Origin of the sequence: Streptomyces sp. NPDC059861, assembly GCF_042731435.1 — a bacterium.
Taxonomy (GTDB): domain Bacteria; phylum Actinomycetota; class Actinomycetes; order Streptomycetales; family Streptomycetaceae; genus Streptomyces.
Window position 1 is genome coordinate 36,669 of sequence record NZ_JBHWJQ010000041.1, and the last position, 42,362, is coordinate 79,030.

Here is a 42,362-nt window from a genome sequence, read left to right on the forward strand (position 1 = left end):
TTACTGCTACATCTATATTCTTGCGCGCCTCCTCAGTAATATGCGCCCGTGCGCGCGGGGGCGGCCGGGCCCCCCCCCCCCCCCCCCCGCTCCAAGAACCTCCCGCACGGTCCGCTCGTACCGCCCGCAGCCACGAACGAACTGGAGACATCCCCACCATGACAGTGCCTCACCCCCGCTACCGCCGTGCCCTGGTGATCCCGGTCGGAATGGCCATGGCGACCTCTCTGGCCTTCCTGCCGGGCGCCACCGCGTCCGCGGCGCCGGCCCCCGCGCCGGTCACCGCCGACGCCACCTCGCTCAGCTACGTCGTCAACGTCCGCCCCGGGAGCGACTCGGGGCAGGTGAAGAAGGCGATCGCCGAGGCCGGCGGCACGATCGTCATGTCGTACCAGCAGATCGGCGTGATCGTGGTGCACTCGGCGAACGCCGACTTCGCCCGGACGATCAGGAAGGCGCGGGGCGTGCAGTCGGCCGGCTCCACACGGACGGCGCCGCTGCCCGCGCAGTCGACCACCGACGTCGGCACGCCGAAGGTGCTCACGGCCGACGACCTGGCGGACGTGGACGCCGTCGAGGGCCAGGACCCGCTCCAGCCGCTGCAGTGGGACCTGCCTGCGATCAAGGCGGACAAGGCGCACGAGAAGTCACTCGGAAGCGACCGGGTGACCGTCGCCGTGATCGACACCGGTGTGGACGACACCCATCCGGACATCGCGCCGAACTTCGATCGCAAGGCGTCCGTCAACTGCGTCACCGGCAAACCGGACACCACCGACGGCGCCTGGCGGCCCAGCGCGGCGGAGAGCCCGCACGGCACGCACGTGGCCGGCGAGATCGCGGCCGCCAAGAACGGCGTCGGCATGACGGGCGTGGCGCCGGGCGTGAAGGTGTCCGGCATCAAGGTGTCCACCACCGCCGGGTACTTCTACACCGAGGCCGTCGTCTGCGGCTTCGTCTGGGCCGCCGAGCACGGCGTGGACGTGACGAACAACAGCTATTACACCGACCCGTGGTACTTCAACTGCAAGAACGACCCGGACCAGAAGGCGCTCGTGGAGGCCATCACCCGGGCGTCGAAGTACGCGGAGAAGAAGGGCGCCGTCAACGTCGCCGCGGCCGGCAACGAGAACTACGACCTCGCGGCCGACGAGATCACCGACCCGGTCTCCCCCAACGACTCCACGCCCACCGAGCGGGTGATCGACCCGTCGGAGTGCTACGACATACCGACCCAGCTGCCGGGCATCGTGACCGTCGCGTCGACCGGCGCGAAGGGCCTGAAGTCGTCGTTCTCCAACCACGGTCTGGGCGTCATCGACATCGCCGCGCCCGGCGGCGACTCGACCGCCTACCAGACGCCGGCCCCGCCCGCGACCAGCGGCCTGATCCTGGGCACGCTGCCCGGCGGCAGGTGGGGCTACATGGCCGGTACGTCGATGGCCTCGCCGCACGTCGCGGGCGTCGCCGCCCTGATCAAGTCGACGCACCCGTACGCCCCGCCGGCGCTGGTGAAGGCGCTGCTGTACGCCGAGGCGGACGGCACGGCGTGCACGGACCCGTACGACATCGACGGCGACGGCAAGGTCGACGCGGTGTGCGAGGGGCCGAAGAACTACAACGGCTTCTACGGCTGGGGCACCGCGGACGCGCTGGACGCGGTGAGCAAGTAGGGCTCGAGCCGCGGGCGTCCGCACGGCGCCCGCGACAGCCGGCCGGGCGCCGGACGGGTCACCCCTCCGGCCCGGCCGCCGTTCGTTGCAGGTCCGCGGTGTGCGTCGCCGCCGTCGGCGGCCGCCCTCCGCCGAGCGTGCCCCAGGTCAGCAGGAACTGCGCGGCGAGGTACGTGAGCATGATCCAGAAGTCCGGCCCGGGCAGCTGCGGCCACTTCGCGATGCCGGTGGCGATGAGCGTGTCGGAGAGCATGAACAGCGCGCCGCCGAGCCCGGCGACGAGACCCAGCCGGGTGAGGGCGCCGTAGGCCATGGCGGTGAGCAGCGCGCTGTAGGCGGCCACGGGCACGCGCAGGTCGGCCGGCAGGCCGGGCCGGAGCAGGGCGACGGTGCCGGTGAGGACGACGGCGTAGCCGAGGGCGACAAGGCCCGCCCGCGCGCGTGGGGCGGTGTCCGGCCGGCCGTGCGCCCTGAAGAGGGCGAGATAGCACACGTGTCCCAGGGCGAAAAGGCCCATGCCTGCCAGGAAGGCGGGCTCGGCGTCCGACAGGAGCAGCACGTCCCCGCCCCAGCCGCACAGCAGGGCGGCGACGAGCAGCCGGGGCGCGCCGCTCAGGTGGGCCCAGAGGGCGAGCAGGGGCATCAGAAGCGGCTTGGCGACGGTGTGCCCGGGCTCGAAGCCGACGGCGAGCGAGACGAGGTCGACGGCGGCGGCGACGCCGAAGGCGGCGAGCAGGGCGGTGGCCGGGACGGGGACGGCGCGACGGAGGGTGGAAACGCTCACGCGGCCGCGCCCTCCCCGGCCGGGTCCGCTGCCGGGGAGGGCGCCGTGGGTGCCGGAGCCGGCTGCCAGCCCGGGCCGCGGAACAGCCGTCCGGCGCGCTCGCCCCAACTGCGTGCCGCCCTCAGGTCCCTGGCGATGGCGGCGTACTCGTGGGTGGCGACCTTCAGCGGGTTGTACGTGCCGATGTTCTTGGTCAGCCCGTACACCGGTCGTTCGGTCTCGGCGGCGAAGGAGCCGAAGAGACGGTCCCAGACGATGAGGATCCCGCCGAAGTTGCGGTCGAGGTAGCCGCCCTGGGAGGCGTGGTGCACCCGGTGGTGGGACGGCGTGTTGAGCGCGAACTCGAACCAGCGGGGCATTCTGTCGATCCGCTCGGTGTGGATCCAGAACTGGTAGACGAGGTTCGCGGACGAGCAGAAGGCCAGTGCGGCCGGATGCACACCAAGAAGGATCAAGGGGACGTAGAACGGCCATCCGGTCAAAGACGTCCACGGCTGGCGCAGCGCGGTCGTCAGGTTGAACTTCTCGCTCGAGTGGTGCACCACGTGACAGGCCCACAGGATGCGGATGACGTGGTGGCCGCGGTGCGACCAGTAGTAGAAGAAGTCCTGCGCGAACAGCATCAGCACGACGGTCCACCACAGCACGGGCACCCGAAGCGGCGTCAGCTCGTAGAGGGCCGTGTAGATGGCGACGACCGGAATCTTCCAGAGCAGATCGAAGAAGAGACTGCCGAGTCCCATGGTGACGCTCGTGGCCGCGTCCTTGGTCTCGTAGCCGGCCGCGTCCTCGTCGGGATGGAGGCGGACGCTGATCATCTCGATGACGGCGAGCAGCACGAAGGCCGGTATCGACCAGATCACGACATCGGGGAGGTTCGGCATGGGTGCACCGTAGGACCCCTGGTCGGCCACGGCTAGGGGTTGTTACCGACAAGTATTACCAGCGGTACGCGCTTCTCTGCCGGCGATTCCCGCCCACGGCGTGCGCCTGACCGGCCGTCACACCCGCGCACGTACGCCTCTCGAACAGGCGGCTGGACCAGGGGACCTGACGGACAGCGATGTCAGTCGGGGCCCGTATCCTCAGTGACCATGCTCGAAGACCGTGCGACCGCAGCGTCCTCCCCGACAGTCTGGCCGACCGCGTATCCCCAGGGGTACGCGGTCGTTGACGTGGAGACCACCGGCCTGGCCCGGGACGACCGGATAATCTCCGCGGCCGTCTACCGGCTGGACGGGCGCGGCGAGGTCGAGGACCACTGGTACACGACGGTCAACCCGGAGCGGGACCCGGGCCCCGTGTGGATCCACGGCCTGACGAGCGAGGCGCTCGAAGGGGCGCCGCTCTTCGGGGACGTCGCCGAGGAGTTCGCGACCCGGCTGGAGGGCCGGGTGCTCGTCGCGCACAACGCCGTGTTCGACTGGCAGATGATCGCCCGCGAGTACGCGCGCGTGCGGCGCGAGGCTCCGGTGCGTCAGCGGCTGTGCACCATCGCCCTGTCCAAGGCGCTGGAGCTTCCGCTGCCCAACCACAAGCTGGCGTCGCTGGCCGCGCACTTCGGCATCGTGCAGCAGCGGGCGCACCACGCGCTGGACGACGCGCGCGTGCTGGCGGAGGCGTTCCGGCCGAGCCTGCGGGCCGCGGCGGAGGGCGGCGTACGGCTGCCGCTGCACGAGTGCCGGCCGCTGACGGAGTGGGCCGAGCAGCCCACGGCGCGCATCGGGCAGCAGGCGGGCGGGCACGGCGGATACCGGCCCGGCGGTTGGCGCCCGTCCCGCAGGCGGCCCGCCTGCCCGTACCCCAACCCGGGGCGGTACGAGGAGGGCAAGCGCCTCAAGCAGGGCATGCGGATCGCCTTCTCCGGGGACACCTCGATCGATCGCGAGCTGCTGGAGGACCGCGCCGTCGAGGCCGGGCTGCATGTCGCCACGAGCCTGTCCCGGCTGACCAGCCTGCTCGTCACCAACGACCCGGACTCGGGCACGTCGAAGGTCGTCAAGGCCCTGCAGTACGGCACGCCGGTGGTCGACGAGGCGGCATTCGGTCAGCTCCTCGGGGACGTGGAAGCAGCGTCCGAGGGGTGACCGTACGGACGGGTGATTGGTGCGCGACTCGCCCGGCGCCCGCTCGCCCGCGCCCCGGGGACGGCTCACCCTGTGGCGCATGGCGAATTGCGAAGTTTGCGGCAACAGCTACGGAATGACCTTCGAGGTCCACGCGCAGGGCGCGGTGCACGTCTTCGACTGCTTCGCCTGCGCGATCCACCGCATGGCGCCCATCTGCGAGCACTGCCGGGTCCAGATCATCGGCCAGGGCGTCGAGGTCGAGGGCCACTGGTACTGCGGTGCCCACTGCGCCCGCGCGGAGGGGAGGGTGGGCATCGTCGACCGCGTCTGAGCCCCGGGGAGTCCTCCCCCACCCCCACGCACCGCACCCCACGGCCCGAGATGTACGGTCGTGGGGTGTACCGCTTCCTGTTGTCCCGGCAGTGGGTGATCCTCACCCTTGTCGCCCTCGCTCTCATCCCGACGATGATCGAGCTGGGCTTCTGGCAGCTGCACCGGCACGAGCGCAGGGTCGCGCTGAACGCCGTGATCGCCGATTCGCTGGCCGCCGCACCGGTCCCCGTCGAGTCGCTGACCGCGCCCGGAGCCGAGATCAGGGACGCCGACCTCTACCGGCGCGTGACCGCGCAGGGGCATTTCGACACCGCGCACGAGGTCGTCGTACGCCGCCGCACGAACGCGGACGACGAGGTCGGCTATCACGTGCTCACCCCCTTCGTCCTCGACGACGGCAAGGTGCTGCTCGTCAACCGCGGCTGGGTGCCCTCGGGCGGGCTGAGCCAGACCGCGTTCCCGAAGCTCCCCGCGCCCCCGCAGGGTGAGACCACGGTCACCGGGCGGCTGATGCCCGACCAGACCACCGCCGAGAGCGGCATCAAGAACGTCCAGGGCCTGCCCGACCGCCAGATCATGCTGATCGACAGCGCGCAGGAGGCCGAGCGCCTCGGCAAGCAGGTCCTCGGCGGTTACGTCGAACTGACCGCGCCCGAGCCGAAGGGCGACACACCCGAGCTGATCCCCGCCCCGGACCACGACAGCATCGGCAACCACATGGCGTACGCCATCCAGTGGTGGCTGTTCTCGGCGGGCGTCCCCGTCGGCTGGGTGATCCTGGCCCGCCGCGAGGCCCGGGACCGCGCGCAGGAGGCGGCGAAGGAGCAGCAGGAGGAGACCGCGCCCGCGCCGGTGTAGCCCCCGTCCGCGCGGCCCTCGCCCACCGGACCGGATTGCTCCGCCGGTCCCCCGGGAACCCGCACTCCGTGCACCCGCTCACCAGGAACTCCGCCGAGGACCACGCCGGCAGCCGCATCGAGGACTACGCCCTGATCGGCGACGAGCAGACCGCCGCGCTCATCGGCAGGGACGGCTCCGTCGACTGGCTGTGCCTGCCCCGCTTCGACTCCGCCGCCTGCTTCGCCAGGCTGCTCGGCGACGAGGACAACGGCCACTGGCGAATCGCCCCCAAGGCCGGCGACGACGCCGACGGCGGCGACGCCACCCCGCCCACCTGCACGCGCCGCGCGTACCGCCCCGGCACCCTGGTCCTGGACACCGAGTGGGACACCCCGGAGGGCTCGATCCGCGTCACCGACCTGATGCCGCAGCGCGACCGCGCACCCGACGTCGTCCGGATCGTGGAGGGGCTCAGCGGTCGCGTGACCGTCCGCAGCACGCTCCGGCTGCGCTTCGACTACGGCTCCATCGTGCCGTGGATGCGCCGTTCCGACGGACACCGGGTGGCCGTCGCGGGCCCGGACTCGGCCTGGCTGCGCAGCGAGCCGCCGGTGCCGACCTGGGGCGAGGACTTCGGCACGCACTCGGAGTTCACCATCGGCGAGGGCGAGAAGGTCGCGTTCGTGCTCACCTGGCACCCCTCCCACGAGCCGCGCCCGCCCCTCGTCGACCCGTACGAGTCGCTGCGCCACAGCGTCGCGGACTGGCAGGCCTGGTCGGCCCGCTGCCGCTACCGGGGCCCGCACCGGGACACCGTGCTCCGCTCGCTGATCACCCTGAAGGCCCTCACCTACGCCCCGACCGGCGGCGTCGTCGCCGCCCCCACCACCTCCCTTCCGGAGGAACTCGGCGGCGTGCGCAACTGGGACTACCGCTACTGCTGGCTGCGCGACGCCACCCTCACCCTGGGCGCGCTGCTGGCGGCCGGCTACCACGAGGAGGCGGAGGCCTGGCGCGACTGGCTGGTGCGCGCGGTCGCGGGCGCCCCGGCGGACATGCAGATCATGTACGGGCTGGCCGGCGAGCGGCGGCTGCCCGAGGCCGAGCTGCCGTGGCTGGCCGGGTTCGCCGGTTCCGCTCCGGTCCGGATCGGCAACGACGCCGTACTGCAGTTGCAGCTGGACGTGTACGGGCAGGTGATGGACTCGCTGTCGCTGGCGCGGATCTCGGGGATGGCCGTAAGGCCGCACATGTGGCAACTGGAGTGCGCCCTGATGGAGTTCCTGCGGACCGCGTGGCGGCAGCCGGACGAGGGACTGTGGGAGGTGCGCGGCGGCCGCCGGCATTTCGTGCACTCCAAGGTGATGGTGTGGGTGGCCGCCGACCGCGCGGTGCGCACCATGGAGCGCGATCCGGAGCTGAAGGGCGATCTGGAGGGCTGGCGGGAGTTCCGCGAGGAGGTGCACCGGGAGGTGTGCGAGCGGGGCTACGACCCGGAACGCAACACCTTCACGCAGTACTACGGCTCCCGCGAACTGGACGCCGCCACGCTGCTCATCCCGCGGGTGGGCTTCCTGCCGGCTGACGACCCGCGGGTGAGGGGCACCATCGAGGCGGTCCGCGCCGAGCTCTGCCAGGGCGGCTTCCTGCACCGCTACAGCGCCGAACGTACCGCCGTCGACGGGCTGCCCGGTGGTGAGGGCACCTTCCTGGTGTGCTCGTTCTGGCTCGCGGACGCGCTGCACATGACGGGACGCACGCAGGAGGCCCGCGAGTTGTTCGAGCAGCTCGTGGGGCTGACGAACGACGTGGGGCTGCTGGCCGAGGAGTACGACCCCGTGGCCGGCCGCCAGCTCGGCAACTTCCCGCAGGCGTTCAGCCACATCGGTCTGGTGAACACGGCCCTCGCCCTGTTCGGGGACGAGGAGGCAGGATAGGTCGCATGGATCTTGGACTGAAGGACCGGGTGTACGTCGTCACCGGGGCCACCCGCGGGCTGGGCAACGCCTCCGCACGCGAGCTGGTGGCCGAGGGTGCGAAAGTCGTCGTCACGGGACGGGACGGGAAGCGTGTCGCCGACGCGGCGGCCGAGCTCGGACCGAACGCGCACGGCGTGGCCGTGGACAACGCCGATCCGGAGGCGGCGGCCCGGCTGATCGCCGCGGCGCGGGAGCGGTTCGGCCGGTTCGACGGGGTTCTCGTCAGCGTGGGCGGTCCGCCCGCGGGGTTCGTCGCCGACGTCACCGACGAGCAGTGGCAGGCCGCTTTCGAGTCGGTGTTCCTGGGGGCGGTGCGGCTGGCCCGTGCGGCGGCCGCGGAACTGGAGGCCGGCGGTGTCATCGGGTTCGTGCTGTCGGGGTCGGTGTACGAGCCGATCCCGGCGCTGACGATCTCGAACGGTCTGCGGCCGGGGCTGGCCGGGTTCGCCAAGTCGCTGGCGGAGGAGCTGGGTCCGCGGGGCGTGCGGGTGGTGGGCGTGCTGCCGGGGCGGATCGACACGGACCGGGTGCGGGAGCTGGATTCCCTGTCGGCGGATCCGGAGGCCACCCGGGCGGCCACGGAATCGCGGATTCCGCTGCGGCGGTACGGGACGCCGCAGGAGTTCGGGCGGACGGCGGCCTTCCTGCTGTCGCCGGCCGCGTCCTACGTGACCGGGGTCATGGTGCCCGTGGACGGCGGGGCCAGGCACGGCTTCTGAGGCCGTCAACTCACCCTTTCCGCACGGTGCCTGACGCCCCTCAGCCGTACCTTCGCCGGCAGCGACGCCAGTCCCGCCGAGTTGCGGGCGTGGCTGAGCGCACGGGTCGTCAGGTGGTTCAGCGCCTCCCCCGGGTCCACGTCGGGTTCCAGCAGGAGCCTGGCGCGGGCCTCGGGGGCGGTGCGACGGCCCCTGAGGCGGACCTGGGCGCGGGCCACGCCGTCCATGGCGCTCGCCTCGGCGGCGAGTACGTCCTCCAGGGCCCGGCCCCGCAGCAGCGCGCCCTCCCCGTCGCCGGTGTCGACCAGCACCTCGGCGAGCCGGCGCCGGCGCACCACCGCGACCAGCCACCACAGGGCGAGCAGGAACAGCGCCGCGAGCGCCGCGACGACGGCCGGCCACCACCAGCCCGCGTCCCGCCACCGGGTCCGCTCGGCGTCGGCCAGCAGTACGTCGTCGCGTCCGGCGTGGATCCACCAGGACGGCGCCTCCACCCCGAGCCCGACGGCCAGCACCGCCCCGCCCAGCGCGAGCAGCACGAGCCCCGCGACGCCGAGCAGTACCCGGTTGACGGTCCTGAGCACCGCGCTCACCCCTTCCGGCCGGGTCGGCGGACGTGCACCGACAGCGCGGGGCTGCGGGACAGGCCCAGCGCCCGGATCGCGTCGGCGAGCACGTCGTCCAGGTCGGCGCGTACGTCGTCGAGTTCACGGAAGTGCGACACCGCGCGGACGTCGGCTCGCCTGCGCCCCATCCGCACCCGCGCCGACTGCACCCCGGACACCTCCATGGCCCGGTCGCGCAGCACGGTCGCGGCGGCGCTCCGGTCCAGTCCGGCACGGACGTCGGGGTGCGTGCGCCGCATGGGCAGCACGGCACGCAGGCCGGGCGTCGCGGCGAGCACGATCAGCCAGAGGCCGAGGGCGGCGGCGACGCCCGCGCCGACCAGGACCCAGACGTCGTCGAGGGGGCGTGCGGCGAGTTGCCGGGCCAGTTCGCGGCGCCAGAACATGGCCTGCCGGCCTGCGCGAACGGCGGCGATGTCGTAGAGGAAGAGGCCCGAAAGGACCAGGAGCAGGGTGGCGGCGACGGCCGCGGGGACGCGGCGGGCCGACCAGAAGCGGTGCGTCCTGCCGTCCTCGCCGTCGGCGCCGGGCCGGGGTTCGTAGGCGGCGGCCGACGCGGACTGGCCCAGCGCCGGTTCGGCCTTCTCGATCACCGGCAGTCTCTGTGTGGTGCCCTCGGAGCCCTGGGGCTCGCTCATCGGGTCCTCCCCTGCGCCGCCGTCGCCGCCAGATGCAGCCGCTCCACCTGGACCGCGACCTCCGGAACCGCCATTCCCACCAACGCGCCTACCCGCTCGACCACATGACAACGCACCTGAGCACAGCGGGAACCGATGTCGGTGGGGTAGTCCAGTTCGAGATGGATGCGGACCCGGGCGGTGTCGACGGGCGTTCCCGCTGGTCCGGCGGGGTGGGGAGCCTGAGGGCGGACCACGACCGTCGCCTGTGGACGGGCCGCCGACCGCGGCAGCGGTCCGAGCGCCTCGCGGGCGGCCTGGGCGGCGATCCCAGCGACCACCCGGTCGGCGATCGTGGTCCGGCCGCGCTCGCCCGCCGGGATGACGGCACCCGTCCCGCGGGGTTCGTCCGGCTCGCCGCTCACGGGTGTCACCGCCGCCGGTCGCGGGCGCGGAAGAAGTCGCCGACTTCCAGATCCCCTTCCAGGAACCGGCCGACGACGAACCCGACGGCGCCGAGCGCCGCCACCAGTACGAACGCGCCGAACCCACCGAAGTATCCGGCGAAGCCCAGCGCCATTCCGGCGATCATGCCGACCACGGCCCTGCTCATCGTTCGCTCCTCAGCTCGTAGCCGTGCGGGTCGTTCGGTCCCGTAGAGATGCATCCCATGCCATTGTGGTGCATTACGGACTTCGGATGACGATACGTCACTGGATCCGGGGCTCCGGCTCCTCTTCCTCCTCGTCCGGCAGCTTGACGTCGCTCACCGCGATGTTGACCTCGACGACCTCCAGGCCCGTCATCCGCTCCACGGCCGCGACCACGTTCTCCCGGACGGACCGCGCGACGTCCGCGATGGACACCCCGTAGTCGACGACGATCTCCAGGTCGAGCGCGGTCTGCACCTCGCCGACCTCGGCCTTCACGCCGCGCGTCACGGACTTCGACCCGCCGGGCACCCGGTCCCGCACGGCCCCGAAGGTGCGGCTCAGCCCACTGCCCATGGCGTGGACGCCCACGACGTCCCGGGCGGCCAGCCCGGCGATCTTCTCCACGACACCGTCGGCGATGGTGGTCCTGCCGCGGGTCCCGGGATCCCCGCCGCCCCGCCTGGCGGGCTGGCGGGTCTGCACCGTCGACTCGATCTCGCCCTCGGAGGTCTGCGTTCGGTCCCGGTCCATGTCGGTCATCGCCGTGCGTCCTTCCGTAGTCCTGCGACCACCGTAAGTGAGGCTGCGCGGTCCCGCGCCGGGAATGCGGCAGGCTGGAGCAATGACGGCGGACCGATGGACGCAGGCAGTACGACAGCAGCTGAACCTCGGCAGACTGCTCCCGCTGGGCGGTCCGCGCGACGGTGCGTGGATCACGGAGGACGCGGCCGGGACGGTGCTGCGGCACGCGGCGGGCGCGGTGCCGGGCGTGCGGCTGGGAACGCTGCGGCTCACGCATGCCGACCCCGACGCCCCGCACGCGGCCGCCGTGCCCCCGCCGCCGAGCGCCCTGCCACCCGGTCCGCTCCGGGTGACGGCCGACTTCGCGGCCACGGCCGCCGAGCCGCTGCCGACGACGGCCGTCCGGTTGCGCACGGCGCTGTCGGCCGCGGCGGCGGAGCGGCTCGGACTGACGGTGGCGGAGGTCGACCTGCGGGTGACGGCCCTGCTGGACGAGGAGAGCGAACCCGACGCCGTCCCACCGCCGGAGCCGCCTCCGGCGCGGCAGCCCGCGGACGGCGAGGCCGCCGCCGTGGCCGCCGCGGCTCTGGCGGTGCCGGGCGTGTCCCACCTGACCGGCGTGCTGGGCGGGTCGGGCCGGGCGGTGCACATCGGCTCGGACCCGGTCGAGGCCGCGCTGCCGCGCCGGCACGTCCGGGTGGAACTGGCCGTCGACGCGGATCACCGGGCCGTGGAGGTGGCCCGGAAGGTCCGCACGAGGGTGGGTATCGCGCTACAGGATCACCCGACGGTGGCCGTGCTGATCACGGCGGTCGCGCTCGGCTGAGGGCGTCACTCGCCGAGGCCCGCGAGGTCGCGCAACCTCCGCGCCTGCGCCGCGCGTTCGGCGACGCGCTGCTCCTCGTAGCTCCGCTCGCCCGCGCCCCGCAGCAGCGCCTTGGTCTCGATCACGGCGTCGCGCGGCGCGGCGAGGAGCGCCGCCGCCAGGTCGCGGACGGCGCCGTCGAGCTCCGCGGAGGGCACGGCGACGTTCGCCAGGCCGCTCTGCACGGCCTCGTCCGCCTGCACGGAGCGCCCCGTGACGCAGATTTCGAGCGCGCGGGCCTGGCCGACGAGCCCGACCAGCGGATGCGTGCCGGTCAGGTCCGGGACCAGGCCCAGGCTGGTCTCGCGCATCGCGAACTGCACGTCGTCGGCGACGACGCGCAGGTCACAGGCGAGGGCGAGCTGGAATCCCGCGCCGATGGCATGCCCCTGCACCGCGGCGACGGAGACGATGTCGCTGCGCCGCCACCAGGTGAACGCCTCTTGGTACTCGGCGATGGTCGCGTCCAACTCCGCGTCGTCGCCGCGCGCGAGGTCGATGAAGGACGGCTCGCCGTCGAAGCCCTCGGGAGTGAAGGCCTGCCGGTCGAGGCCCGCCGAGAAGGACTTGCCCTCGGCGCGCAGCACGACCACGCGGACGGTGCCCGGCAGCAGCCGACCGGCCTCGGCCAACGCCCGCCACAGAGCGGGGCTCTGCGCGTTGCGCTTGGCCGGGTTGGTCAACGTCACCGTGGCGATCGCGTCGTCGACGGTGAGCCGTACGCCGTCCTTGTCGAGTACCGGGTCGAACGAAGCCATGGGGCGCCTCCGATGGGTGCGGTCATCGTGAGTGCCGTACCGAGGCACTCGTAAGTGACTGCACAGTAACCACCCGGCCGATCAGCGGACCGACCGGGTGGCCACCATCGAAGTCGAGGGGAACGCCCGGGCGTCAGGCCGAAGCGGCCTTCTTACCCCGCGTCGCCCCGCCACGCCCACGGAGCGTGACGCCCGACTCGCTGAGCATGCGGTGCACAAAGCCATACGAGCGGCCGGTCTCCTCGGCCAATGCCCGGATGCTCGCACCGGCGTCGTACTTCTTCTTCAGGTCTGCCGCGAGCTTGTCGCGCGCGGCGCCGGTCACCCGGCTGCCCTTCTTCAGAGTCTCGGCCACCCGTGCCTCCTCATGGGAAGTGCGCTCTGGTCCCCTCATGATCACCCCTCCGGGCCTTCATGGCCACCCATTCGGCAAGGTCCGTGGGTGAGGGTTGTGACGACAGGAGCACATCCCCACAAGAGGAATCTCTGGTTCCGCCGCGTGGCACGCATACGGCCGAACGGGTTGTTCCATGAAGTGCCAGGTCAGGCCATGGCGCCACCGAGGCCTTGTCGACAAAGGGATGTGGCGGGAAATGGGTGTAGGACACACCGGGGTACGAGGAGATCTCACACAGATGATGGATCACGGCTAGGCCGAATGATCCATAGGCAGTGGATCAACCATTCGATCAAGCGGAACTGACCGATCGGTCGAGCGACCGATCGGCAGTCGAGCGGGCGAACGATCGCGCCGCGGGCGATCAGGCGAGGGCGACCAGGTCTGCGTAGTCCGAGCCCCACAGGTCCTCGACGCCGTCCGGCAGCAGGATGATCCGCTCCGGCTGGAGCGCCTCGACGGCGCCCTCGTCGTGGGTGACCAGGACGACCGCGCCCTTGTAGGTGCGCAGCGCGCCGAGGATCTCCTCGCGGCTGGCCGGGTCGAGGTTGTTCGTGGGCTCGTCGAGGAGCAGCACGTTCGCCGACGACACCACGAGGGTCGCGAGGGCGAGCCGGGTCTTCTCGCCGCCGGACAGGACACCGGCCGGCTTGTCGACGTCGTCGCCGGAGAACAGGAAGGAACCCAGCGTCTTGCGGACCTCGACGAGGTCGAGGTCGGGGTTGGCGGAGCGCATGTTCTCCAGGACCGTGCGCTCGGGGTCGAGGGTCTCGTGCTCCTGCGCGTAGTAGCCGAGCTTGAGGCCGTGGCCCTCGATGACCTGGCCGGTGTCGGGCTTCTCGACACCGCCGAGGAGCCGCAGCAGGGTGGTCTTGCCCGCGCCGTTGAGGCCGAGGATGACGACCCGGGAACCCTTGTCGATGGCCAGGTCGACGTCGGTGAAGATCTCCAGCGAGCCGTACGACTTGGACAGTCCCTCGGCGGTGAGCGGCGTCTTGCCGCAGGGCGAGGGCTCGGGGAAGCGGAGCTTGGCGACCTTGTCGGACTGCCGGACGGCCTCCAGGCCGCTGAGCAGCTTGTCCGCGCGGCGCGCCATGTTCTGCGCGGCGACCGTCTTGGTGGCCTTGGCGCGCATCTTGTCGGCCTGCGAGTGCAGCGCGGCGGCCTTCTTCTCGGCGTTCTGCCGCTCGCGCTTGCGGCGCTTCTCGTCGGCCTCGCGCTGCTGCTGGTAGAGCTTCCAGCCCATGTTGTAGACATCGATCTGGGAGCGGTTGGCGTCCAGGTAGAACACCTTGTTGACGACCGTCTCGACCAGGTCGACGTCGTGGGAGATGACGATGAAGCCGCCGCGGTAGGTCTTGAGATAGTCGCGCAGCCAGATGATCGAGTCCGCGTCCAGGTGGTTCGTGGGCTCGTCGAGCAGCAGGGTGTCGGCGTCCGAGAACAGGATCCGGGCCAGCTCGATCCGGCGGCGCTGACCGCCGGAGAGCGTGTGCAGCGGCTGCCCGAGCACCCGGTCGGGCAGGTTCAGCGCGGCGGCGATGGTGGCGGCCTCGGCCTCCGCGGCGTACCCGCCCTTGGTCAGGAACTCCGTCTCCTGACGCTCGTACTGCTTCATCGCCTTGTCGCGGGTGGCGCCCTTGCCGTTGGCGATGCGCTGCTCGTTGTCGCGCATCTTGCGGATCAGTACGTCCAGGCCGCGCGCGGACAGGATGCGGTCGCGGGCGAGCACGTCGAGGTCGCCGGTGCGCGGGTCCTGCGGGAGGTAGCCCACCTCGCCGGAGCGGGTGACGGTGCCGCCGGCAGGCTGGCCCTCACCGGCGAGGACCTTGGTGAGGGTGGTCTTGCCGGCGCCGTTGCGGCCGACCAGGCCGATGCGGTCGCCCTTGGCGACACGGAAGGTGGCGGACTCGATGAGGACGCGGGCACCGGCGCGCAGCTCGATGCCGGAGGCGGAGATCACGGACAGACTCCTGGGCGGGTGGTTGGCGGGACGGGCGGCTGAGGACGTTTCCCGCCGTCTAATGCGCGAGGAGAATGGCCATGGGGCCAGTCTAACGGGGCCGTGCAAGCAATTTTGGCGGGTGCGTCCGTTCCGGCGGCGCAGGCGGGCGGGCGGAGCGCGGCTGCGGGCCCTCGAACCGGTCAGGTTCGTGGAAGTGGTCAAGGTGGCCGGGTCGCCGGCCCGAGGCGTCGTTGGCGAGCGGTGTGCGGTGCGGGGCGATCCGGCCGAGGTCGTCGACGGCGACGAGCTGGGTGGTCCAGGCGGCGCGCGTGCAGGGCTGGGCGACGAGCAGGGCGCCGCCTCGGCGCAGCGCGCGTTCCGGCCGGAAGGCGCAGCCCCTGCGGGCCGGCAGTACCCAGCGCAGGTCGCCGTCGGCGGTGCGGTACGCCGCGATGCGGCCCGGGGTGACGACGGCGAGGATGCCGCGGCCCAGCGGGCGCAGGACGCCCGTTCCGCCGTGTGCCGCGAGCCAGCCGGCGGCGGCCGGGAGCGCGCGGTGCCAGTGGACGGTGGTGCCGTCGGTGTCGGTGACGAGTCCGTCGTCCCAGAGCGTGATCGCCTCCCCGCGCGCGGGGAGCACGGTCAAGGGGCGGGCCCCTTCGCGGGTGTAGCGCCAGCGGACTCCTCCCGTGGCCCGTTCGTACGCCTCGACGGCTCCCCTGCGGATCCGCAGTTCCGCAGGCGGGTGCTGCACGCGCGCGTGCACGGTGAGGCGGTCTCCGTAGGGGGCCGGCCGGGCCTGGTGGGCGACGGCCAGGAGCGGGGCCGTGAGCAGGAGGGCGGCGACGGCTGCCGGGAGGCGGCGGGGCGCGCGCGGCGAGGGCGGGGGTGCGGCGGGTTTCGTGTCCGGGGCGAGGGGATCGGGCGGAGGGAGGCGATCGGTCGGCTTCGCCTCGGCCGGCAGGACGACCACCGGGCTCCCTTCGACAGCCGTGCTCGCGGACAGGCGCAGAGCGTAACGAGGGGTGCCGGGTGCCGCCGGGAGGTGGCGGGGCCGCGGTGGGCACGTCGCCCGTTCGGACGCCCGCCCGGCGCCGGGAGGCCTCAGGCCCGTGAGGATGGCGCGAGGGGGACTGTGCGGCAGAGGGTGGTGCGTTCATGCAGTTCGACGACGACGCCAGGCTGGACACGTCCGAGGTGCAGGACGTCCGCGGCAGCCGGATCCCCGGTGGCAGGGCGACCGTCGGTGGTGGCCTCGCCGGTCTGCTGGCGCTGCTCCTCGGCCTCTTCCTCGGTGTCGGGCCGGACCAGCTGGGCCTGACCGACGGAAGCGCGGAGCCGGTGCCGACCTCGTCCTCGCTCGCGCAGGTGCAGCAGAACTGCCGTACCGGGCAGGACGCGAACACCAAGGACGACTGCCGGACGGTGGCGGTGGTCAACAGCGTGCAGGACTTCTGGGACGAGGAGTTCCAGCGGCGCAGAGGCACCTACTCGCGCTCCCCCACCGTCTTCTTCAGCCAGCGGGTCGGCACCGCGTGCGGCGCCGCGACCTCGGCGGTCGGGCCGTTCTACTGCCCAGGTGACCGGAAGGTCTATCTGGACCTGGGGTTCTTCGACGAGCTGCGGACGAAGTTCGGCTCCAGCGGCGGGCCGTTCGCGCAGGCGTACGTGGTGGCCCACGAGTACGGGCATCACGTGCAGGACCTGATGGGCGCCCTCGGCCGGGCGCAGGACGGCGGGACGGGCGCGAACAGCAACGCGGTGAAGGTGGAGCTGCAGGCGGACTGCTACGCCGGGGTGTGGGCGCACCACGCCACGACGACCCCGGACGAGTCGACCGGGCGGCCGCTGATCACCAGCCTCACCGACTCCGACATCCGTGACGGCCTGGACGCGGCGGCGGCCGTGGGCGACGACCGGATCCAGGAGCGGTTCCAGGGGCGGGTGACGCCGGAGACGTGGACGCACGGGTCGGCGGAGCAGCGCCAGGCGTGGTTCCAGCAGGGGTACAGGACCGGGGACATGGCCCGGTGCAACACCTTCGGCTGAGGCTCGCAGCCGCCGGGGACGCCTCGGTACGGCCCGGCACCGGCCGGCTTCGGTGCGGCCCGCGTCCGGCCGGGGCTTTTGTGCTTTTCGGGCGGCGTTGTCGGTGGCGGATGCCACGATGAACGCACCGGGCGGGTCCTCGTACGGCGACCCCGGCCCCGACGCACAGCCCCGACGCACGAAGGAGTGATCGGCATGGCAGGTACGAGCGGTGGCGGTCCGAGCATCTACCCGACGTTGCTGTACGCGGACGCGAAAGCGGCGATCAAGCAGCTCACGGAGGCCCTCGGCTTCACGGAACTGGCCGTCTACGAGGGCGAGGACGGCACGGTGACGCACGCCGAGCTGGTGCAGGGCAACGGCGGGGTGATGATCGGCTCGAAGGGCCGCGGCGGGCTCTTCGACACGGTGATGAAGGACGCGGGACCGGTCGGGGTGTACGTCGTCGTGGACGACGTCGACGCACACCACCAGCAGGCCGTGGACCACAACGTGGAGATCCTGATGCCCCCGACGGACCAGGACTACGGCTCACGGGACTACATGGCCCGGGACGCCGAGGGCAACGTCTGGAGCTTCGGCACCTACGCGCCCCGCACGGCCGACTGACCGCGCGCGGCCTCAGTTGCCCCCGGTGTGCACCTGGAAGGCCGCGCGGCGCACGGCCTTGGCAAGGGCGGGGTCGGGGTGCGCGGCGGCCAGCGCGACCAGGACCTGCACGGTGCGCGGATGGCCCACGGCACGCACCTCGTCGAGCAGGGCGGGCACGGTCGGCTGCACGGCGGACTCCAGATGCCGCACCAGGAGCGGGGCCTCGCCGTGGTCGGCGACGGCCGCGGCCGTGTCGACCCACAGCCAGGTGGCCTCCTCCCGGGTGAGCACCTCATGGGCGTCCTCGGCATCGGCGCCGTCGTGCTCGGCGAGCCACAACAGGGCGTACGGCCGCAGCGTCGGCTCGTCGAGCACGCCGCGGACGTCGGGCTCGGCGGGTGCGCCGACAACCCGCAGCGCCTCGAAGGCCAGGCCGCGCAGCAGGGCGTCCTCGCCGCGGGCGGCGTCGAGGAGTTCGGTGACGGCGCTGCCGACCGGCCGGGCCGCGAGCCAGGCGCGGTACTCGGCGCGGGCGGCGTTGGGCCGCAGCTGGGCGCAGCCGCGCAGCATGTCCTCGGCGACGGCCTCGATGTTGCCGGCGGGGCTCTGCGCGGCGACGCAGATCTGCTCCAGCTTGACCCAGACCGCCCAGCTGCCCAGGGGGGTGAGAGTGGCCTGCCCGGCGCCGTAGGTGAGGGCGCCGACGGAGGCGAGGGCGTGCAGGGCCCAGTCGAGGAGGGGTGCGAGCTCGGTGTCCTCGGGCCCGGCGTCGACGGTGGCCGCGGTGCCGGGGACCGGGGGGCTCGCGGGTTCGCGCTGGGGGCCGTAGGGGACCTCGCAGCGTTCGGTGCGCAGTTCCGTGACCCGCTGCTGGAGGAGATCGAGGAGCTGTTCGACGGGGACCGGGCCGGCCGAGAGCTGGAGGAAGGAGAGCACCTGCGGCATCGCCGAGACGACCTCGGCGACCGAGGCGGGCTCGTGGTCGGCGGGTTCCGGATGGGCGAGCGACCAGGCGTCGAAGAAGGCGACCCAGCCGCGCAGGACGGCGGTGTCGTCGCGGTCCCAGGCGCGCAGCCGCCAGCCGGGGCGGGCGATGTCACCGTGCACCTCGACGAGCCCGGCGAGGCGGGCGGTGTCCCACTCGGCGCGGATCTGGGCCGCCGTCAGCCCCAGTTCACCGGCCGCCCGTTCGGCGGTCGCGTCGGCGAGTGTGGCCTTGCCGCCGGAGGTCGCGTTGCCTTTGCCCGGGCGCAGGGCGGCGTCGGCCCAGCGGGCGACGCGGGCCGCGCCCGCCAGCCTGGAGCGCGCCATTTTGGCCAGCTCCGCGGGGGCCGGTGTGCCCTCCGGCGGGCGGGGGGCGGGGCGGCGTGAGCGCTGCTGGTTCATCGCTCGGGGGGCGGCGGCCAGGGGTCGCGGGCGGACGAGTCGGAGCCTGGAGTCGCGCGGGATACGGGACGTCACGGGTGCAGTCTTCCGGTTGACGGTCCGAAAACCCAAACGGAATGTCACGTGGGGCGACGGGAGTGGCCAAGGGACGGCCCCGGGGAGGGGGTGCCGGCCGAAATCCGGACAGTGGTACGGCGTTAAACGGAACCGTGGTCCGGGGCTGACGGAGCGGCCGGGCCAGGAGGGGGCGGCGGCGTCACATCATCGGTGTCAGGAAGCGGCGCAGCGCTTCCTCGCAGCCGCTCGGGTCGACGTTCCACATGGCGTTGTGCGGAGCCTGCGGGACGGTGTGGAGGGTGACCAGGTCGGGACGGCGGTCGGCCAGGCGGCGGGAGAAGGCCCAGGGGGCCACCAGGTCGTCCGGGCCGTGGAGGATCAGGGCCGGGACCGTCAGCCGCTCGGGATGGGCGGCCTCGTCGATGCGGTCACCGTACAGACCGGTGCGGCCCTGGGCGGCGCGGACGGCCAGCGGCAGCAGCGGGCTGGGCGTGCGCCGGGCGGCGGCGAGGGCGCGCAGGGTCGCCTCCCAGTTGAGCACCGGGGAGTCCAGGACGAGCCCGCCGACACGGTCCCGGAGCGAGGAGTGCGCGACGGTGCGCAGGGCCATGGTGGCGCCGGTGGACCAGCCGTACAGGACGACGCGTGCGGCGCCGTGGGCCGTGGCGTGGCGGACCGCGGCGTCCAGGTCGCGCCACTCGGTCTCGCCGAGGTGGTTCAGTCCGTCCGGGGAGCGGGGGGCGCCGGGGTCTCCGCGGTAGGCGAGGTCGAGCACCGGGAAGCGCAGGCCGTGCAGGAACGCCATGACATTCATGGGGAGTTCCCGGCCGGCGCCCAGGCCGTGCACCGTGATGATCCAGGTGTCCCGGGCGCCGGGCACGAACCAGGCGGGCAGCGGCCCGAGTTCGCCCGGGATCTCGACGTCGGTGTGGTCCAGGCCGAGGGCGGTGCCGGGGTCGCCGATGTACAGGCTCGGGGTGAGCCGGACCTTGTCGCCGGGCTCCAGGCTGCCGTGCGCGACGCGTTCCAGGCGGCGTACGACGGAGTCGGGCGGGTGCGGGGCGGAGTCCAGGACGGGGCCGACCACCGCGTGGCAGCCGTCGCCCGCCAGACCGTAGCTGCCGGGGCGCAGGGAGGCGAGGGTGCGGGTGAGGGTGACGCGGCCCGCGGCCGTGCCGTGCACGGTGAGCCGGGGTTCGGTGGGCAGGGGCCGGCCGGGCGGCGCCTTCAGCGCGGCGTCACTGGCGAACCGGCCGGCGGCCACGGCTGCGGCCCCGGCCACCGTGATGGCGGTGACGGCAGCGGCCGTCGCTTTGGCAGTGCGCACCCGTCCAGTGTCCTGTCCCGCCCGTCCGGCGGCCAGCGGAACGACGGGACGGGGTGATGCGACGTGGCGCACGGAAAGGGGGCGCTCCGGGTGGTACGGGGCGACCGCCCGTATTCAGGTCAGCCGCGCTGACCGTATCCCCGGAGCCGCTCCCCCGCCTCCTTCAGCTGCTCCCGCGACAGCAGGGACGGCGTCATGCCCGGCACGGCGGACGCCGTCAGCCACAGGCGGCACATCCACTCCAGCTGGGCCGTGCGGTCGTAGGCCTGGGCGAGAGTCGTGCCGTGGGTGACGGTGCCGTGGTTCTGGAGGAGACAGCCGGAGCGGCCGGCCAGCGCGCGGAGCATGTTCTCGGCCAACTCGTCGGTGCCGTACGTCGCGTAGGGGGCGACCCGGACGGGGCCGCCGAGCGCACCGGCCATGTAGTGGATCACCGGGAGTTCGGGGACGAGCGTGGAGACGGCGGTGGCGTGCACGGCGTGGGTGTGGACGACGGCGTGGGCGTCGGTGGTGCGGTAAACGGCGAGGTGCATGGGCAGTTCGCTGGTCGGCACGAGCGTGCCGCGCACCTGGCGCCCGTCGAGGTCGACGGCGGTGACGTCGTCCGGGGTGAGCCGGTCGTAGGGGACGCCCGAAGGGGTGACCAGGACCGTGTCCCCCACACGTACCGAGACGTTGCCGGACGTGCCGACGACCAGACCCTCGGACACGGTCCGGCGCGCCGTGGCCACGAGTTCCTCCCAGGCCCGGGCCTCCTCGTCCGGCACAGCGCCTCCCCGCGTCCCGGCCGCGTCGCGCGCGTCACCGGGGGCGCCCCGCGCATCCCGCTGTTCCCACCGTTGTTCAGCCATGCCGCGATCCTGCCAGGCGGGCCGCCGGCATGTCCCCACCCGCCGTGCGCGGGCGCACTGTAGGGGGGAACCGGCGGATCCGGCAGGGCGCGTAGCACCCTTCGGCCCGTTCTGCTCCCGGTTGGCCGGAGAGCGATCAGCGGTCGGCGACCTTCCCCTACGCTTCCGGGGGATTTGTCACGCACGTCGCGATTTCTCGCACGTCGCCGTTCCGTGGGGAAACATGGCCCGTGACCGCACACCGTCACGCCGCCGCACACCGTCACGCCGCCGCGGACGCGTTCTCGCGGCCACGGCGGTGGCGCTCGCGATCGGGGGGACCGCGCTGGCCGAGGTCCCGGCCGGCGCGGCGGGCAGCCCGAAGGGGCACGACGTCTCGTCGCACCAGCGGGACGTCGACTGGCCGCGCGCCCGGTCGAAGGGAGCGCGGTTCGTCTACGTCAAGGCGACCGAGTCCACCACCTACCGCAATCCGTACTTCGGCCCGCAGTACGACGGCGCCCGCGACGCGGGCCTGGTCCGCGGGGCGTACCACTTCGCCCTGCCGGACCGGTCGGCGGGCAAGGCCCAGGCAGCCCACTTCGTCCGCAACGGCGGCGGCTGGCGGGCGGACGGCTGGACGCTGCCGCCCGCGCTCGACATCGAGTACAACCCGTACGACAAGGGGAAGAGGTGCTACGGCCTGAGCAGGGCGGCGATGGTCGCCTGGGTCCGGGCCTTCAGCGACGAGGTGCGGCGGCTCACCGGCCGGCGTCGGTGATCTACACCACGACGCACTGGTGGAATCTGTGCACGGGCGGCAGCCGCGCCTTCGGCGGCGACCACGCCCTGTGGATCGCACGTCATGACGCGGCGAGCGCGGGCACACTGCCTGCCGGGTGGTCGCTGTGGACCTTCTGGCAGTACGACAACGGCGGCGGACTGCCGGGTGACCAAAATCTCTTCAACGGGTCCATGGCCCAGCTGAGGCGGTTCGCGAAGGGCCTGTAGCCATACGGGGCCCCGGGCCGGCGGCACGGCGTGCGGGCCGACGGCTCCCGGGGTACAACCACCCCCTTCCACGGACACCCGCAAGCCCCTCTCAGTTCACCTTTCGTTCACTTGGGTTACCTACGTTCGTCCAGCCAATGACCTCGAACGATTGCCTGGGTAAATGGAAGGCATCTCGCTGATCCTCGCGATTGTGGTGGTAACCGCTCTCGCGTTCGATTTCACGAACGGTTTCCACGACACCGCGAACGCGATGGCCACCACCATCTCGACAGGTGCCCTCAGACCCAAGATCGCGGTGGCCATGTCCGCCGTCCTCAATCTGGTCGGCGCCTTCCTCTCCGTCGAGGTCGCCAACACGATCTCCAAGGGCCTGGTCGACGAGAGCGGCATCCGTCCCGAGGTCATCTTCGCCGCACTGGTCGGCGCGATCCTGTGGAACCTGCTGACCTGGCTGGTCGGCCTGCCGTCCTCCTCCTCGCACGCCCTGATGGGCGGGCTGATCGGCGCCACCGTCGCCTCGGCCGGTGTGGGTGCCGTCCACGGGGACGTGCTGGTCACCAAGGTGCTGATCCCGGCGATCGCCGCCCCGCTGGTCGCGGGCGTCGCGGCGATGCTCGCGACCCGGCTGACGTACCGCCTCGGCCGGAAGGCCGACGGCAAGGCCTCCGCGAAGGGCTACCGCGCCGGCCAGATCGCCTCCGCGGGCCTGGTCTCGCTGGCGCACGGCACCAACGACGCGCAGAAAACGATGGGCATCATCACCCTCGCCCTGGTCGCGGGCGGCACCCTCGCCCCCGACTCCGACCCGCCCGTGTGGGTCGTCCTCTCCGCGGGCGTCGCCATCGCGCTCGGCACCTACCTCGGCGGCTGGCGCATCATCCGCACCATGGGCAAGGGCCTGACCGACCTTCAGCCGCAGCAGGGCTTCGCCGCGCAGACCAGCGCCGCGACCGTCATCCTCGCCTCCTCCCACCTCGGCTTCTCCCTCTCCACCACGCACTCGGTCTCCGGTGCGGTGATGGGCGCGGGGCTGGGCCGCAAGGGCGGAGTGGTCCGCTGGTCCACCGCCACCCGGATGTTCGTCGCCTGGGGTCTGACCCTGCCGGCCGCCGCGCTGGTCGGCGCGATCGCCGAGTGGGTGACGGGCTTCGGCCCCTGGGGCACCGCCCTGGTCGCCGTCTTCCTGATCGGCTCGAGCGCCGCGATCTGGAAGATCTCCCGCCGGGAGGTCGTGGACCACACGAACGTCAACGACGCGGCCGGGGAACCGGCCGGTGTGGTGACGACGGCGATGGCCGCGGTGACGCCGCCGCCGGCCGGCACTCCCGCGGACGACCTCACCGCCACGTTCCCCAGGCAGTCGTCGGCCTCGGAGCCGACCCCCTCGCAAGCCGGCGTCTGAGCACCCTTTTACCGAAGGAAGCAGCACAAGCATGAAGATCGACTGGGCGGCCTTGGGCTCCGTCTTCGGCGTCAGCCTCGTGGTCACGGTGGCTCTGGTGGGCCTGTTCACCCTCGGTGTCACCGGGCTGTCGCGGCGCGAACGGGCGGTGGCGCAGGGGGAGTCGGCGACGCTGGCGGTGACCGGCGCGTATGCCGCGTTCGCGGCGTGCGCGGCGGCCGTGGGATACGGGATCTATCTGATCGTGGCCTGACGGCACTCGCCCGATCGCCGGACGACGGTGTCCAACCGGCCGCGGCCTGACGGCCGTCGGTGATTTCTCGCGCCCTGCGCGGTGCCCTCGACGGGGGCCCGGGCAGGGCGCTTCGTCGTATGCCGGCGAGGGCGGGCGCGGCGGGCGGGAGACCGGTGCCGCCCGTGCCGTGTGGGCCTCAGCACAATTGCCCCGTCGCAGGTCAACGGCCAGTTGACGGCCGTTCCGGCCCCGTGGTGGACTTCCGGGGCCATGTACGGCGGCAGGAGAGGAAGCCCGGTGCGAATCCGGCGCGGTCCCGCCACTGTGACCGGGGAGGAAACTCCCCGGGAGCCAGGAACTCTCACCGCCGGTCTCGTCGAACCAGGGCGTGGACACCCTGAGTGAGGACATATCGCGATGCCCGGCCGCTCATCGAGGTCCCGTACCAGGTCTCTGCCCGCCCGCACGGCCGGCTGAGCCGGTGCGTGCCGATCGCGTCTTCGCGTACGGCGCCGCCGCCGGCCTCCTCGGCGACCTCCTCCTCGGCGATCCCCGCCGCGGGCATCCGGTCGCCGCGTTCGGGCGGGCCGCCGGTGCCGTGGAACGGGTGCTGTGGCGGGACCACCGCGGGTGGGGCGCGCTGCACGCCGCCGTGTGCGCCGGTGGCGCCGTCGCGCTGGGCGCCGCGGCCCACCGGGTCGTACGGTCCTCCCCCACCGCCTCCGTCGCGCTGACCGGCGTCGCCACCTGGGCCGTTGTCGGCGGGACCTCGCTCGGGCGGGAGGCCCGGGCCGTCGGGAGCGCCCTGGAGGCGGGGGACGTCGAGGCGGCGCGGGCGCGGCTGCCGCATCTGTGCGGCCGGGACCCGCAGACGCTGGACGCGCCGGGGATCGCGCGGGCGGTGGTGGAGTCCGTCGCGGAGAACACGTCCGACGCGGTGGTGGGTGCGCTGGTGTGGGGGGCCGTGGGCGGGGTCCCGGGGCTGCTCGGGTTCCGCGCCGTGAACACGCTGGACGCGATGGTGGGGCACAAGTCGCCGCGCCACCGCCGCTACGGGTGGGCCTCCGCACGGCTGGACGATCTCGCCGGATGGCCGGGCGCCCGGCTGACCGCCTCGCTCGCCGTGCTGGCGGGCGGTGACCCGCGAGGTGCCGTACGGGCCTGGCGGCGTGACGCGGCGAAGCATCCGAGTCCCAACGCCGGGCCCGTGGAGGCGTCGTTCGCCGGGGCGTTGGGAGTGCGGCTCGGGGGGACGTTGTCGTATGCGGGCCGGGTCGAGCACCGGCCCGTGCTGAACGGTGGGGGGCGTGCGGTGGAAGTCGGCGACATCGAGCGGGCCGTCCGGTTGTCCCGGCGGGTGGGCTGGCTGGCCCTGGGGGCCGGTGCGGCGGGGGCGTGGCTGCGGGGACGGCTGTCGAGGAGGTGCGCATGACCGGTCGTGGGCTGCTGGTCGCCGGTACCACCTCCGACGCCGGCAAGAGCGTCGTCACCGCCGGGATCTGCCGGTGGCTCGTGCGTCAGGGCGTCAAGGTGGCGCCCTTCAAGGCGCAGAACATGTCGCTCAATTCGTTCGTCACCCGCGAGGGCGCCGAGATCGGGCGGGCGCAGGCCATGCAGGCGCAGGCGTGCCGGGTGGAGCCGACCGCGCTGATGAATCCCGTGCTGCTCAAGCCGGGCGGGGAGAGCAGCAGCCAGGTCGTGCTGCTCGGCAGGCCCATCGGGGAGATGAGCGCGCGGGGCTACCACGGCGGGCGGCAGCAGGCGTTGCTGGGGACCGTGCTCGACTGTCTCGCCGAGTTGCGGGGCACGTATGACGCGGTGATCTGCGAGGGGGCCGGCAGCCCGGCCGAGATCAATCTGCGGCGGACCGACATCGTGAACATGGGGATCGCCCGGAACGCCCGGCTCCCCGTGCTCGTCGTCGGCGACATCGACCGCGGCGGTGTCTTCGCCTCGTTCTTCGGGACCGTGGCCCTGCTGTCGCCGCAGGACCAGGAGTGCGTCGCCGGGTTCCTCGTCAACAAGTTCCGCGGGGACGTCTCCCTGCTGGAGCCGGGCCTGGACATGCTCCACTCGCTCACCGGGCGGCGCACCTACGGCGTGCTGCCGTTCCGGCACGGGCTCGGCATCGACGAGGAGGACGGGCTGCGTGTGTCGCTGCGCGGGTCCGTGCGGGAGTCCGTCGTCGCCCCGCCCGTCGGTGAGGACGTGCTGCGCGTCGCCGTGTGTGCCGTACCGCTGATGTCCAACTTCACGGACGTGGACGCCCTCGCCGCCGAACCCGGCGTCGTGGTGCGGTTCGTGGACCGGCCGGAGGAACTGGCGGACGCGGACCTCGTGGTGGTACCGGGGACGCGCGGGACCGTACGGGCGCTGGAGTGGCTGCGCGAGCGGGGGCTCGCGGCGGCCCTCGCCCGCCGGGCCGCCGAGCACCGGCCCGTGCTCGGGATCTGCGGCGGCTTCCAGATCCTCGGCGAGCACATCGAGGACGACGTCGAGAGCCGGCGCGGCCGCGTCGACGGGCTGGGGATCCTGCCCGTACGGGTGCGGTTCGCCCGGGAGAAGACCCTCGCCCGGCCGGTCGGCGAGGCCCTTCGAGAGCATGTCGAGGGCTACGAGATCCATCACGGCGTCGCCGACGTCACGGGCGGCGAGCCCTTCCTGGACGGCTGCCGGGTCGGCCAGACCTGGGGCACGCACTGGCACGGCTCGCTGGAGTCGGACGGATTCCGGCGGGCCTTCCTGCGCGAGGTGGCCGCCGCCGCGGGCCGCCGCTTCGTGCCGGCGCCCGGCACCTCCTTCGCCGCGCTGCGCGAGGAACAGCTCGACCGGCTCGGCGACCTGATCGAACAGCACGCGGACACGGACGCGCTGTGGCGGCTCATCGAGTCCGGCGCGCCGCAAGGACTGCCTTTCATTCCACCGGGAGCGCCCGCATGAGCACTGTGTTGTTGTTGTCGACCGCCGACACCGATCTGCTGGCGGCCCGTGCCTCCGGCGCCTCCTACCGGATCGGCAACCCGACCCGCGTCGACGCCGACAGCGAGCTGCCCGCGCTGATCGAGGGCGCGGACATCGCCGTCGTACGGCTGCTGGGCGGCAAGCGGGCCTGGGAGGACGGGCTGGCCGTCCTGCGGACGTCGGGGATTCCCACCGTGCTGCTCGGCGGCGAGACCGTGCCGGACGCCGAGCTGATGGCCGAGTCGTCCGTGCCCGCCGGTGTCGTGGCGGAGGCGCTGCGCTATCTCGTCGAGGGCGGGCCCGAGAACCTCACCGAGCTGGCGCGGTTCCTGTCGGACACCGTGCTGCTGACGGGCGAGGGGTTCGTCGAGCCGCGGAAGATGCCGGAGTACGGCGTCCGTGGCTCCCGTGCCCTCGACGAGGGCCGCCCGACCATCGGGGTGCTCTTCTACCGGGCCCACGAGCTCAGCGGCAACACCGCCTTCGTGGACACCCTGTGCGACGCGATCGAGGCGCGCGGCGCCAACGCCCTCCCCGTGTACTGTGGTTCGCTGCGCGGCGCCGACGCCGGGCTGTACGAGATCCTCGCGAAGGCCGACGCGCTCGTCGCCACCGTCCTGGCCGCCGGCGGCACCCACGCCTCGCAGGCCTCGGCGGGCGGCGACGAGGAGTCCTGGGACGTCGGGGCGCTCGCCGACCTCGACGTCCCCGTGCTGCAAGGGCTGTGCCTGACCTCGTCGCGGAGCGCCTGGGACGAGTCGGACGCCGCCCTGTCCCCCATGGACGCGGCGATGCAGGTCGCCATCCCGGAGTTCGACGGGCGCCTGATCACCGTGCCGTTCTCCTTCAAGGAGCAGGGCCCCGACGACGTCCCGGTGTACGTCGCCGACCCCGAGCGGGCGGCGCGGGTGGCCGGGATCGCCGTACGGCACGCGCGGTTGCGGCACAAGCCGGACCAGGACAAGAGGATCGCGCTGGTCTTCACCGCGTACCCGACCAAGCACTCGCGCGTCGGCAACGCGGTCGGCCTGGACACGCCCGCCTCGGCGGTACGTGTGCTGGACGCGCTCCGCGACGCGGGATACGCGCTCACCGAGTACCCGGCGGGCGGCGACGAGCTGATCCACCGGCTGATCGAGGCCGGTGGGCACGACGTGGAGTGGCTCACCGAGGAGCAGCTGGCCGCCGCCCCGGCGCGGGTGCCGCTCGCGGACTACCGGGAGTGGTTCGGCACACTCGACCCTCAGCTCAGGGACGCGATGCTCAAGGCGTGGGGCGAGCCGCCGGGCTCGCTGTACGTCGACGGCGACGAGATCGTGCTCGCCTCCCTGCAGTTCGGGAACGTCGTCGTGATGATCCAGCCGCCGCGCGGCTTCGGCGAGAACCCGATCGCGATCTACCACGACCCGGACATGCCGCCGTCCCACCACTACATGGCGGCCTACCGCTGGCTGGACAACTCCTTCGGCGCCGACGCGATCGTCCACATGGGCAAGCACGGCACCATGGAGTGGCTGCCGGGCAAGGGACTCGGGCTGAGCGGCGGGTGCGCCCCGGACGCGGTCCTCGGCGAGCTGCCCCTGGTCTACCCCTTCATCGTCAACGACCCCGGCGAGGGCACCCAGGCCAAGCGGCGCGGACACGCCACCGTCGTCGACCACCTCGTACCGCCGATGGCGCGTGCGGACACGTACGGCGACCTGGCCAAGCTGGAGCAGCTGCTGGACGAGTACGCGCTGGTCTCCGACCTGGACCCGGCGAAGGCGCCCGCGGTGCGCGCGCAGATCTGGACCTTGGTGAAGGCCGCCGAGCTCCATCACGACCTGCATGTCGACGAGCAGCCGGACGACGACACGTTCGACGAGTTCGTGATGCACATCGACGGCTATCTGTGCGAGATCAAGGACGTGCAGATCCGGGACGGTCTGCACATCCTCGGCGGCGGGCCCGAGGGCGAGCCGCGCGTCAACCTGGTCCTCGCCGTCCTGCGGGCCTCGCAGGTGTGGGGCGGGCAGGCGAACGCGCTGCCGGGGCTGCGGGCCACGCTGGCCGCGCACTTCGGGCTCGCCGAGAAGGAGTTGCTCGCCGAGCCGGGCGCGCCGGTGAAGGTGCCGGTCGAGCTGACGGACCTGGTCGAGGGGCCCTCCCGCACGGCCGCGGACGCGATCGACCTGCTGGAGCAGCTGTGCCGGCGGATCGCGGAGGGCATGGAGGCCCGGGGGTGGGCGGCGTCCGAGAGCGCCGCCCACGTGCGGGAGGTGGTCGGCACCGACCTCCCGGACGCCGAGGCCGTGCTCGCCTTCGCCTGCACCGAGGTCGTGCCGCGCCTCGCCCGCACCACCGACGAGATCGGCCACATCCTCAAGGCCCTGAACGGCGGTTACGTGCCGGCCGGCCCGTCGGGTTCGCCGACCCGCGGCCTGGTCAACGTGCTGCCGACCGGGCGCAACTTCTACTCCGTCGACCCCAAGGCCATTCCCTCGCGGCTCAGTTGGGAGGTCGGCCAGTCACTGGCGGACTCACTGGTGCAGCGCTACCTCGCCGACAACGGGGAGTACCCGCAGTCCGTGGGCCTCACCGTGTGGGGCACCTCGGCCATGCGCACCCAGGGCGACGACATCGCCGAGATCCTCGCGCTGCTGGGCTGCCGTCCGGTGTGGGACGACGCCTCGCGCCGGGTGAACGGCTTCGAGGTGGTCCCCCTGGCCGAACTGGGCCGGCCGCGCGTCGACGTCACGGTGCGCATCTCGGGCTTCTTCCGGGACGCGTTCCCGCACGTCGTCGGGCTGATCGACGACGCGGTGCGGGCGGTGGCCGAGCTGGACGAGCCCGCCGACTCCAACTACGTACGGGCCCACGCCGACGAGGACACCGCCGGGCACGGCGACCGGCGGCGCGCCACGGCCCGCGTCTTCGGCTCCAAGCCGGGCGCCTACGGCGCCGGGCTGCTGCCGCTGATCGACGCCCGGAACTGGCGCTCCGACGCCGACCTCGCCGAGGTGTACGCCGTCTGGGGCGGTTACGCCTACGGGCGCGGGCTCGACGGGCGCGCGGCGCGCGGGGACATGGAGACGGCGTTCCGGCGGATCGCGGTCGCCGCGAAGAACGTCGACACCCGCGAGCACGACCTCGTCGACGCCGACGACTACTTCCAGTACCACGGCGGCATGGTCGCCATGGTCCGCCACCTCACGGGCGCCTCCCCCGAGGCGTACGTCGGTGACTCGGCCACCCCCGACCAGGTCAGGACCCGCACGCTCGGTGAGGAGACCCACCGCGTCTTCCGCGCCCGCGTGGTCAACCCGCGCTGGATGGCGGCGATGCGGCGGCACGGCTACAAGGGCGCCTTCGAGATGGCGGCGACCGTCGACTACCTCTTCGGCTACGACGCCACCGCCGGGGTCGTCGACGACTGGATGTACGAGAAGCTGAGCGCGGAGTACGTCTTCGACCCGGAGAACCGGGACTTCATGAAGCAGTCCAACCCATGGGCGCTGCGCGGCATCACCGAGCGGCTGCTGGAGGCCGCCGACCGGGGGCTGTGGGCGGAGCCGGACGCGCAGACGCTGGAACGGCTGCGCGCCACCTACCTCGAACTCGAAGGCGACCTGGAGGGCGACGACAAGTGAGCACCCCCTTTCCGTTCACGGCCGTCGTCGGCCAGGACGACCTGCGCCTCGCGCTGCTGCTGAACGCCGTGTCGCCGGCGGTCGGCGGCGTACTCGTCCGTGGTGAGAAGGGCACGGCCAAGTCGACGGCGGTGCGGGCGCTCTCGGCGTTGCTGTCGGAGGTCGCCGTGGTGCCCGGCTGCCGCTTCTCCTGCGACCCCGCGGCGCCGGACCCGGCCTGCCCGGACGGACCGCACGAGCCCGGCGCCGGGGCACACCGGCCGGCCCGCATCGTCGAGCTGCCCGTCGGTGCCTCCGAGGACCGGCTGGTCGGCGCGCTGGACATCGAGCGGGCGCTCGCCGAGGGCGTGAAGGCCTTCGAGCCCGGACTGCTCGCCGCCGCGCACCGCGGGATCCTCTACGTCGACGAGGTCAACCTCCTCCACGACCATCTGGTCGACCTGCTGCTGGACGCGGCCGCGATGGGCGCGTCGTACGTCGAGCGGGAGGGTGTCTCCGTGCGGCATGCCGCACGGTTCCTGCTCGTCGGGACCATGAACCCGGAGGAGGGCGAGCTGAGGCCGCAGCTGCTCGACCGGTTCGGGCTGACCGTCGAGGTCGCGGCCTCGCGGGAGCCCGGCCAGCGGGTGGAGGTCGTCAGGCGGCGGCTGGCGTACGACGCCGATCCCGCCGGGTTCACGGGCCGGTGGGCGGCCGAGGAGACCGCCGTACGGGCGCGGATCGCGGCGGCGCGGGAACTGCTGCCGTCCGTGCGGCTGGGTGACGGGGCGCTGCGGCAGATCGCGGCGACCTGTGCCGCCTTCGAGGTGGACGGCATGCGGGCCGACATCGTGATGGCGCGCACCGCCACCGCGCTGGCCGCGTGGGCGGGGCGGACCGATGTGCTGGCGGAGGACGTGCGGCAGGCCGCGCTGCTCGCGCTGCCGCACCGGCGCCGGCGCAATCCGTTCGACGCGCCGGGCCTCGACGAGGACAAGCTGGACGAGACGCTGGAGGAGTTCGCGGACTCGTCCGGGAACGACGGGAACGACGGGGACGAAGACCCCGACCCGGACGGGCCGGGCGGCGGTCCCGACGGAGGCGGCGGGCAGCCCGACGTGGGGCCGCGGGGTGACGACGGCGGGGCGCGGCCCGAGGAGTCGGCCGAGGGTGAGCCCGCCCCCGCCGGGGCCGGCGAGCAGTCCGCCGTACGGGCGGCCGAGCCGTTCCGGACCAAGGTGCTGAGCGTGCCGGGGATCGGCGAGGGTGCGGCCGGGCGGCGTTCGCGGGCGCGGACGGAGCACGGGCGGACCACCGGGGCCCGGCGGCCCCAGGGGGCGCTGACCAAGCTGCACCTGGCGGCGACCGTGCAGGCCGCGGCGCCGCATCAGCGGGCGCGGGGACGGTCCGGCCGGGGTCTGGTCGTGCGCCGGGACGATCTGCGGCAGGCGACGCGGGAGGGGCGCGAGGGCAATCTCGTGCTGTTCGTGGTCGACGCCTCCGGGTCCATGGCGGCCCGGCAGCGGATGAGCGCCGTGAAGGGGGCCGTGCTGTCGCTGCTGCTGGACGCGTACCAGCGGCGGGACAAGGTGGGCCTGGTGACCTTCCGGGGTGCCGGCGCCGACGTCGCGCTGCCGCCGACCTCGTCCGTGGACGCGGCGGCGGTCCGGCTGGAGTCGCTGCCGACGGGGGGCCGTACGCCGCTCGCGGCCGGTCTCCTCAAGGCGCACGACGTGCTGCGCGTGGAGCGGCTGCGGGATCCGGCGCGGCGGGCGCTGCTCGTGGTGGTGACCGACGGGCGGGCCACCGGTGGGCCGGAGCCCGTGGCGAACGCCGGGCGGGCGGCCCGGCTGTTCGGCGCCGACGGGGTCGCCTCGGTGGTCGTGGACTGCGAGTCGGGGCCGGTGCGGCTGGGGCTCGCGGGGCAGCTCGCGGGTGAGCTGGGCGGTACGGCGGTGACGCTGGACGAGTTGCGGGCCGACTCGATCGCCGGGCTGGTCAGGGATGTCCAGGGCAGCAACAGGAGGGCCGCGTAATGCCGAAGGGGCAGCCGGAAGTCGTACCGGACGACGGACTGACCACGCGTCAGCGGCGGAACCGGCCGCTGGTCGTGGTGCACACGGGCATCGGGAAGGGCAAGTCCACCGCCGCCTTCGGGCTGGCGCTGCGGGCCTGGAACCAGGGCTGGCCGATCGGGGTGTTCCAGTTCGTCAAGTCGGCGAAGTGGAAGGTCGGAGAGGAGAACGCGCTGCGGGTGCTGGGCGCCAGCGGTGAGGGCGGGTCCGTCGACTGGCACAAGATGGGCGAGGGGTGGTCCTGGGTCCAGCGGGACCTCCAGGGTGACAACTCGACCAACGAGGAGAAGGCCCGGGAGGGCTGGGAGCAGGTCAAGCGGGACCTCGCCGCCGAGACGTACCGGCTGTACGTGCTGGACGAGTTCGCCTATCCGATGCACTGGGGGTGGGTCGACGTCGACGAGGTCGTGTCCGTGCTGCGGGACCGGCCGGGAACCCAGCACGTGGTGATCACCGGGCGGAACGCGCCGGAGAAGCTCCTCGACCTCGCCGATCTCGTGACCGACATGTCCAAGGTCAAGCATCCGATGGACGCCGGGCAGAAGGGGCAGAGGGGCATCGAGTGGTGACGTCCGTGCCCCGGCTGGTCGTCGCCGCGCCCTCCTCGGGGAGCGGCAAGACCACCGTCGCCACGGGGCTGATGGCCGCGTTCGCCGCGCGGGGGCTCGCCGTGTCCCCGCACAAGGTCGGGCCGGACTACATCGACCCCGGGTACCACGCGCTCGCGACCGGGCGGGTGGGGCGGAACCTCGACGCGTACCTGTGCGGGCCGGAGCTGGTGGCTCCGCTGTTCCTGCACGGGGCGCGCGGCTGCGACATCGCCCTGGTCGAGGGGGTGATGGGGCTGTACGACGGTGCCGCCGGGGAGGGTGAGCTGGCGTCCACCGCCCACGTCGCCAAGCTGCTGCGGGCTCCGGTCGTGCTCGTGGTCGACGCGTCGTCGCAGTCGCGGTCGGTGGCGGCGCTGGTGCACGGGTTCGCGTCCTGGGACCCGGAGGTGCGGGTCGGGGGCGTGATCCTGAACAAGGTCGCCTCGGACCGGCACGAGGAGTTGCTGCGGGAGGCGCTGGACTCGGCCGGGGTGCCGGTGCTCGGTGTCCTGCGACGGGCGCCACAGGTCGACACGCCGTCGCGGCATCTGGGGCTGGTGCCGGTCGCCGAGCGGCGGGCTTCGGCACTCGAGGCGGTGGCCGCCATGGCCGCGCAGGTGGAGGCCGGGTGCGATCTGGAGGGGCTGCTGGGGCTTGCGCGGGGGGCGGCGGCGTTGCCGTGTGCGGTGTGGGATCCGGCTGAGGCCCTGGGGGCTTCACGGCAAGAGGGTTCCGGCCCGCGAGTGAAGGTGGCCGTCGCCGGGGGACCGGCCTTCACCTTCTCCTACGCCGAGCACGCCGAGTTGCTCGCCGCCGCCGGGGCCGAGGTCGTGGTGTTCGATCCGTTGCGGGACGAGCGGTTGCCCGACGGGACGCGCGGGCTGGTTCTCGGGGGCGGGTTTCCCGAGGTGTACGCCGGGGAGCTGTCGGCCAACGAGCCGCTGCGCAAGGCCGTCGCGGCGCTCGCGGAGCGGGGCGCGCCCGTCGCCGCCGAGTGTGCCGGGCTGCTGTATCTGTGCCGGGAGCTGGACGGGCAGCCGATGTGCGGGGTGCTGGACGCCCACGCGCGGATGTCGCAGCGGCTGACCCTCGGGTACCGGGACGCCGTCGCCGTGAGCGACAGTGTGCTCGCGCGGGCGGGGACGCGGATGCGGGGGCACGAGTTCCACCGCACGGTCGTCGAGCCGGCGGCCGGGCCGGCGCCCGCCTGGGGGGTGCGTGACCCCGGGCCGCACGTCGAAGGTTTTGTGGAGCGCGATGTGCACGCGAGCTATCTGCACACGCACTGGGCGTCCACGCCCGGTGTCGCCCGTCGGTTCGTGGAGAGGTGCCGGACGTCATGAGCAGCAGGCTGGTCGGAGTGGGGGTCGGGCCGGGCGATCCGGAGCTGGTGACCGTGAAGGGCGTGAACGCCCTGCGCGCCGCCGAGGTCGTCGTCGTACCGGTGATGGACAGCGGTGAGCGGGGGCGTGCCGAGGCGACCGTGCTGCACTACGTGCCCGAGGAGAAGGTCGTCCGGGTCGTGTTCGCGCTGAACGAGCGGACCGACCGGGCCCGGCGTGAGGCGGCGTGGGACGCGGCGGGTGAGCGGGTCGCCGCGCTGCTGCGGCGGCACGCCCACGTCGCGTTCGCCACGATCGGGGACCCGAACGTGTACTCCACGTTCACCTATCTCGCCCAGACCGTCGCCGCGTCGGTCCCGGGCACCGTCATCGAGACGGTGCCCGGCATCACCGCCATGCAGGACCTCGCCGCGCGGTCGGGTGCGGTGCTGACGGAGGGGACCGAGCCGCTCACGCTGGTGCCGGTGACCGCCGGTGCCGCCGTGCTGAAGGACGCGTTGAACGGTCCCGGGACCGTCGTCGCCTACAAGTTCGGGCGGCAGGCGGCCGAGGTCGCCGAGGCGCTCCGGGAGAGCGGCCGGTTGGAGGGCGCCGTCTGGGGGTCCGCGCTCGGGCTGCCGGAGGAGTCGGTCCGGCCCGCCGCCGAGCTCGGCGGGGCGCCACTGCCGTATCTCTCCACGCTCATCGCGCCCGCGCGGCGCGAGGGCGGGCGGGGCGGCAAGCTGTGACGCTCCCCCGCTCATTCGGCGATGCCCACCACCATCCAGATGAACGCCGCTCCCCCGATCGTGCACAGCAGGGTCGGGCCGGCGGCGTGCTTGTGGTGGGCCTCGGGGAGGATCTCGGCCGCGGCCAGATAGAGCAGTGCCCCGCCGAACAGGCCGAGATAGCCGCCGAGCACGGGCTGCGGGATGGTCACCAGCAGTGTGCTCGCCGCGCCCAGGACGGGCGCCACGGCGTCCGCGAACAGCATCGCCATCGCCCGGCGGCGGGCGTTGCCGTACAGGGTGGTGAGGGTGAAGGTGTTGAAGCCGTCCGCGAAGTCGTGGGCGATCACCGCGAGCGCGACCGCCAGGCCCATGCCCTCGCCGATCTGGAAGGCGGCGCCGATCGCCACGCCGTCCATGGCGCTGTGCGCGACCATCGCGCCGGCGGCCGTCAGGCCCACCTCGGGGGTGCGCTCGTGCTCGTCGGCGCCGTGCGCCGCGCGGCGCGCCGCCAGCAGGCGTTCCACCCCGTGGGCCAGCAGGAAGCCGGCCACGAACAGGAGCAGGGCGGCCGGCACGCCGTGCACGTCGGTGTCCGCCGCCGCGAGTGCCTCGGGCAGCAGGTCCATGCCGACCACGCCCAGCATCAGGCCGCCCGCCAGGCCCAGCACGAGGTGACGGCGGTCCGTGACGCGCTGCGCCGTCCAGCCACCCGCCAGCGTCATCAGGAACGCGCCCAGCGCGACGAACACCGCCATGTGCCCTTGCTATCCGATCTGCCCGCGGTCGTGCACATCGGACCGCACGCGCGTTGACTTCCGTACGAGAGGACTCGAACCCATGGCCGAAGCCCCCACCGGCAAGGTGACCTTCGTCGGTGCCGGCCCCGGCGCCGCCGATCTGCTGACGTTCCGTGCCGCGCGCGCCATCGCCGAGGCCGACGTCGTGATCTGGGCCGCGAGCCTGGTCCAGGCGGAGGTCCTCGAACACGCCCGCGAGGGCGCCGAGATCCTCGACTCGGCGGCGATGTCGCTGGAGGACGTCGTGGCCGTGTACGAGCGGGCGCGCACCTCGGGTCTGCGGGTGGCCCGCATCCACTCCGGCGACCCGGCCCTGTGGGGCGGTACGCAGGAGCAGGTCGACCGGTGTGCCGCGCTCGGCATCGCGACCGAGATCGTGCCGGGCGTCTCCTCGTTCTCCGCGGTCGCCGCGATCGCCGGGCGGGAGCTGACGATCCCGGAGGTCGCGCAGTCCGTCGTGCTCACCCGGCTCGGTGGCGGCAAGACGCCGATGCCGCCCGGTGAGGAGGTGCGGGAGTTCGCCCGGCACGGCACCACCATGGCGATCTTCCTGTCGGCGGCCCGCAGCGGGCAGTTGGTGCGCGAGCTGCTGGAGGGCGGCTATCCGACGACCACCCCGGTCGTCGTCGCGTACCAGGCGACCTGGCCGGAGGAGCTGGTCGTGAAGTGCACGATCGGGACGCTGGAGGAGACGGTGAAGGAGCACAGGCTCTGGAAGCACACCCTCTTCCTGGTCGGCCCGGCCCTCGACGCGCACGGCACCCGCTCGCACCTCTACCACCCGGGCCACTTCCACGGCTTCCGCAAGGCCGACCCCGAGGCCCGCCGGGCCCTGCGCGAACGGGGTGCGAGCACGTGATCAAGGTCGTCGGCACGGGCACCGGGACGCCGTCGCCCGACGACGTGGCCGCCGGCGCCGAACTGGTCGTCGGCGGGCGGCGCCATCTGGAGGCCGTGCGCCTGCCCGAGGCGGCCGAGCGGGTCGTGCTCGGCCCGCTGGCGCCGGCCCTCGACACCATCGAGGAGTACGTCGCGAAGGACCGGCAGGTCGTGGTGCTGGCGTCGGGGGATCCCGGGTTCTTCGGGATCGTGCGGGCGCTCGCCGAACGGTTCGGGACGGAGCGGCTCCAGGTGCGGGCGGGTGTCTCGTCCGTCGCCGCCGCGTTCGCGAGGGCCGGACTGCCCTGGGACGACGCGGTGGTGGTCTCCGCGCACGGGCGGGAGCTGCGCACGGCGGTGAACGTGTGCCGGGCGCGGCCGAAGGTCGCCGTGCTGACCGGGCCTGGGTCCGGTCCGGCGGAGCTGGGTGCGGCGCTGCTGGACAGCGACCGTGTGCTCGTGGTCGCCTCCGCGCTGGGTGACCCGGCGCGCGAACGGGTGGAGCGGGTGACGCCCGCCGAGGCGGCGGACCGCGACTGGGGATCGGCGGTGAGTGTCGTGCTGTGTCTGGACGAGCGTCGGGCGCTCGGCACCGTGCGTACCGTCGCGGGCCCGGCCGGGGGACCGGCCGGATGGGCGCTGGACGAGGGCGAGTTCACGTACCGGGACTCGATGATCACCAAGTTCGAGGTGCGGGCGCTGGCGCTGGCCCGGCTCGGACCGCGCCTCGGTGATCTGGTCTGGGACGTCGGGGCGGGGTCCGGGTCCGTGGCCGTCGAGTGCGCGCGGCTGGGCGCCGCCGTCGTCGCCGTCGAGAAGGCGGCGGACGGTGCGCGGCGGATCCGGGCCAACGCCTGGGCGCACGGCGTCGACGTACGCGTGGTGCACGGTGCCGCGCCCGGGGTGCTGGCGGGGCTGGACGACCCCGACGCGGTGTTCGTCGGGGGCGGAGGGCGTGAGCTGCACGCCCTGGTCGCGGAGTGCGCGCGACGGGCGCGGCGGACGGTGGTCGTCGCCCTGGCCGCGCTGGACCGGGTGCCGGGGGTGCGCGAGGCGCTCACCGGGGCGGGGTTCACCTGTGACGGGGTGCTGTTGCAGTCGTCACGGCTCGCGCCGCTGCCGGGTGAGGTGAGCCGTCTCGCGGCCACCAACCCGGTCTTCCTGCTGTGGGGCGTCCGGCCTCCGGCTCGTACCGAAGGAGTTGCTCAGTGATCGGCCTCATCTCCGCCACGGCGGCGGGAGCGGCGGCGCGGGACCGGCTGGCCGCGGCATGGCCGGACCGGACACGGGTGTACGGGGGTCCCGTGGGGGACGCCGTGCGGGCCGCGTTCGTGGAGTGCGAGCAGCTGGTCTGCTTCCTGGCCACGGGCGCCGTGGTGCGGCTCGTCGCGCCGCTGCTGGGTGACAAGGCGTCCGACCCCGGGGTGGTGTGCGTCGACGAGGGCGGCAGGTTCGCGGTGTCCCTGGTGGGCGGGCACGGCGGCGGCGCCAACGAACTCGCCCGCGAGGTGGGCGGGTTGCTGGGCGCCGAACCGGTGATCACCACGGCGACGGACTCCGTCGGGCTGGCCGGCCTGGACACCTTGGGCCTGCCCGTGGAGGGTGCCGTGGCCACGGTGTCCCGGGCGCTCCTCGACGGCGAACCGGTGGCCCTGCGAGCCGAGTTGGCGTGGCCGCTGCCCGCGCTGCCGGTGTCGGCGGACGACACGGGCGCGGCAAGCGGGGCGGACGGGGCCGGCGTGATGTGTTCCGTCCGGGTCACCGACCGTGTCGTGGAGCCCGCGGCGGACGAGGTCGTCCTGCGTCCGCCGTCCCTCGTCGTCGGTGTCGGCGCGTCGAAGGGAGCCCCCGTCGACGAGGTGCTCACGCTGGTCGAGGGCGCCCTGCGGGAGGCCCGTCTGTCCCCTCTCAGCATCGCCGAACTCGTCACCGTCGACGCCAAGGCCGGGGAGCCCGGGCTCGTCGCCGCCGCCGAGCGGCTGGGCGTCCCCCTCGTGACCTACTCCGCGGAGCGGCTGGCGGCCGTGGAGGTCCCCAACCCGTCCGACGCCCCCCTGGCCGCTGTCGGCACCCCGTCCGTCGCGGAGGCCTCGGCGCTGCTCGGCGGGGGTGAACTCCTCGTCCCCAAGCGGAAGTCGGCGATGGCGACCTGCGCGGTCGTACGTCGGCCCGGGCGCGGCCGGCTCGCGGTGGTCGGGCTCGGGCCCGGGGCCCGCGATCTGCTCACCCCGCGCGCCGAGGCGGAGCTGCGCCGCGCGTCCGTGCTCGTCGGCCTCGACCAGTACGTCGACCAGATCCGCGATCTGCTGCGCCCCGGCACCCGGGTCCTGGAGTCGGGGCTGGGCGCGGAGGAGGAGCGGGCCCGGACGGCGGTCGAGGAGGCGCGCAAGGGGCACGCCGTCGCGCTGATCGGCAGCGGTGACGCGGGCGTGTACGCCATGGCGTCCCCGGCGCTGGCCGAGGCCTCGGACGACATCGACGTGGTCGGCGTCCCCGGAGTGACCGCCGCGCTCGCGGCCGGCGCGATCCTCGGGGCGCCGCTCGGGCACGACCACGTCTCGATCAGCCTGTCCGACCTGCACACGCCGTGGGAGGTCATCGAGCGGCGGGTGCGGGCGGCCGCCGAGGCGGACATCGTCGTGACGTTCTACAACCCCCGCAGCCGGGGCCGCGACTGGCAGCTGCCCAAGGCGCTGGCGATCCTCGCGGGGCACCGCGCGCCCACGACGCCCGTCGGCGTCGTACGCAACGCCTCCCGGCCGGACGAGTCCGGCCGACTGACCACCCTCGCCGCACTCGATCCGGCGACGGTCGACATGATGACGGTCGTGACCGTGGGCAACACGGCCACCCGGGAGATCGCGGGGCGTATGGTGACGCCGCGCGGCTACCGCTGGCAGCAGGAGGAGGCCCGGTGAACCGTGTGGTGCACCCCATCGAACAGGAGTCGTTCCGGCGGCTGCGCACCCGGCTGGACACCTCGCACTTCCCGCCGCTCACCCGGGCGGTGGTGGAGCGGGTGATCCACTCCGCCGCCGACCTCGACTACGCGGCCGACCTCGTCATGGCCGAGCGGGACCTTCAGGGGGCGTACCGCGCGCTGCACTCCGGTGCCCCCGTCGTCGTGGACGTCGAGATGGTCGCCGCCGGCATCACCCGGCGCGACACCGTCTGCCGGCTCGAGGACGCCCGTTCCGGGCCGGGGCTGACGCGTTCGGCGCACGCCGTGCGGCTGGCGTACGAGGACGTCGGCCCCGGCGCGATCTGGGTGGTCGGCTGTGCCCCGACCGCGCTGGAGGAACTGCTGACGCTGAACGCGGACCCGGCGCTGGTGATCGGGCTGCCGGTCGGTTTCGTCGGCGCCGCCGAGTCCAAGGCGGCGCTGCGGGAGAGCGGACTGCCCGCCGTGAGCAACGTGTCCGAGAAGGGCGGTTCGGCGGTCGCCGCGGCCGCCCTCAACGCCCTGCTGTACCACCCCACTTCGTACGAGGAGAAACCGTGACCACCCCGCCGCCCGCCCTGCTCATCGCCGGCCATGGCACCCGGGACGACGCCGGAGCCGAGGCGTTCCGCGACTTCGTACGGGAGCTGGGGCGCCGCCACCCCGAACTGCCCGTCGCGGGCGGCTTCATCGAGTTGTCCCCGCCGCCGCTGGGCGAGGCCGTCACCGAGCTGGTGGAGCGGGGCGTACGCCGTTTCGCCGCCGTCCCGCTGATGCTGGTGTCCGCCGGGCACGCCAAGGGTGACATCCCCGCCGCGCTGGCCCGCGAGAAGGAGCGGCACCCCGGGATCTCCTACGCCTACGGCCGCCCGCTGGGCCCGCACCCGGGGCTGCTGACGGTGCTGGAGCGGCGGCTGGACGAGGCGCTGGGCACCGAGGGGCGTACGCCCGGGGACTGTGCCGACGTGACCGTGCTGCTGGTCGGGCGCGGATCGACCGACCCGGACGCCAACGCCGAGGTGCACAAGGCGGCGCGACTGCTGTGGGAGGGGCGCGGATACGCCGGGGTGGAGACGGCGTTCGTGTCGCTGGCCGCGCCGGACGTGCCGAGCGGCCTTGACCGGTGCGTGCGGCTCGGGGCGCGGCGGATCGTGGTACTGCCCTACTTCCTGTTCACCGGCATCCTCCCGGACCGGGTGCGGTCGCAGACGGAGGGCTGGGCGGCCGCCCACCCGGAGGTCGAGGTGCGCTCGGCGGACGTCATCGGCCCGGAGCCGGAACTGCTCGACCTGGTGATGGAGCGGTACGAGGAGGCCGTCAAGGGCGATCTGCGGATGAACTGCGACACCTGCGTGTACCGGACCGCGCTGCCCGGATTCGAGGACAAGGTGGGCCTGCCGCAGCAGCCGCACTTCCACCCCGACGACGACGGCCACCACCACGGGCACCATCACCACGGCGCGCACTCCCATGCCCACTGACGGGCACGACCTGCGGCATCACGGCGACGCCGAGGTCCGCGACGACGGCGAGGCACTCGTCGACCTCGCCGTCAACGTCCGCGCGGACACGCCCCCGATCTGGCTGCGGGAGATGATCGCCGGCTCGCTGGCCGGGCTCGCCGCCTATCCGGACGGGCGCCGCGCGCGGGCCGCGGTGGCGGCGCGGCACGGGGTCGGGGTGGAACGGGTGCTGCTGACGGCGGGGGCCGCCGAGGCGTTCGTGCTGCTGGCGCGGGCGCTGAAGGTACGCCACCCGGTCGTGGTGCACCCTCAGTTCACCGAGCCGGAGGCGGCGCTGCGGGACGCGGGGCACACCGTCGACCGGGTGCTGCTGCGCGAGGCGGACGGCTTCCGGCTGGATCCGGCGGCCGTTCCGGAGGACGCCGACCTGGTGGTGATCGGCAACCCGACCAACCCGACGTCGGTGCTGCACCCGGCCGAGGCCGTCGCCCGGCTGGCGCGTCCGGGGCGGACGCTGGTCGTGGACGAGGCGTTCATGGACGCGGTGCCCGGCGAGCGGGAGGCGCTGGCCGGACGGACGGACGTCCCCGGGCTGGTCGTGCTGCGGAGCCTGACGAAGACGTGGGGCCTGGCCGGGCTGCGCATCGGGTACGTCCTGGCGTCCCCGGAGACCGTCGCGGACCTCGAACGCGCCCAGCCGCTGTGGCCCGTCTCCACCCCCGCGCTGGCCGCCGCGGAGGCGTGCGTGGCGCCCCAGGCCCTGGCGGAGGCGGCCCACGCCGCCCACCGTGTCGCCGCCGACCGGGCCCACCTCGTGGCGGGGCTGTCGCGCATCCCCGGCCTCCGGGCCGTGACACCGGCCGAGGGCCCCTTCGTCCTCGTCCGGCTGCCCGGGGCCGCCGCCGTACGCCGACGGCTGCGCGACCTGGGCTTCGCGGTCCGGCGCGGGGACACCTTCCCCGGACTCGGGGAGGAGTGGCTGCGGCTGGCGGTACGGGACCGGGCGACGGCGGGTTCGTTCCTCCGCGCCCTGGAACGGGCGGTACCGGCAGCGGACCGCTGACCGTCCGCCGACGACCGCAGGGCGAGCACGGACCTGACGGCGCCTTCAGCGACGTACGGCGGCGTGACGCCCGTCCGCCCCCGCGGATGCCGCCCCGGGAAACGGACCGCCACGGTTCCCGCGGCGACATCCGCACGTCCTCACCTGGCGGACGCGACGGCCTCCGGGAGCCGCACGCCCCCTGGCGGCGTCCGCGAGTCCTCCTCCTCGCGGACGCGTCCCCGAGCCGACCGCCACGGTGCCCGGCGCCCGGCCGTCGGC

At 73.6% G+C, this 42,362-nt stretch carries 39 protein-coding genes, 1 pseudogene and 1 riboswitch; of the genes and pseudogenes, 25 read left to right on the forward strand and 15 right to left on the reverse strand.

From position 1 onward, the window contains the following. Positions 1-158 precede the first annotated feature (158 nt). The gene (locus ACFV6X_RS29340; RefSeq protein WP_385388432.1) at positions 159-1,673 is read left to right on the forward strand and encodes a S8 family serine peptidase; all 1,515 of its coding nucleotides are present in this window, start codon (positions 159-161) and stop codon (positions 1,671-1,673) included. A 58-nt stretch (positions 1,674-1,731) separates the two neighbouring features. Here ACFV6X_RS29340 and ACFV6X_RS29345 read toward each other — a convergent pair whose 3' ends face one another. Then, on the reverse strand, positions 1,732-2,457 hold the full coding sequence (locus ACFV6X_RS29345; RefSeq protein ID WP_385388434.1) for a lysoplasmalogenase: 726 nt from the start codon (positions 2,455-2,457) through the stop codon (positions 1,732-1,734). After that, on the reverse strand, positions 2,454-3,341 hold the full coding sequence (locus ACFV6X_RS29350) for a sterol desaturase family protein (RefSeq protein WP_385388435.1): 888 nt from the start codon (positions 3,339-3,341) through the stop codon (positions 2,454-2,456). Before ACFV6X_RS29350 ends, ACFV6X_RS29345 begins: the two co-directional genes overlap by 4 nt. 210 nt (positions 3,342-3,551) lie before the next feature. Here ACFV6X_RS29350 and ACFV6X_RS29355 point away from each other — a divergent pair, with 210 nt between their 5' ends. The 5 genes from ACFV6X_RS29355 to ACFV6X_RS29375 all read left to right on the forward strand — a co-directional run bounded on the left by ACFV6X_RS29355 (position 3,552) and on the right by ACFV6X_RS29375 (position 8,397). Next, entirely contained in the window at positions 3,552-4,544 is a 993-nt protein-coding gene (locus tag ACFV6X_RS29355; protein ID WP_385388438.1) for a DEDDh family exonuclease, read from the forward strand. Between the two features lie 79 nt (positions 4,545-4,623). Further along, a complete protein-coding gene (locus tag ACFV6X_RS29360) occupies positions 4,624-4,857 on the forward strand; it encodes a hypothetical protein (protein WP_385388440.1) in 234 nt (77 codons plus the stop codon). 65 nt (positions 4,858-4,922) lie between these two features. After that, a complete protein-coding gene (locus ACFV6X_RS29365; protein ID WP_385388443.1) occupies positions 4,923-5,717 on the forward strand; it encodes an SURF1 family protein in 795 nt (264 codons plus the stop codon). A gap of 68 nt (positions 5,718-5,785) precedes the next feature. Continuing rightward, positions 5,786-7,636 (forward strand): glycoside hydrolase family 15 protein, encoded by a 1,851-nt coding sequence (locus ACFV6X_RS29370; protein WP_385388446.1) that lies wholly within the window; start codon positions 5,786-5,788, stop codon positions 7,634-7,636. A gap of 5 nt (positions 7,637-7,641) precedes the next feature. Beyond that, entirely contained in the window at positions 7,642-8,397 is a 756-nt protein-coding gene (locus ACFV6X_RS29375) for an SDR family oxidoreductase (protein WP_385388448.1), read from the forward strand. 5 nt (positions 8,398-8,402) lie between these two features. Here the strand turns inward: ACFV6X_RS29375 and amaP are convergent, their stop codons facing one another. The 5 genes from amaP to ACFV6X_RS29400 all read right to left on the reverse strand — a co-directional run bounded on the left by amaP (position 8,403) and on the right by ACFV6X_RS29400 (position 10,833). After that, positions 8,403-8,990, reverse strand: a complete 588-nt coding sequence (amaP, locus tag ACFV6X_RS29380) for an alkaline shock response membrane anchor protein AmaP (protein WP_385388451.1) — start codon at positions 8,988-8,990, stop codon at positions 8,403-8,405. Then, positions 8,987-9,661 carry a DUF6286 domain-containing protein gene (locus ACFV6X_RS29385; RefSeq protein WP_385388453.1) on the reverse strand — a complete coding sequence of 225 codons (675 nt, stop codon included), beginning with the start codon at positions 9,659-9,661 and terminating at the stop codon, positions 8,987-8,989. The genes amaP and ACFV6X_RS29385 overlap by 4 nt, the downstream gene beginning before the upstream one ends. Further along, the gene (locus ACFV6X_RS29390) at positions 9,658-10,065 is read right to left on the reverse strand and encodes a hypothetical protein (RefSeq protein ID WP_385388456.1); all 408 of its coding nucleotides are present in this window, start codon (positions 10,063-10,065) and stop codon (positions 9,658-9,660) included. The genes ACFV6X_RS29385 and ACFV6X_RS29390 overlap by 4 nt, the downstream gene beginning before the upstream one ends. Before the next feature lie 5 nt (positions 10,066-10,070). Further along, positions 10,071-10,253 (reverse strand): hypothetical protein, encoded by a 183-nt coding sequence (locus ACFV6X_RS29395; RefSeq protein WP_385388458.1) that lies wholly within the window; start codon positions 10,251-10,253, stop codon positions 10,071-10,073. 97 nt (positions 10,254-10,350) lie between these two features. Continuing rightward, entirely contained in the window at positions 10,351-10,833 is a 483-nt protein-coding gene (locus tag ACFV6X_RS29400) for an Asp23/Gls24 family envelope stress response protein (RefSeq protein ID WP_385388461.1), read from the reverse strand. Between the two features lie 82 nt (positions 10,834-10,915). On the opposite strand from ACFV6X_RS29400, the gene ACFV6X_RS29405 reads away from it, so the two are divergent. Beyond that, complete coding sequence (locus ACFV6X_RS29405; protein WP_385388463.1) at positions 10,916-11,641, forward strand: nucleopolyhedrovirus P10 family protein; 726 nt, start codon at positions 10,916-10,918, stop codon at positions 11,639-11,641. Positions 11,642-11,646: 5 nt separating this feature from the next. Here the strand turns inward: ACFV6X_RS29405 and ACFV6X_RS29410 are convergent, their stop codons facing one another. From ACFV6X_RS29410 to ACFV6X_RS29425, 4 genes are all read right to left on the reverse strand, one after another. Beyond that, positions 11,647-12,438 (reverse strand): enoyl-CoA hydratase/isomerase family protein, encoded by a 792-nt coding sequence (locus ACFV6X_RS29410; protein ID WP_385388466.1) that lies wholly within the window; start codon positions 12,436-12,438, stop codon positions 11,647-11,649. Between the two features lie 133 nt (positions 12,439-12,571). Continuing rightward, positions 12,572-12,793 (reverse strand): helix-turn-helix domain-containing protein, encoded by a 222-nt coding sequence (locus tag ACFV6X_RS29415; RefSeq protein ID WP_018567695.1) that lies wholly within the window; start codon positions 12,791-12,793, stop codon positions 12,572-12,574. 406 nt (positions 12,794-13,199) lie between these two features. Continuing rightward, the gene (locus tag ACFV6X_RS29420; protein ID WP_365452829.1) at positions 13,200-14,798 is read right to left on the reverse strand and encodes an ABC-F family ATP-binding cassette domain-containing protein; all 1,599 of its coding nucleotides are present in this window, start codon (positions 14,796-14,798) and stop codon (positions 13,200-13,202) included. Between the two features lie 91 nt (positions 14,799-14,889). Next, on the reverse strand, positions 14,890-15,753 hold the full coding sequence (locus tag ACFV6X_RS29425) for a hypothetical protein (protein WP_385388469.1): 864 nt from the start codon (positions 15,751-15,753) through the stop codon (positions 14,890-14,892). A gap of 185 nt (positions 15,754-15,938) precedes the next feature. Here ACFV6X_RS29425 and ACFV6X_RS29430 point away from each other — a divergent pair, with 185 nt between their 5' ends. After that, positions 15,939-16,829 (forward strand): neutral zinc metallopeptidase, encoded by an 891-nt coding sequence (locus ACFV6X_RS29430; protein ID WP_385388471.1) that lies wholly within the window; start codon positions 15,939-15,941, stop codon positions 16,827-16,829. 195 nt (positions 16,830-17,024) lie between these two features. Next, on the forward strand, positions 17,025-17,438 hold the full coding sequence (locus tag ACFV6X_RS29435; RefSeq protein ID WP_385388474.1) for a VOC family protein: 414 nt from the start codon (positions 17,025-17,027) through the stop codon (positions 17,436-17,438). A 12-nt stretch (positions 17,439-17,450) separates the two neighbouring features. Here the strand turns inward: ACFV6X_RS29435 and ACFV6X_RS29440 are convergent, their stop codons facing one another. From ACFV6X_RS29440 to ACFV6X_RS29450, 3 genes are all read right to left on the reverse strand, one after another. Beyond that, the gene (locus tag ACFV6X_RS29440) at positions 17,451-18,881 is read right to left on the reverse strand and encodes a hypothetical protein (RefSeq protein ID WP_385388477.1); all 1,431 of its coding nucleotides are present in this window, start codon (positions 18,879-18,881) and stop codon (positions 17,451-17,453) included. A 181-nt stretch (positions 18,882-19,062) separates the two neighbouring features. Further along, on the reverse strand, positions 19,063-20,190 hold the full coding sequence (locus ACFV6X_RS29445; RefSeq protein WP_385388479.1) for an alpha/beta hydrolase family protein: 1,128 nt from the start codon (positions 20,188-20,190) through the stop codon (positions 19,063-19,065). Positions 20,191-20,309: 119 nt separating this feature from the next. Continuing rightward, positions 20,310-21,041, reverse strand: a complete 732-nt coding sequence (locus ACFV6X_RS29450; protein WP_385388482.1) for a class II aldolase/adducin family protein — start codon at positions 21,039-21,041, stop codon at positions 20,310-20,312. A 223-nt stretch (positions 21,042-21,264) separates the two neighbouring features. On the opposite strand from ACFV6X_RS29450, the pseudogene ACFV6X_RS29455 reads away from it, so the two are divergent. From ACFV6X_RS29455 to cobI, 10 genes and pseudogenes are all read left to right on the forward strand, one after another. After that, positions 21,265-22,031, forward strand: a pseudogene (locus ACFV6X_RS29455) (lysozyme). A 163-nt stretch (positions 22,032-22,194) separates the two neighbouring features. Then, positions 22,195-23,436 carry an anion permease gene (locus ACFV6X_RS29460; RefSeq protein WP_385388484.1) on the forward strand — a complete coding sequence of 414 codons (1,242 nt, stop codon included), beginning with the start codon at positions 22,195-22,197 and terminating at the stop codon, positions 23,434-23,436. 31 nt (positions 23,437-23,467) lie between these two features. Then, a complete protein-coding gene (locus tag ACFV6X_RS29465) occupies positions 23,468-23,689 on the forward strand; it encodes a hypothetical protein (RefSeq protein WP_365452852.1) in 222 nt (73 codons plus the stop codon). A 267-nt stretch (positions 23,690-23,956) separates the two neighbouring features. Further along, positions 23,957-24,032, forward strand: a riboswitch (cobalamin riboswitch). Positions 24,033-24,152: 120 nt separating this feature from the next. Beyond that, positions 24,153-25,103 (forward strand): cobalamin biosynthesis protein, encoded by a 951-nt coding sequence (locus tag ACFV6X_RS29470; RefSeq protein WP_385388487.1) that lies wholly within the window; start codon positions 24,153-24,155, stop codon positions 25,101-25,103. Next, the gene (locus ACFV6X_RS29475; RefSeq protein ID WP_385388489.1) at positions 25,100-26,611 is read left to right on the forward strand and encodes a cobyric acid synthase; all 1,512 of its coding nucleotides are present in this window, start codon (positions 25,100-25,102) and stop codon (positions 26,609-26,611) included. Before ACFV6X_RS29470 ends, ACFV6X_RS29475 begins: the two co-directional genes overlap by 4 nt. Continuing rightward, on the forward strand, positions 26,608-30,261 hold the full coding sequence (cobN, locus tag ACFV6X_RS29480) for a cobaltochelatase subunit CobN (protein WP_385388491.1): 3,654 nt from the start codon (positions 26,608-26,610) through the stop codon (positions 30,259-30,261). The genes ACFV6X_RS29475 and cobN overlap by 4 nt, the downstream gene beginning before the upstream one ends. Continuing rightward, on the forward strand, positions 30,258-32,276 hold the full coding sequence (locus ACFV6X_RS29485; RefSeq protein WP_385388494.1) for a putative cobaltochelatase: 2,019 nt from the start codon (positions 30,258-30,260) through the stop codon (positions 32,274-32,276). Before cobN ends, ACFV6X_RS29485 begins: the two co-directional genes overlap by 4 nt. After that, the gene (gene cobO, locus ACFV6X_RS29490; protein ID WP_385388496.1) at positions 32,276-32,884 is read left to right on the forward strand and encodes a cob(I)yrinic acid a,c-diamide adenosyltransferase; all 609 of its coding nucleotides are present in this window, start codon (positions 32,276-32,278) and stop codon (positions 32,882-32,884) included. Before ACFV6X_RS29485 ends, cobO begins: the two co-directional genes overlap by 1 nt. Beyond that, positions 32,878-34,248, forward strand: a complete 1,371-nt coding sequence (locus ACFV6X_RS29495; RefSeq protein WP_385388499.1) for a cobyrinate a,c-diamide synthase — start codon at positions 32,878-32,880, stop codon at positions 34,246-34,248. The genes cobO and ACFV6X_RS29495 overlap by 7 nt, the downstream gene beginning before the upstream one ends. Next, positions 34,245-34,976, forward strand: a complete 732-nt coding sequence (gene cobI / locus ACFV6X_RS29500; RefSeq protein ID WP_385388502.1) for a precorrin-2 C(20)-methyltransferase — start codon at positions 34,245-34,247, stop codon at positions 34,974-34,976. Before ACFV6X_RS29495 ends, cobI begins: the two co-directional genes overlap by 4 nt. 11 nt (positions 34,977-34,987) lie before the next feature. Here cobI and ACFV6X_RS29505 read toward each other — a convergent pair whose 3' ends face one another. Beyond that, positions 34,988-35,713, reverse strand: coding sequence for a ZIP family metal transporter (locus tag ACFV6X_RS29505; protein ID WP_385388505.1), 726 nt, complete (start codon positions 35,711-35,713; stop codon positions 34,988-34,990). 82 nt (positions 35,714-35,795) lie between these two features. Between ACFV6X_RS29505 and cobM the strand changes: the two genes are divergently transcribed. Genes cobM through cobC form a run of 6 tightly spaced genes read left to right on the forward strand, consistent with a single transcriptional unit; the run spans position 35,796 to position 42,101 of the window. Then, positions 35,796-36,614 carry a precorrin-4 C(11)-methyltransferase gene (gene cobM, locus ACFV6X_RS29510; protein WP_385388507.1) on the forward strand — a complete coding sequence of 273 codons (819 nt, stop codon included), beginning with the start codon at positions 35,796-35,798 and terminating at the stop codon, positions 36,612-36,614. After that, positions 36,611-37,846, forward strand: coding sequence for a precorrin-6y C5,15-methyltransferase (decarboxylating) subunit CbiE (cbiE, locus tag ACFV6X_RS29515; protein ID WP_385388510.1), 1,236 nt, complete (start codon positions 36,611-36,613; stop codon positions 37,844-37,846). The genes cobM and cbiE overlap by 4 nt, the downstream gene beginning before the upstream one ends. After that, the gene (cobJ, locus tag ACFV6X_RS29520; protein ID WP_385388513.1) at positions 37,843-39,552 is read left to right on the forward strand and encodes a precorrin-3B C(17)-methyltransferase; all 1,710 of its coding nucleotides are present in this window, start codon (positions 37,843-37,845) and stop codon (positions 39,550-39,552) included. Before cbiE ends, cobJ begins: the two co-directional genes overlap by 4 nt. Continuing rightward, positions 39,549-40,136, forward strand: a complete 588-nt coding sequence (locus ACFV6X_RS29525; protein WP_385388516.1) for a precorrin-8X methylmutase — start codon at positions 39,549-39,551, stop codon at positions 40,134-40,136. Before cobJ ends, ACFV6X_RS29525 begins: the two co-directional genes overlap by 4 nt. Continuing rightward, positions 40,133-41,056: a sirohydrochlorin chelatase gene (locus tag ACFV6X_RS29530; protein WP_385388519.1), complete on the forward strand. Its 924-nt coding sequence runs from the start codon at positions 40,133-40,135 to the stop codon at positions 41,054-41,056. Before ACFV6X_RS29525 ends, ACFV6X_RS29530 begins: the two co-directional genes overlap by 4 nt. Then, positions 41,046-42,101 carry an Rv2231c family pyridoxal phosphate-dependent protein CobC gene (cobC, locus tag ACFV6X_RS29535; protein WP_385388522.1) on the forward strand — a complete coding sequence of 352 codons (1,056 nt, stop codon included), beginning with the start codon at positions 41,046-41,048 and terminating at the stop codon, positions 42,099-42,101. The genes ACFV6X_RS29530 and cobC overlap by 11 nt, the downstream gene beginning before the upstream one ends. The last annotated feature ends 261 nt before the right edge of the window (positions 42,102-42,362 follow it).

Excerpts from the sequence above, each read along its gene's own strand:
- ACFV6X_RS29375 (WP_385388448.1), top strand. The coding sequence starts at position 7,642 with ATGGATCTTGGACTGAAGGACCGGGTGTACGTCGTCACCGGGGCCACC.
- ACFV6X_RS29475 (WP_385388489.1), top strand. The coding sequence starts at position 25,100 with ATGACCGGTCGTGGGCTGCTGGTCGCCGGTACCACCTCCGACGCCGGC.
- ACFV6X_RS29340 (WP_385388432.1), top strand. The coding sequence starts at position 159 with ATGACAGTGCCTCACCCCCGCTACCGCCGTGCCCTGGTGATCCCGGTC.
- ACFV6X_RS29460 (WP_385388484.1), top strand. The coding sequence starts at position 22,195 with ATGGAAGGCATCTCGCTGATCCTCGCGATTGTGGTGGTAACCGCTCTC.
- ACFV6X_RS29355 (WP_385388438.1), top strand. The coding sequence starts at position 3,552 with ATGCTCGAAGACCGTGCGACCGCAGCGTCCTCCCCGACAGTCTGGCCG.
- ACFV6X_RS29430 (WP_385388471.1), top strand. The coding sequence starts at position 15,939 with ATGCAGTTCGACGACGACGCCAGGCTGGACACGTCCGAGGTGCAGGAC.
- ACFV6X_RS29400 (WP_385388461.1), bottom strand. The coding sequence starts at position 10,833 with ATGACCGACATGGACCGGGACCGAACGCAGACCTCCGAGGGCGAGATC.
- cobN (WP_385388491.1), top strand. The coding sequence starts at position 26,608 with ATGAGCACTGTGTTGTTGTTGTCGACCGCCGACACCGATCTGCTGGCG.
- ACFV6X_RS29450 (WP_385388482.1), bottom strand. The coding sequence starts at position 21,041 with ATGGCTGAACAACGGTGGGAACAGCGGGATGCGCGGGGCGCCCCCGGT.
- cobC (WP_385388522.1), top strand. The coding sequence starts at position 41,046 with ATGCCCACTGACGGGCACGACCTGCGGCATCACGGCGACGCCGAGGTC.
- ACFV6X_RS29385 (WP_385388453.1), bottom strand. The coding sequence starts at position 9,661 with ATGAGCGAGCCCCAGGGCTCCGAGGGCACCACACAGAGACTGCCGGTG.
- ACFV6X_RS29505 (WP_385388505.1), bottom strand. The coding sequence starts at position 35,713 with ATGGCGGTGTTCGTCGCGCTGGGCGCGTTCCTGATGACGCTGGCGGGT.
- ACFV6X_RS29410 (WP_385388466.1), bottom strand. The coding sequence starts at position 12,438 with ATGGCTTCGTTCGACCCGGTACTCGACAAGGACGGCGTACGGCTCACC.
- cobI (WP_385388502.1), top strand. The coding sequence starts at position 34,245 with ATGAGCAGCAGGCTGGTCGGAGTGGGGGTCGGGCCGGGCGATCCGGAG.
- ACFV6X_RS29405 (WP_385388463.1), top strand. The coding sequence starts at position 10,916 with ATGACGGCGGACCGATGGACGCAGGCAGTACGACAGCAGCTGAACCTC.
- cobM (WP_385388507.1), top strand. The coding sequence starts at position 35,796 with ATGGCCGAAGCCCCCACCGGCAAGGTGACCTTCGTCGGTGCCGGCCCC.
- ACFV6X_RS29350 (WP_385388435.1), bottom strand. The coding sequence starts at position 3,341 with ATGCCGAACCTCCCCGATGTCGTGATCTGGTCGATACCGGCCTTCGTG.
- cobO (WP_385388496.1), top strand. The coding sequence starts at position 32,276 with ATGCCGAAGGGGCAGCCGGAAGTCGTACCGGACGACGGACTGACCACG.
- ACFV6X_RS29395 (WP_385388458.1), bottom strand. The coding sequence starts at position 10,253 with ATGAGCAGGGCCGTGGTCGGCATGATCGCCGGAATGGCGCTGGGCTTC.
- ACFV6X_RS29465 (WP_365452852.1), top strand. The coding sequence starts at position 23,468 with ATGAAGATCGACTGGGCGGCCTTGGGCTCCGTCTTCGGCGTCAGCCTC.
- ACFV6X_RS29435 (WP_385388474.1), top strand. The coding sequence starts at position 17,025 with ATGGCAGGTACGAGCGGTGGCGGTCCGAGCATCTACCCGACGTTGCTG.
- ACFV6X_RS29360 (WP_385388440.1), top strand. The coding sequence starts at position 4,624 with ATGGCGAATTGCGAAGTTTGCGGCAACAGCTACGGAATGACCTTCGAG.